This window comes from Allobosea sp. FBZP-16, from assembly GCF_002831785.1.
Classification (GTDB): Bacteria; Pseudomonadota; Alphaproteobacteria; order Rhizobiales; family Beijerinckiaceae; genus Allobosea; species Allobosea lupini.
Genome location: NZ_LNCQ01000022.1, coordinates 564963 through 622136 on the forward strand (window position 1 = coordinate 564963; position 57174 = coordinate 622136).

Below are 57174 nucleotides of genomic sequence, written 5' to 3' on the forward strand. Positions count from 1 at the left end.
AGCGGCAGCAGAATCTGGTTGCCGAAGGCGACATTGGCGTTGACCCGCACCCGCCCGCGCGGCGCCCGCCCGGCGGCGGCCTCGCATTCCGCCTCGGCAATATCGGAGAGGATGGTGACGCAGCGCTGGTGGAAGGCCTGTCCTTCTGCGGTCAGCTGCAGCTTGCGCGTCGAGCGGTTGACCAGCCTGGCGCCGAGCCTTGCCTCCAGCCGCGTGACCAGCTTGCTCACGGCCGACGGCGTCATGCCGAAGAGCTTGGCCGCGGCGGAGAAGCCACCGCGCTCGACCACGGCCGCGAACACCTCCATCTCGCCGGAGCGGTTGCTGAGCAGGGCGGCCATGATGAACTCAAGTCACAGGTGATGTTACGAGCGGCATTCTAGTTCAAGCCGCTGCATTGCACCATCTGGCTGGGCATCATCTCCTCTCCCCCTGGCGCGGAGCCTGCCATGCCCATTGCCGTCTATGCCCTCACCGCCGGTGCCTTCGGCATCGGCACCACTGAATTCGTCATCATGGGCCTCTTGTTGCAGGTCGCCGCCGACCTGCAGGTCTCGGTCGCGATGACCGGCCTGCTGATCTCCGGCTATGCGCTCGGCGTCTTCGTCGGCGCGCCCGTCCTGACGCTGGCCACCCGCAAGCTACCGCGCAAGCAGGTGCTGATCCTGCTAATGGCGATCTTCACCCTCGGCAACATCGCCTGTGCGCTCGCCCCGAGCTACGGGCTGCTGATGGCGGCACGCATCGTCACCTCGCTGGCGCATGGCACCTTCTTCGGCGTCGGCTCGGTCGTTGCGACCAGCCTCGTGCCCGAGGACAAGAAGGCCTCGGCCATCGCCGTGATGTTCACCGGCCTCACCATCGCGACCCTGCTCGGCGTGCCCGCCGGCGCCTGGCTCGGCCTGAACTTCGGCTGGCGCGCCACCTTCTGGACCATCGCCGCGATCGGCGTCGTCGCCATGCTGGTGCTCGCCCGTCTCTTGCCGGCCGACAAGGGCAAGGTCGAGGTCGCGCCGCTGCGCCAGGAACTCGCGACCCTTGCCGACCCGCAGGTGCTGCTCGGCCTCGCCATGACCGTACTCGGCTTCGGCGGCGTCTTCGCGGTCTTCACCTATATCCAGCCGATCCTGGTCGAGATCACGGGCTTCTCGCAGGAGGCCGTGTCGCCGATCCTGCTGCTCTTCGGCCTCGGCCTGATCGTCGGCAACATGCTCGGCGGCAAGCTCGCCGACCGCAACCTTCCGGTCGCCCTGCTCGCGACCACGGCGACCCTCGCCATCGTCCTCTTCGCGATGACGGCGACGCTGCGCTCGCCTATCGCCGTGACGATCTTCGTCGGCCTGATCGGTGCCGCTGCCTTCGCCACCGTCGCACCCTTGCAGATGCGCGTGCTCGACAAGGCCGGGCCTGCCGGTCGTAGTCTCGCTTCCAGCCTCAACATCGCTGCCTTCAATCTCGGCAATGCCTTCGGCGCCTGGCTCGGCGGCGTCACCATCGAGCACGGGCCGGGGCTGGCCGCCGTGACCTGGGTCGCCGCCCTGGTGCCGCTGGCGAGCCTGGTCCTGGCCGTGATCAGCCTGCGCCTCGACAGGCGCCCGCAGGCGGCGCTGCAGCCCGCCCCCGCCTCTTGCCCGCAGGCTTGAATATCAAAGACTTCACAGAAGGATTTCCACCATGGACTACAGATATCTCGGCCGCTCAGGTCTGAAGGTCCCGGCACTCAGCTTCGGCGCCGGCACCTTCGGCGGCCAGGGCCCGCTCTTCAGCAACTGGGGCACCAGCGACGCCAAGGAGGCGACCCGCCTCGTCGACATCTGCCTGGAAGCTGGGGTCAACCTGTTCGACACCGCCGACGTCTATTCGAACGGCGCCTCCGAGGAGGTCCTGGGAGCCGCGATCAAGGGCCGGCGCGACAAGGTCCTGATCTCGACCAAGATGACCCTGCCGATGGGCGATGGCCCGAACGATGCCGGCTCCTCGCGCAGCCGCCTGATCGACGGCACCGACGCCGCGTTGCGCCGGCTCGGCAGCGATCATATCGACCTGCTCCAGCTCCACGCCTTCGACGCCTTCACGCCGATCGAGGAGGTGCTGTCGACGCTCGATGCGCTGGTCCGCGCCGGCAAGATCCGCCAGGTCGGCGTCTCCAACTTCGCCGGCTGGCAGTTGATGAAGTCGCTCGCTATCGCCGAGAAGCACGGCTTCCCGCGCTATGTCGCCCATCAGGTCTATTATTCGCTGGTCGGCCGCGACTACGAGTTCGACCTGATGCCGCTCGGCCTCGATCAGGGCGTCGGCGCCCTCGTCTGGAGCCCGCTCGGCTGGGGACGCCTCACCGGCAAGATCAGGCGCGGACAAGCCCTGCCGGAAGGCAGCCGCCTGCACCAGACTGCCGATTTCGGCCCGCCAGTCGACGATCAGAAGCTCTACGATATCGTCGACGTGCTCGATGCGCTCGCCGGGGAAACCGGCAAGACGGTTCCGCAGATCGCGATCAACTGGCTGCTGCAGCGTCCGACCGTCGCATCCGTGATCATCGGGGCCCGCAACGAGCAGCAATTGCGCGACAATCTCGGCGCTGTCGGCTGGGCCCTGACGCCGGAGCAGATCGCCCGGCTCGACAAGGCGAGCGCGACGGTGCCGCCCTACCCGGCCTTCCCCTATCATCGCCAGGAAGGCTTCGCCCGGCTCAACCCGCCGGTGGTGTGACGCAACGATCCAACAAATCCGTCAGCCCTCATCCTGAGGAGCCGCGCAGCGGCGTCTCGAAGGATGCTCCAGGAAGCTCTCGACACTGCTGAAGCATCCTTCGAGACGCGATCTGCGATCGCTCCTCAGGATGAGGGCTGAGGGAGGGAAGATGGCTTGAATGCGCTGCGCTCGCAGCTTGATTTTTTTCGCGCGGCCTTGTCGGCTGCCGGCCCGGCCGAACGTCCTTGGCCTGAACCGGAGCGCTGCGCATGCACTACGCCATCCTTTGCTATCATTCCGAAGAGGTCGTCACGGCCTGGACGAAGGAGCAGAACGACGAGGTCATGGGCCGCCTCGAAAAGGTCCGCCAGCGCATCGCCAAGGAAGGCAAGCTCGGCCCGGTCGCACGCCTGTTGCCGACCACGGCCGCGACCACCCTGCGCAAGGACCGGGATCCGCCGCTGATCATCGACGGCCCCTTTGCGGAGACCAAGGAGCAGTTCCTCGGCTTCTACATCGTCGACGTCGCCGATCTCGACGAGGCGCTCGGCATCGCACGCGAGCTCGGCGAGGCCAATCCGGGCGGGGCCTTCGAGGTCCGTCCGCTCGCTGTCTACTATCCGGCCGGAGTCTGATCATGGCGGAGATCGCCTGGATCCATGCGGCGCTGACGTCGGCGCGCCCTCAGGCGATCAGCGCCCTGCTGCGCTATTTCCGCGATCTCGACATCGCCGAGGAGGCCTATCAGGAGGCCTGCCTCCGGGCGCTCAAGACCTGGCCGCAGAACGGCCCGCCGCGCGATCCCGCCGCCTGGCTGATCTTTGTCGGCCGCAATGTCGCGCTCGATCAGGTCAGGCGCCAGAAGAAGCAGGAAGCGCTGCCTGACGAGGATCGGCTCTCCGATCTCGGCGATGCCGAGAGCGAGGTCGCCGAGCGGCTCGACGGCGGCCATTACCGCGACGACATCCTGCGCCTCCTGTTCATCTGCTGCCACCCCGACCTGCCGTCGACGCAGCAGGTCGCGCTCGCCTTGCGCATCGTGTCGGGGCTCAGCGTCAAGCAGATCGCCCGCGCCTTCCTCGTCGGCGAGAGCGCGATGGAGCAGCGCATCACCCGTGCCAAGGCGCGGGTTGCCGCAGCCCACGTCCCCTTCGAGACTCCCGGCCCGATCGAGCGCGCCGAACGGCTCGCAGCGGTCGCGGCGATGCTCTATCTCGTCTTCAACGAGGGCTATTCGGCCAGCGGCGCCGAGGCCGACCGGCGGCGCCCCTTCAGCGAGGAGGCGATCCGGCTGATGCGGCTGCTGCTGCGACTGTTCCCGACCGAGCCGGAAATCATGGGGTTGCTGGCGCTGATGCTGCTTCAGCACGCCCGTGCGCCGGCCAGGCTCGACGCCGACGGCCAGATCGTCCTGCTCGACGATCAAGACCGGACGCTCTGGGACCGCGAGATGATCGCGGAGGGTCTGGCGCTGGTCGACAAGGCGATGCGCCATCGCCGGCCCGGCCCCTACCAGGTCCAGGCAGCGATCGCCGGCGTCCACAGTCGCGCAGCGCGGCCGGACGAGACCGACTGGGCCCAGATCGACATCCTCTACGCCACGCTGGAGCACATCCAGCCTTCGCCGGTCATCACGCTCAACCGCGCCGTCGCTGTCGCCAAGCTGCGAGGGCCTGAAGCTGCGCTCGCCATGGTCGAGCCGCTGGAACAGCAACTCTCGGGCTATTTCTACTTCTTCGGCTTCAAGGGCTGGCTGCTGATGCAGCTCGGCCGCGACCGCGAGGCGCGTAGCATCTTCGACCGCGCCATATCGCTCGCAGGCTCGGCCAGCGAGGCCGCCCATATCCGCCAGCATATCGACCGGCTGATGCGCGAGAGCGGGCAGGCCGCGGCGGGCTGAAGGAGGCCACGCTAGCCCGCGCCAGCGCCATCGTCCTCCAGGCTGAGCGCGAGCTTGCGCAGCAGCGCCGCCAGGTCCTCCTGCTCATGGGCGCTCAGGCCTGCGAGGAGACCCTTCTCCAGCGCCATGTCCTCGCGGAATGTGGCCTCGGCCTTGGCGCGGCCGGCCTCGGTCAATTCGACCAGGAGACTGCGCTTGTCCTCCTCCGCCTCGCGCCGCCGGATCAGGCCGGCCGCCTCCAGACGATTGAGGCGGGCCGTGAGCCCGCCCGAGGAGATCATCAGCGTGCGGTAGAGCTCGGTCGGCGTCAGCCGCCAGGGCGCTCCGGCCCGCCGCAAGGTCGAGATCACGTCGAACTCGCCGGTATCGAGACCATGGCGAGCGAAAACCGCCTCGATCCCCGGCCGCACCCGCAGCGTGATCCGCCGGGCCCGGCCGAGCACCGCCATGGGCGAGGTATCCAGCTCCGGTAACTCGCGCTGCCACTGTCCGCGCAACCGGTCGATATGGTCGCTGCCCTGCCCTGCATCATCGCTCATCGTGGCCTCCGCTGATCATGTGGCGCGCATCATGAATATATCTTGACATCGAGACAACGTCAGATTTATCTTGTCATCAAGATAAATACCAAAACCGACGGCTCGAAAAAAATTCATCTCGCTCTGTCGGCACGTCCGGACCGCCAACGTCCTCGTGGCAGCGACCGGATACGCCGGCCCCGAACCTCGGACGAAACCTGCCCGCACATCCGGGCCGGCGGAGCCCTATCAAATCGGAGCTTCCATGCAGTCCACCACCCTGCCCACCACGCCCGCCGGACAGCTCTGGACCGGGCGCATCATGAGCGGCATCATCGTCGCCTTTCTGATCTTCGACGGCGGCATCAAGCTGGCGCCACTCGCCATCGTCACCGAGACGATGCAGCAGCTTGGCTATTCCGGCTCGCAGGAGCTGGCGCGCGGGCTCGGCTTGATGACGCTCGTCATCGCGCTGCTGTATGCGCTGCCGCGCACGTCGGTGCTCGGGGCCATCCTGCTGACCGGCCTGCTCGGCGGCGCCATGGCGACGCATCTGCGCGTCGGCAGCCCGCTCTTCAGCCATCTCCTCTTCGGCCTCTATCTCGGCCTCTTGGCCTGGGGCAGCCTTTACCTGCGCGATCCGCGGCTGCGCCGCCTGATCCCCGTCCGTCTCGGCGCCTGACCCGCGAACCCACCCCACACAGGAGAGTGCCATGCTTACCTATCTCGCCATCGCCGTGCTCGCCCTTGTCGCCGGCCTCCTCATTGTCGCCGCACGCAAGCCCGATCTCTTCGAGGTCAGCCGTTCCGCGACGATCCGGGCGACACCCGAGCGCATCTTCGCCCTGCTCGCGGACTTCCAGGAATGGGGCGCCTGGTCGCCCTATGAGAAGAAGGATCCGGCGATGAAGCGCAGCTTCAGGGGCGCAACCTCCGGCGTCGGCGCCGTCTACGCCTTCGACGGCAACAAGCAGGCCGGCACCGGCGAACTTGCGATCGTCGAGGTCCAGGCGCCGACCAAGCTCGCCATCACGCTCGACATGACCAAGCCCATGGCCTGCCACAACCTGATCACATTCAGCCTGACCCCGGCAGAGGGCGGCACGCTGGTGACCTGGCACATGCAGGGCGCCTGCCCGTTCATGGGCAAGGTCATGGGCACGATCTTCAACATGGACCGCATGGTCGGCGGCGATTTCGAGAAGGGCCTCGCCGCGCTCAAGCAGGCCACGGAGCGCCCGCAGCTGGTTGCTGCCGCCGCCTGACCACGGCGCATTCGACTGTCCACCCCAGAGAAGCAAAGCCAAGGAGGAAGAACCATGAGCAACGCAGCAGAACTCGACAAGCCGCAGGCCGGCGACCTTTCCGGCTGCATGCCATCCAAGCCCCAGGCGGAGCATGACTGGCTCCTCCAGCTCATCGGCGAATGGACCTATGAGAGCGAATGCATGATGGGTCCGGACCAGCCTCCGATGAAATCGACCGGCACGCAGTCCTACTCGTCGATCGGCGAGCTCTGGCTCGTCGGCGACGGCACCGGCTGCATGCCCGATGGCAGCCCGGCGAAGACCCGGATCACGCTCGGCTACGATCCGCTCAAGGAACGCTATGTCGGCTCCTTCATCGGCTCGATGATGAGCGGTCAATGGGTCTACTCCGGCACGCGCAGCGCCGATGGCACAGTGCTGACCCTCGACACCGAAGGCCCCGACTTCACCAAGCCCGGCCAGACGGCGGCCTATCAGGACATCGTCGAGGTCAAGAGCCCGGACCATCACATCCTGTCCTCGCGCGCCAAGGGCGAGGATGGCCAGTGGGTCCAGTTCATGACGGCGCATTATCGCCGGGTGAAGTGACGGCCGAGCGCCGGCACAATTGACGACAACCGAGGGCGCGGAGCGACCAGCTCCGCGCCCTCGCGCTTGACCGGGGCGCGCGTTCAGGGGCATGTGCAGCCCTGAGAAACTGGGTGGGGACGGCCCCAAGACGATGCGCATCCTGCTGATCGACAATTACGACAGCTTCACCTGGAACCTGGTCCACCTGATCGGCGGGCTTGGGGCGGAGGTCGACGTGCGCCGCAACGACACGCTCTCGGTCAATGACGCCCTCGCCGGCGACCATGACGCGATCGTGCTCTCGCCCGGCCCCTGCACCCCGAACGAGGCCGGCATCTGCCTCGATCTCGTACGCGAGGGCGCCGACAGGAAGCCGATCTTCGGCGTCTGCCTCGGCTTGCAGACGATCGGCCAGGTCTTCGGCGGCGAAGTGGTGCGCGCGCCTTTGCCGATGCACGGCAAGGTCTCGACCATCACCCACCGCGCGCGGGGCCTGTTCCACGGCATCAACGGGCCGCTCGAGGCGACGCGCTATCACTCGCTCGTCGTCCGCCGCGAGACCTGCCCGACCGAGCTCTCCATCGAGGCCGAATCCGGCGACGGCATGATCATGGCGCTGTCGCATCGCGACCTGCCCGTCCACGGCGTGCAGTTCCATCCCGAGAGCATCGCCTCGGAGCATGGCGCGACGATCCTGCGCAATTTCCTCGATCTCGCCGAGCGATGGTCGCGCCAGAACGCCAAAGCCGCCCTTTCCGCGACAGCCTGATCGATCGAGTTCCCATGGACGACTTCAAACCCTTCATCGCCAAAGTCGCGACCGGCGCCTCGCTGTCGCGCGAGGAAGCCCGCGACGCCTTCGAATCGATGCTCTCCGGCGAGGTCACGAATGCGCAGGCGGCCGCCTTCCTGATGGCGCTGCGCGTGCGCGGTGAGACCACCGAGGAGATCGCCGGCGCCGTCACCGCCATGCGCGCCCGCATGCTCACCGTCGAGGCGCCGGCCGACGCGATCGACATCGTCGGCACCGGCGGCGACGCCTCCGGTTCCTACAATGTCTCGACGCTTGCCTCGATCATCGTCGCGGCCTGCGGCGTCCCGGTCGCCAAGCATGGCAACCGCGCGGCCTCCTCGCGCTCCGGCGCCGCCGACGTGCTGACCGCGCTCGGCGTCAAGGTCGGGCTGGAGGCGGCCGGCACCGAGCGCTGCATCGCGCAGGCCGGCGTCGGCTTCATGTTCGCACCGACCCATCACGCCTCGATGCGCCATGTCGCGCCGGTGCGCACCGAGCTCGGCACCCGCACCATCTTCAATCTGGTCGGCCCGCTCTCGAACCCGGCCGGCGTCAAGCAGCAGCTCATTGGCGCCTTCTCCGAGACCTGGCTCGAGCCGATGGTCAAGGTGCTGCAATCGCTGGGCTCGCATACCGTCTGGGCGGTCCACGGCTCCGACGGCCTCGACGAGATCACCACCACCGGCCCGACCCGCATCGTCGCGCTGAAGGACCGCAAGATCGAGAGCTTCAATATCGCGCCCGAGGATGTCGGTATTCCGCGTGCAAAGCCCGAGGATCTGCGCGGCGGCGAGCCGGCGCAGAATGCGCAGGCGCTGCAGGAGGTGCTCGGCGGTGCGAAGAGCGCCTTCCGCGACATCGCCGCTTTCAATGCCGCCGCCGCGCTCGTCGTCGCCGGCAAGGCGGCTACGCTCGGCGAAGGGCTGGCGCAGGCCTATGCGGTGCTGGACAATGGCAAGGCCAAGGCCGCGCTCGCAGCCCTCGTCGCCAGTTCCAATGCGTGAGGCCATCCATGTCCGATATTCTCAGGCGGATCGAGGCCTATAAGCGCGAGGAGATCGCGGCTGCTCGGCTGGCGATTCCTCAGGCCGAAATCGAGAAGCGCGCAGCGACGCAAGCGGCCCCGCGCGACTTCATCGGCGCGCTCGAAGCCAAGCACCGCGCCGGCGGCCCGGCCCTGATCGCCGAGATCAAGAAGGCCTCGCCCTCCAAGGGGCTGATCCGCCCCGATTTCGACCCGCCCGCGCTGGCCAAGGCTTATGCCGCAGGCGGTGCCGCGTGCCTCTCGGTGCTGACCGACATGCCCTCGTTCCAGGGCCGGCCGGAATATCTTGGCGAAGCGCGCGCCGCCTCAGGCCTGCCCGGTCTGCGCAAGGACTTCATGTTCGAGCCCTACCAAGTCTTCGAGGCGCGCAGCTGGGGTGCCGACTGCATCCTGATCATCATGGCCTCGCTCGACGATGCCGCCGCGCGCGAGCTCGTCGCGACGGCGAAAGCGCTTGGCATGGCCGCGCTCGCCGAGGTCCATGACGAAACCGAGCTGGAGCGCGCCTTGAAGCTCGACACCCGGCTCGTCGGCATCAACAACCGCGATTTGCGCAGCTTCGAGCTCAACCTCGCCGTCACCGAGCGGCTGGCGCCGCGCGTGCCCAAGGATCGCCTGCTGGTCGGCGAGAGCGGTATCTTCACGCATGACGACATCGCCCGCCTGCAGGCTTGCGGCGTCAACACCTTCCTGGTCGGCGAAAGCCTGATGCGCCAGGCGGACGTGGCGGCGGCGACCCGCCAGCTTCTGACCGGCAAGACTGCCGAGGCGGCGGCGTGAGCCGCCTCACCCATCTCGACCAGAAGGGCGAGGCCCATATGGTCGATGTCGGCGACAAGGCCGAGACTGTCCGCACGGCGATCGCCGAAGGCCATGTGGTGATGCAAGCCGAGACGCTGGCGATCGTCCGCGACGGCGAGGCCAAGAAGGGCGATGTGCTCGGCACCGCCCGCCTCGCCGGCATCATGGCGGCCAAGCGCGCGCACGAGCTGATCCCGCTCTGCCACCCGCTGCTCCTGAGCAAGATTTCCGTGGACCTGTCGATCGACGAGGCCCTGCCGGGCGTGCGCGTCCGCGCCGAGGTCAAGCTGACCGGCAAGACCGGAGTCGAGATGGAGGCGCTGACCGCCGTCAGTGTCGCCTGCCTCACTATCTACGACATGGTGAAGGCGGCCGATCGCGCCATGCATATCGAAGGCGTCCGACTCGTGCATAAATCCGGCGGCAAGTCCGGAACCTACGAGATCGCAGGACCATAGGCATGAGCCTCACCCCCGTCCCGGTTGCGCTCAAGGCGCTGCTCGACAGCGTGCCCGGCCCGACGCCGGCGCAGACGCTGGCGCTGGCGCACTGCGCCGGCCGGGTGCTGGCTGAGGACGTCGCGGCGCTCAGGACCCAGCCGCCCTTCGCCAATTCGGCCATGGATGGCTACGCCGCACGCGCCACGGATCTCACCCTGGGCAAAGAGCTCAAGGTCGTCGGCGAATCCGCCGCCGGCCGCGGCTTTTCCGGCCAGGTCGGGCCCGGCGAGACGGTGCGTATCTTCACCGGCGCGCCGATCCCCGACGGTGCCGATGCGATCCTGATCCAGGAGCATGCCGAGGGCGTCGGCGGCCCGGTCATCCGCGTCACCAAGCCAGCGGGCAAGGGCCAGTTCATCCGCCCGGCCGGGCTGGATTTTCAGACTGGCGAGGTCCTGCTCAAGGCCGGTCGTCGCCTCGATAGCGCTGCGCTCGGTCTGGCCGCCGCTGCCGGCCACCCGACGCTTTCGGTCCGCCGCAAGCCGCTGGTCGCGATCCTTGCCACCGGCGACGAACTCGTCCTGCCGGGCGAGCCGGTCGGCCCCGACCAGATCGTCGCCTCCAACAGCTTCGCGCTCGCCGCGCTGATCGAGCAGGCCGGCGGCACGGCGCTCGACCTCGGCATCGCCCGCGACAACCACCCCGATCTGGCCGCCAAGATCGACGCGGCGCGCGCCGCCGGCGCCGATGTCCTGATCACCCTCGGCGGTGCTTCCGTCGGCGAGCACGATCTCGTCCAGGCGGCCCTGAAGGCGCAGGGCATGGCGCTCGGTTTCTGGAAGATCGCAATGCGCCCGGGCAAGCCGATGATGATGGGCCGCCTCGGCCCGATGGTCGCGCTTGGCCTGCCCGGCAACCCGGTCTCCTCGATCGTCTGCGGCCATCTCTTTGCCATGCCGCTGGTCGAGGCGCTGCTCGGCATCGCCGATCCCGAGCGCGACCGCAGCGAGCCCGCCACCCTGGCCGTCGACCTGCCGGCCAATGACGAGCGCCAGGACTATCTGCGTGCCACCACCGAGATCATTGAGGGCGAGCGACGGGTCAGGCCCTTCGCCAAGCAGGATTCCTCGATGCTGGCGAACCTGTCGCGGGCCGAGGCGCTGGTGATCCGCCCGGCTTTCGCCGAGCCTGCCAAGGCCGGCGATCCCTGCCGCATCATCCGGCTGCGCTAGAGCATTTTCGAGCGAAGTGGACACCGGTTCGCGTGAAGAAAATGCGATAAAGCGAAGACCTAAAGCAATTCCGCGGTTCGGAGAATTGCGGAGTTGCTTTAGTCAACTCTCCCGCTCTCAGGTTGTCATCCCGGACAAGCCGCGCAGCGGCGCCGATCCGGGATCCATTCCGGAACCTCTTTCGGGATCCCGGTCTCCATGCAGTCGCCCGGGACGGCATGTCTCAAATAGGATCAGTTCTCATCACAGCGCTCCCCTTGCGGAACACAAGGCGAACGCGTATGGTGTTCGTGCTTTGTTTCGATTCTAGCCCGAGAGGCGAGCGGCGCGACCATGCTGACACGCAAACAGTTTGAACTGCTTCGCTTCATCCAGGAGCGCCTGCGGGAATCCGGCGTGCCGCCCTCCTTCGACGAGATGAAGGATGCGCTCGATCTGCGTTCCAAATCCGGCATCCACCGGCTGATCATGGCGCTGGAGGAGCGCGGCTTCATTCGCCGGCTTCCGAACCGGGCACGTGCGCTCGAAGTCATCAAGATGCCGGACGGCATCGGCGGGCCGCAGGCACAGCGCGGCCGCTTCAGCCCCTCCGTTGTCCAGGGCGGCCTCGGCCAGACCCCGCCTCCCCCGACGCCGGCAGCCAATCTGACGAAGCCGCGACCACCGGCTGCCGAGGAAAGCGGGCGCTCGACCGTCTCGATCCCGGTCATGGGCCGCATCGCCGCCGGCACGCCGATCTCGGCGATCCAGGACCGCAGCCACAGCGTCACGATGCCAGCCGACATGCTCGGCGGCGGCGAGCATTACGCCCTGGAAGTCCGCGGCGATTCGATGATCGAGGCCGGCATCCTCGACGGCGACACCGTCGTCATCCGTAAGCAGGATACCGCCAATACCGGCGACATCATCGTTGCCCTGATCGACGACGAGGAAGCGACGCTGAAGCGGTTGCGCAAGCGCGGCTCCTCGATCGCGCTCGAAGCCGCCAACCCGGCCTATGAGACGCGCGTGCTGGGGCCCGACCGGGTCAAGATCCAGGGCCGGCTCGTCAACCTGATGCGGCGCTACTGAAGCGCCTCGGCGTCCTCTGCCGGCTCCGCAGTTGCGGCTGCAGTCGCCGGAGCAAGCGCTGGTTCTGACGCCGGCTTCGGTTCCGGTCGTGCCCGGGTCCAGGGGCGCAGGCGCGTGACCTCGTCGGCCGTATAGGCGCGCCAGCCGCCGCGGGCCGCGTGATACGCCGTCGCGCCATCACGGATGAGGGCACTGCGATCGATCAGGCGGGCTGCGCAAGGTGCTGTCCAGTAGAGCGACGTCACCACGAGATCGGCGCGCAGGCAGTCCTCGACCAAGGCGATCCGGTCGCGCGTATAGGCTACCGAGCGGCCATCCGGGAGGCGGATGACGCAGCCACGCGGATCGCAAGCGGCGCCATTACGCAGCGCCGCATCGTCGGGCGCACGCGAATCGCCGTCGGCATGCAGCCATTGCGTCAGCACGAAGCGGCTCGGCTTGCCGGCCAGCACCATCTTGCCCTCCGGCCCCCTCACCAGCACACCCGAGCCGTCTCGCTCGATCAGGATGTCGGGCCGCGACGGGGCCGAGGCCAGCGCCAGCCCGCCGACCAAGGGCAGCGCGGCAAGGAAGCGCAGCGCCGTCGTCCATAAGGTCAGCCAGAGCAACGACAGCGAGAACAGGATCAGCGCGGTCGAGCCGAAAGCGGGCAGCGCCACGGTCGAGCGGTCGATGCCGGCGACCCAATGGGCGAGCTGGAGTACATATCCGGAGGCCCAGCCCATCAGCGCCCAGGCCGGCCAGTCGAGTCCGAACGGATAGGCAAGCACGCCGAAGACCGCGGCCGGCATCACGATCAGCGAGACGAAGGGCAGCGCCAGCGCGTTGCCGAGCAGGCCGAACGGGTTGAAGGTCTGGAAATGGTAGACGCCATAGGGCGCCGTCGCCGCGGTCACGACCATGGTGGTGGTCAGGATTCCCACGGCCGAGAGCCAGAGCGGGCGCAGCGGCCAGGGCCATGCGGCGGCCGCGGCATCGGGCGCCCGCTCCTGCCAGCGCTCGGCGAAGGCGATCAGCGCCGCGACCGCTCCGAACGACATCTGGAAGCTTGGCCCGAGCAGTGCCTCCGGCTCGCGCAGCAGCACGATGATCGCGGACAGAGCGAGGTTGCGCATGGAAAGCGCCGGCCGGTCGACCAGGATCGCCCCGAGCATGACCAGCGTCATGATCAGCGAGCGCTCGGTAGCGACATCGGCACCGGAGAAAATGCAATAGGCGGTGGCACCGAGCATGGCGACGAGCGCCGCGAGCTTCTTCACCGGCCAGTGCAGCGCCACCGTCTGCGACAGCGTGAGCAAGGCCCGCACCAGCCAGAAGATCGTGCCGGCAGCCAGCACCATGTGCAGGCCGGAGATCGAGACGATGTGGTAGATGCCGGCGGCGCGCAGGTCGTTGTTGGTCTGCTCGCTGATCAGCCCGCGCTTGCCGGTGACGAGGGCCGCCGCCATCGCTCCTGCCTGCCCGCCGCCACTGGTCGCGATGCGCTCGGTCAGCGCGTTACGGGCCTGGTCGATCGCGACCGCCAGGGCGAGCCGGCGCGGCATCGGCACGGGCGGCGGCGCGAGCGCGATCTTGCCGGCGATGTTGCCGACGGCGCCGACGCCCTGGAAGAACGCATCGCGGGCGAAGTCGTAACCGCCTGGGCGCGCCGGGCCTGGCGGCGGCAGCAGGCGGGCGGTCGCGCTGATATGGTCGCCGGGCTTCAGCGTGGTCACCGGCGTGGTGACGCGCACCCGCCGAGGCCGCTGCCCGGGATCGACGCCCGGCAGGTCCGTGACCTGGATGACGATGCGCACGCCCTTCTCGCGCTGCTCCAGCGCCTCGACGAAGCCGGTGAGCTTGCCGACATGATTGCGGGCGAGCGCCGGCGCCGCGATGTTCGCCGTCCGCCAGGTCGCGGCCGTAAAGCCGGCAAAGGCCGCCGCGGTCGCGATGCAGATCGCTATGATGGCCCGCCGTTGCCGCATCAGCAGCGCGGCGAGCGCACACAGCACCAGCCCGGCCAAGGGCGCGGCCAGCCCTGGCTCGCGATCGGCCAGGAAATAGAGCAGCACGCCGGCCCCCATGCAGACCGGAAGCCAATTGAACAGCCGGCGGCGCTCGATCTCGGTTTCGAACGCCTGGCGGAGGCGGCCGCCCCAATCGGGCAGGAAAGCAGATAATGGCTGGGAAAAATGGGCGCCGCGCCGCAAGCGCGCAGGCAGAGCCAGCACGCCCACCCTGCTACGGCGCTGTTCCGGCCCGTAGGAGAGCATCCATCCCCCGTCGCGGCCGCGCGATGATCGCGCCCCCTCCCCGCAGGAGGCTCTTAACGGCAGCCGGCAAGCCATGTTACAGCGGCGGCGCCGGATGTCAGCCCCGGCCGAGGCCCGTATCCCGATCGCCCTCGCCTCACGCTTACCCGTTCCGCCGGAGCCTTCCTTCATGAGTGACACGGTCGTCACGCGCTTCGCGCCGTCGCCTACCGGATTCCTGCACATTGGCGGCGCCCGCACCGCGCTGTTCAACTGGCTCTATGCCCGCCGCCATGGCGGCAAGATGCTGCTGCGCATCGAGGACACCGACCGCGAACGTTCGACCGAGGGCGCAATCGCCGCGATCCTCGACGGCCTCGCCTGGCTCGGCCTCGATTGGGACGGGCAGACGGTCTACCAGTTCCAGCGCGCCGCCCGCCATCGCGAGGTCGCCGAGCAGATGCTCGCCGCCGGCAAGGCCTATTACTGCTATGCGACGCCGCAGGAGCTCGATGCGGAGCGCGAAGCGGCGCGCGCCGAGGGCAAGCAGTGGCGTTATGACGGACGCTGGCGCGACCGCGACCCGTCGACCGCGCCCGAAGGCGTCAAGCCGGTGATCCGCCTCAAGGCGGAGCAGACCGGTGAGACCGTGGTCGAGGACGAGGTCCAGGGCCGCGTCACCTGGCAGAACGAGAATCTCGACGATCTCGTGCTGCTGCGCTCGGACGGCAACCCGACCTACATGCTCGCCGTCGTCGTCGATGATCACGACATGGGCGTCACCCACATCATTCGCGGTTCGGATCACCTGACCAATGCCGCCCGCCAGACGCAGATCTACCAGGCGCTCGGCTGGACCGTGCCGAGCATGTCGCATATCCCGCTGATCCACGGGGCCGACGGCGCCAAGCTGTCGAAGCGGCATGGCGCGCTTGGCATCGAGGCCTATCGCTCGATGGGTTATCTGCCGATCGCACTGCGCAACTACCTGCTGCGCCTCGGCTGGAGCCATGGCGACCAGGAGATCTTCTCTCCCGAAGAGATGATCTCGCTGTTCAACCTCTCCTCGATCGGCCGCTCGCCGGCCCGCTTCGACTACGCCAAGCTCGAGAACCTTAACGGTCTCTATATGCGCGAGTCCGCCGATCACGAATTGATGACGGCGCTGAAGGCGATCTGGTCGGAAATCGGCCCGCCGCGCGGCATCGGCACGGAGCCGTCTCCCGAGCTGGAGGCCAAGCTGATGGCGGCGATGCCCGGCCTGAAGGAGCGCGCCAAGACGCTGATCGAGCTGATCGATAGCGCCTCCTATCTCTACGCCCAGCGTCCACTGGCGCTCGAGCCCAAGGCGGCCGCCCTGCTTGACGAGGCTGCGCGCCAGCGTATGCCGAAACTGGCGGAAAAGCTCTCGGCGGTGTCGGATTGGGCGCCGCCGCCATTGGAGAGCGCGATCCGCGATTTCGCCGAAGAAAGCGGCGTCAAGCTCGGCCAGGTGGCGCAGCCCCTGCGCGCGGCGCTGACCGGCAAGACCACCTCGCCCGGCCTGTTCGACGTGATGGCGGTGCTCGGTCGCGACGAGGTGCTGGCGCGGCTCGCCGACGCGGCCTGACGCGTCGGAAAGGCTAATGACCGGTCGGTTGAACCCCTCGCGGAATTGGTCTAGCAACGCGCTGCGGACTGGCAGCTCCCGCTGCCGGTTCGGCATAAAAAATGCTTCAAAATCAGTTCGATGAACCCTGCCCGCCCGGACGTCCCGACATTCCCGTCATGGAGCCGTCATCGTGGGCCGTTCGGATGACGCCGGAACGCGACACGCAGCCGGTGCCCCCGTTCGACCGGGCACATGACTGAAGAACGAGCCTGAAAGGATCGGACCCATGAGCGGAAATACCAGCCAGTTGGCTGTCGAAGGCAAGACCGTCGACATGCCGGTCAAAGCGGGTTCGATCGGACCGTCGGTCATCGACATCAGCAAGCTCTACGGCCAGACCGGGATGTTCACCTACGACCCCGGCTTCACCTCGACCGCCAGCTGCGAGTCGCAGATCACCTATATCGATGGCGACGAGGGCGTCCTGCTCCATCGCGGCTACCCGATCGAACAGCTCGCCGAGCACGGCGACTTCCTCGAGACCTGCTATCTCCTGCTTTACGGCGAGCTGCCGACGGCGGCGCAGAAGGCTGACTTCGACTATCGCGTCACGCGCCATACCATGGTGCACGAGCAGATGGCCCGCTTCTTCCAGGGCTTCCGCCGCGATGCGCACCCGATGGCCGTGATGGTCGCCTCGGTCGGCGCCATGTCGGCGTTCTATCACGACTCGACCGACATTTCCGATCCGCAGCAGCGCATGATCGCTTCGATGCGGATGATCGCGAAGATGCCGACGCTGGCGGCAATGGCCTACAAGTACACGATCGGCCAGCCCTTCGTGTACCCGCTCAACTCGCTGGACTACACCTCGAACTTCCTGCGCATGTGCTTCGCCGTGCCGGCCGAGGACTACAAGGTCAATCCGGTTCTCTCGCGCGCGATGGACCGCATCTTCACCTTGCACGCAGACCATGAGCAGAACGCGTCGACCTCGACGGTCCGGCTCGCTGGCTCTTCCGGCGCGAACCCCTTTGCCTGCATCGCCGCTGGCGTCGCTTGCCTGTGGGGCCCGGCGCATGGCGGCGCCAACGAGGCGGCGTTGAAGATGCTCGAGGAGATCGGCAGCGTCGACAACATCCCGAAATACATCGCCAAGGCCAAGGACAAGAACGATCCGTTCCGCCTGATGGGCTTCGGTCACCGGGTCTACAAGAACTACGACCCGCGCGCCAAGATCATGCAGAAGACCACGCATGAGGTCCTGGCCGAGCTCGGCGTCAAGGACGATCCGCTTCTCGATGTTGCCATGGAGCTCGAGCGTATCGCCCTGCACGACGAGTACTTCGTCGAGAAGAAGCTCTATCCCAACATCGATTTCTATTCGGGCATCACCCTCAAGGCGATGGGCTTCCCGACCTCGATGTTCACCGTGCTGTTCGCGCTCGCGCGCACCGTCGGCTGGATCGCGCAGTGGAAGGAGATGATCGAGGATCCGTCCCAGCGCATCGGCCGCCCGCGTCAGCTCTACACCGGCTCGCCCAAGCGCGATTACACGCCGATCGGCCGTCGCTGATCAGCGACACGCGCCACGCTGGAATAAGAAGGGCCGCGACGGAACCCCGTCGCGGCCTTTATTGTTTCTCGAGATTGATGCATCCAATGCAGATGACGGTTGCACGCAGAGCGCTACAGTCGCCGACCCACAATGGAGTGTCCTCGCCCATGTCGAAAACCGAAGGTCTCAGCCGCCGCGGCTTCCTGGCCGGTGCCTCGGCCCTGCCTCTTGCCGGCACCGCCTTCGCCCAGGCCCCGTTCCCGACGCGGCCGATCTCGCTGATCGTCCCCTTCGCTGCCGGCGGCTCGACCGACATCGTCGCGCGCCTTGTCGGCCAGAAGATGGGCGAACTGCTCGGCCAGTCGATCGTGATCGACAACCGCGCCGGCGCCGGCGGCAATATCGGCTCGACCGCGGTCGCCCGTGCCACGCCCGACGGCTACACCCTGCTGCTCGGCACGATCTCGACCCATGCTTTGAACCCGGCGATCCTGAAGACCGTCACCTTCGACGCGGTCAAGGATTTCACACCGATCTCGCTGCTCGCAGTGGTGCCCAACGTAATGGTCGTGCACCCGAGCTTCCCGGCCAAGACAGTGCCGGAGGTGCTGAAGCTGCTGAAGGACAATCCGGGCAAATACTCGTATGCCTCGTCCGGCGTCGGCACGCCGCTGCATCTCTCCGGCGAGCTGTTCAAGTCGCTCGGCGGCGTCAGCATGAACCATGTGCCCTATCGCGGTGCCGGCCCGGCGCTGAACGACGTCGTCTCCGGCGCCGTGCCGATCATGTTCGACAACCTGCCCTCCTCGGCCCAGTTCATCCGCAGCGGCCAGTTGCGCGCCATCGGCGTCACCACCAAGGAGCGCGTCTCGTCCTTCCCCGACCTGCCGACCATCGCCGAGGGCGGCCTCGCCGGCTACGAGACCTATACCTGGAACGCGCTGTTCGGCCCGGCCAACATGCCGCGCCCGGTCGTCGACAAGATCAACACAGCCGCCAACGACTCGCTCAAGGACGCCAATGTGAAGCAGCGCCTGGAAGACGTCAGCGCGGTGATCGTCGGCTCGACGCCGGAGGCGCTGGGCGAGCACGTGAAGGCCGAGCTGGCGAAATGGGCGCCGATCGCCAAGGCGTCTGGCGCCGTGGTCGAGTAGTCGGCTGTCAGCCGCCTGTCGGCTGACGAACAAGGGCGAGCGCCGCGCTGACGGCGTTCGCCGCCGGGCTCGGGCCGGCGCTGCGCATATTCTGCTCGACGCTCGCGAAGCCATCGAGCTGGCGCTGGCGTGCCGGGCCTTCAGCGATCGCGGCGAGAAGCGCCCCTGCCAGGGCCTGCGGCGAAGCCTCGTCCTGGATGAACTCCGGTACCACGCTCTCGCCGATAATCAGATTCGGCAGGATTACGCTCGGCAGATTGATCAGGCGCCGCGCCAGTGCGGCCTCCCAGGCTGCGCCGCGATAGGCCGCGACCGTCGGCACCTGCGCCAATGCCAGTTCGAGCGTCACGGTCCCAGAGGCGGCCAAGGCCGCTCTCGCTTCACGAAAGGCTGCGAGCTTGGCCATCTCGCCCGTCACGATCTCCGGCTTGACCCGCCAATCGGCGGTGAGCTGCGTAATCGCTTCGACCAGACGCGGCACGGCGGGCAGCACGAAGCGAGCCTGCGGCAGCCGCTCTGCTACGAGCGCGACCGCCTCGCCGAAGGGCAGCAGCAGATGCCGGATCTCCGAACGCCGGCTGCCCGGCAGGATCAGGATTGTCGGAGCGTCCAGATCGTCGCGGCGTATGGCTTCGTCCGGCCCCGGGCGATACTCTTGCAACCGCTCGATCAAGGGATGGCCGACATAGACGGTTTCCGGCCCGCCAAGCCGCTCGAGCGCGGCGGGTTCGAACGGCAAGAGCGCCAGGATCCGGTCGACATGCGGCTTCATCCGCTTGGCCCGGCCCTGCCGCCAGGCCCAGACGCTCGGGCAGACCCAGTGCACGATCGGCACGGCGGGAGCGAGCCGCCTGACCCTCCTCGCGACGCGCAGGCTGAAATCGGGCGCATCGATGGTGAGCAGCAGATCGGGCTCGAAGGCGGCTGCGGCGCGCGCGGCGTCCGCCATCCGGCGCAACAGCAGCGGCAGGCGCGCCACCACCGGGCCAAAGCCCATTACGGCGATATCTTCCTGCGGAAAGGCGCTATGCAGCCCCTCCGCGATCAGGGCCTCGCCGCCGACGCCCGAAAGCTTGAGCGATCGCTCGCCCAGGACGTCGCGCAGTCGCGCCACGAAACGCGCGCCCAGCGCATCGCCAGAGGTTTCGCCGGCGACGATGAACAGCCTGAACGGGCGGGTCACGCCACGCCCTCGATGAACAGGCCGGAGGCGTCGGCAAGCGTAGCCAGCCGTTGTCGATCGCCGATCAGCACGCTGCCGGCCTTGACCGCAATGCCGGCCAGGCCGGCGGCGGCGACGCGCGCCACCGTCTCCGGGCCGATCGCCGGCATGTCGACTCTGAGGTCTTGCCCGAGCTTGGGCGCCTTTATCAGCACCCCGTCGCCCTTGCCAGGCTTGAGACGCCCCGCCTGAACCAGACCGGCGACGCGCTCGATCATGGCGTCGGTTCCTTCCGCCGCCTCGACCGCGACGACGCGATGATCGGCGATGATCGCCGCCTGCCCGATGTCGAAGGGCGAGAGCACCGCCAGCAGGTTGAAGCCGGTCGCAATCGCCTCGCGCGCGACGGCAGATGGCTTGTGGCGCCCGAGCGCTCCAACCGGCGCGACGAGATCGGGCGCGAGATCGGCCGGCCCGACGACACGCAGCCCCTGGCCTTCGAAGAACGAGACGACGCCGCGCAGCAGATGGTCGTCGCCGCCCTGAAAGGCGCGGGCAAAATGCGGCAGATATTTCAGCGTTGACAGTTCCGGCGCGAGCGAGCCGAAGCTCGGCCGCGGCAAGGCGCCGACCATGACGATCTCGTCGATCTGGCGGCGCTTGATCTCGTCGAGGAAGCGCCCGAGCTGACCCAGGCGGTACTCCCTGGCATCGTAGGCGGCATAGTCGGCCGGATCGCCTGCACCGGTGAGCACGGCGACATAGACGCTGGCGCCCTGGGCCACGGCCGCGCCCGCAACCCGTACCGGATAGTCACCACGACCGGCCAGGACGGCGATACGCCGCCCCTGCGGCCGTCCTGCCGCATCGGCCGCCTTTGTGCTCACCGCTCGGGCGCGTTCACGTCGCGCGGCACGGAAATGCCCCGATCGCCGCCGGCGCGGATGAAGTCGAGGATCTCGTGGATCAGCGGATGCTCGGCGAACTCGGCAGCGACGTCTTCGACCCGCTCCGAGAGCGTGCCTTCATCGGCGAAGAGCAGGCGATACGCCCGGCGAAGCTCGTGGATCTGCTCGCGCGAGAAGCCACGGCGCTTGAGGCCGACGAGATTGAGCCCGGCGAGATGGGCCGGATTGTCGCGCACCATCCCGAACGGGATGACGTCGAGCAGGACACCCGAGCCGCCGCCGATGAAGGCGTGATCGCCGATCCGGACGAACTGCTGCAGCCCGGTGCCGCCACTGACGATGACGAAATCGCCGACCGTGACGTGCCCGGCGCACATGACGTTGTTCGAGAAGATGACGTTGTTGCCGATCACGCTGTCATGACCGACATGCGAGTTGGCCAGGAACAGGCCGCGATCGCCGATGACGGTCTTCATGCCGCCGCCCTCGGTGCCCGGATTCATCGTCACGCCTTCGCGGATCACGCAGTCGGCGCCGATCGTCAGCGTCGACGGCTCGCCCTTGTACTTCAGATCCTGCGGCGGATGGCCGATCGAGGCGAAGGGATAGATCTTGGTGCGCGGCCCGATGGTGGTGCGGCCGGCGACGACGACATGGCTGATCAGCTCGACGCCGTCGCCAAGGGCGACATCGGGACCGACCGTGCAGAACGGGCCGATCTTGACGCCGGCCCCGAGCTTGGCGGACGGGTCGACGATCGCCATCGGATGGATCGAGGTGCTCATGGCAAAATCCTGCGGCTGGTCGGAAGCGGGAGCGTGCATCGCGGTCCCCCGCTCACACGACCATGGCCGACAGCTCGGCCTCGGCGACAAGCACGCCGTCGACCCTGGCCTCGCCGCGGTAGAACCAGATGTTGCGCTTATGCGCCAGCTTGGTCAGGTGGAAGCGCAGCGTGTCGCCCGGAATGACGGGCTTGCGGAACTTCGCCTTGTCGATCGTCGTGAACAGCACGGTCGTGACCGCGAGATCATCACTGCCGCGCGCGCTGACGACGAGCACGCCCGCCGTCTGCGCCATCGCCTCGATCATCAATACGCCGGGGAAGACCGGGCGGCCAGGGAAATGCCCGGTGAACTGGGGTTCGTTGAACGTGACGTTCTTGATGCCGACGCCGGACGCGTCCCCGTCGATCTCGACGACCTTGTCGACCAGCAGGAACGGATAGCGATGCGGGATGCAGGCCATGATCTTCTGGATATCGGCCACGCCGAGCGCTTTGGTCGCATCCGTCATCGTGTCGTTTCTCCTCGAACGCCCTGCGCCCCGCGCTAAAAGCACGTCACCTGTCATGCAAAGCTGCTTTTGCCGGAAGTCGGCGTGAGATCAAGCGTTTTCGCCGCCGCTCGGCCCTTTGCCGCGCTTGGCCACGAGTTGCTTGAGCAAGGCAGCCTCGCGCGCCCAGCTCAATGCCGGCTGCGCCGGATAGCCGCCATACCGCGCGCCGCGCGGGACATCGCCGGCAACACCGCTCTGGGCCGCGATCTGCGCGCCCATGCCGATGGTCAGGTGGCCCGCCAGTCCGACCTGCCCGCCGAGCACGGCGAAATCCTCGAGCGTGCTGGACCCGGCCATGCCGACCTGGGCGCAGATCACGCAATGGCGTCCGACCACGCAGTTATGGCCGATCTGCACGAGGTTATCGATCTTGCTGCCCTCGCCGATCACCGTATCACGGCTGGCGCCGCGGTCGATCGTCGTGTTGGCGCCGATCTCGACGTCGTCCTGGATGATGACGCGGCCGACCTGCGGCACCTTCATGTGCCCTTTCGGGCTCATGGCGAAGCCGAAGCCGTCCTGACCGATCCGTGCGCCGGGATGGATGATGACGCGGTTGCCGATCAAGGCCGCCTGCAGCGCCACGCCGGCGCCGACCGAGCATTGCCGCCCGATCCGGACCTGAGGGCCGATGACGGCGCCCGGGCCGATCACCGAGCCGGCGCCGATCTCCGCGCCCGGGCCGATCACCGCGCCGGGATCGACCGTGACATCGGCTTCGAGCCGTGCCGTCGCATGCACGAAGGCACCGGGAGCGACACCGGCCGAGCCGAACATCGAGCCCGGCCGCAGCGCCTGCGGATGGAAGGTCGACAGCAGCTTCGCGAAGACATGGTAGGGCGTCGGCGTGACCAGCGCGACGGTGCCGGCCGGCACCCGCTCGGCGAAGCGCTGGGAGACGAAGCAGAGCCCGGCCGCTGTCGCGGTCAGGGCCGCGACATATTTCGGGTTGTCCATATAGGCAGCATCGCTGCCACCCGCCGTTTCGAGCGGCGCGATGCCCTCGATCCGGCGCTCGGGATCGACGCCTTCGGGCAAGGCGACACCCGACAAGGCAGCGACCTCGCTGAAGGACAGCGAGGTCGCAATCGGAAAGAAGTTGGGATCTGCCATAAATTGATCCGTTGCAGGGCGCGGAAGCGCCCCGCCGGTCAGAAGCGGGCGCCGCCCGAGAAGCGGAAAGCCTGGGTGCGGTCGCCGCCGTACTTGGCAGTGATGCCAGTGCGCGGATCGGTTCCGATCTGACCATCATCCTTCGACAGCGCGTAGGCGTAGTCGAAGCGGATCGGGCCAAGCGGCGACTGCCAGAGCAAGCTCACGCCAATCGACGAGCGGATGACGTTCTTGTCACGCACGCAAGCGATGTTGTTCTGGTAGACCGAGTTGGTCGACACGTTGAACTGACGCCCCTCCGAACCGGCCGGGCAGCCCAGGAAAGCTCCGTTGGTGATGCTCTTCGAGCCGCCGTCATAGTTGAACAGCGTGCCGGCATCGGCGAAGATCGCACCCTTAAGGCCGAGATCGCGCGGCAGACCGAAGATCGGGAACTGAACCTCGAGCGAGCCACCGAAATAGGTAGTGCCACCGAGTGCGTTCGCGGTCGGGTCGTTCGAGACGTCGCGAGGCCCAATACCGGACGGCGCGAAGCCACGCACCAGTGTCGGTCCGAGGAAGTAGTGGTCGATCATGCGCAGATCGCCGCTGGTCGCCTGGACATGGCCGCCCTGAATGCGAGCGATACCGACGAAGTCCTCCAGGAACTCCCTGTAGTAGCGGGCATCGGCGCTGACGCGCAGGAACTTCGAGTCGCCACCGACACCCGCGAACTCCGGCTTGATCTCGGCAACGAAGCCATTGCGCGGGTTCTGGTAGTTGTCGAGCGAGTTGTAATTGAAGTTCAGGCCGACCAGCGAGGTCAGGGTCGAGCCCTGAGCCTCCTTGACCGCCACCGTCGCTTCACCGTTCGTCAAGCAGTTGAAACCGTTCACAGAAGCCGCTGAGGCGCCCGTCGTCCCGGGGGTAATCCCTTCGAGCGGGATGGAACAGTCGTTATACGGCTTCGCAGCGGTGTTCGGGATCTTGATCTCGGTCGTGTAGATCGAATAGCGCGGCGTGATCGAGAACTCCTCCGTAATCGGGAAGGAGAAGCGGACCTGGCCGCCGGTCACCCGGCTCTCGAAATAGCCGATATTGGTATTGTCGTTGAATTTCGAGAAGAGATCGAAGCCCGCCGCGATCCGATGGCCGAGGAAATACGGCTCGGTGAACGAGAAGTCGACACCCTGGGTGCGCTGGCCCAGCGTCCCGGCGATGCGGACGAACTGGCCGCGACCGAGGAAGTTCGACTCCGAGAGCGAGACCTCGCCGATGATGCCGTCCGAGGTCGAGTAGCCGCCGGCGATCGAGAACGAGCCGGTCGGCTTGTCCTCGACGTCGATGTTGACGATCACGCGGTCGGGCGCGCTGCCCGGCTCGTTGGTGATGCGGACCTTGTTGAAGAAGCCGAGATTGTTCAGGCGACGCTCGGCGCGGTCGACGAAGACCTTGTTGTAGGCGTCGCCTTCGCCGAGATCGAGCTCGCGGCGAACGACATAGTCACGGGTCCGGGTGTTGCCGCGCACGTTGATGCGCTCGACATAGACCCGCGGACCTTCCTCGACGACATAGGTGATGCCGATCTGCTGACCGGCCGCGTCACGCTCGCCGCGCGGGCGGACCTGCGCGAAGGCATAGCCGCGCTTGGCCACCTCGGTGGTCAAGGTGACCAGCGAGCGCTCGACGGCTTCGGCATTGTAGGTGTCACCGGCAGAGGTGTTGACCAGTGACTGCAGCGCAGCCGGATCGACGTCGCGCAGACGGGAATCGACCGCAACATTGCCGACCTTGTATTGCGGGCCTTCATCGACGGTGACGTCGACGACCCAGCCGCCGGCCGCATCGTCGAAACGCGCATCGCTCGAGACGATGCGGAAGTCGGCATAGCCGTTCTTCAGGTAATAGCGGCGAATCAGCTCCAGATCGGAATTGATCCGATCGGGATCATAGACGTCGGAGGTCTTGATCCAGCTCAGGAAATTCGACTCGGTCGAGGTCATCAAGCCACGCAGGCGCGACGACGAATAGACGCCGTTGCCGCTGAAGTTGATCGACTTGATGCCGGTCTTGCCGCTTTCCGAGATGGTGAAGACCACGTCCGAACGGCCGTTCGGCAGCGGCTGGATGCGGCCGCTGATCGTGGCGAGGCCATAGCCGGCGCGGCGATAGACTTCCTTGAGGCGCTCGACGTCCGCATCGATGAGCTGCTGGCTCAGCGGACCACGCGCCTTGGACTGGACCTGACCCAGCAGCACCTCGCCCTTGAGGCGACGGTTGCCCTCGAAGGCGACGCGATTGATGGTATCGTTCTCCTGGACGGAGACGACGGTCTGCGCCCCGCGGCGGCTGACCTGAACGTTGGAGAACAGGCCCGTCGCCATGAGACTCTGGCGAATCTCCTGCGGGCTGCCCGATCCCTGCCCTGTCGCATAGGAGCGGATCGTCTCCGCATCGACACGACGGTTGCCTTGGACAATCACGGACTGCGCGAACACCACGCCGCCGCTGACGGCCACCATGACGGCCGCAAGTCCGACTGATCGAGAGAGCCGCATGCGCAAGGACCGGCTCTGAAGCGTCGACGTCATCGGGTCGCCTATTCCATTCTTTGGGTCACCTCCCCGCGAACGGGGAACCCCGCTACGGGCGAGGTCCGGTGACATTGAAGACCAAACGCTTCTACAAAGTTTCCCGCGGGGTGCAAACCGCCATTGTCGTTAACAAAAGATTTTTGCGGGGGTCGTTGCTGGTAGGTCACGCGCGCGGGCCGAAAAACCGCCCCAGCCTGCGAAAACAGGCCATAAAAAGCCACAATCCATCGCTTCAGGCGGCCTTGGCCGCCGATCGCGTCAGCCCCGTGCAAGCTGGTTTGCACGAGGCTGACGGGGCTCACAGCAATGAGCGGACGTGGACGAGGTCGTTCCAGGTCACGAACAGCATCAGCATCAGCACGAGCCCGAGTCCGAGCCGGAATCCGAGTTCCTGCGCGCGCTCGCTCAGCGGTTTTCCCCGCAGCGCCTCGATCGCATAGAACAGCAGGTGCCCGCCATCGAGCATCGGCACCGGGAACAGGTTCATCAGCCCGATCGAGACCGAAAGCAGCGCCGCCAGGTTGATCAGCGCCAGGAGCCCGCCGCTGGAGGCGACCATGCCCGAGACCTGGGCGATACGGATCGGCCCCGACAATTGGTCGGTCGATTCCTTCCCCTTGATCAGCTTGGCGATGTAATCATAGGTCCGCTCGACCACGAACCAGGTCTCGCTCATGCCGAGCAGCACGGATTGGCCCAGGCTGAAGTGCTGCGTCGTCCAGTCCTCGGGCTTGGCCGAGGCCTGGACCCCAATGATCCCGAGCCGCTGCTTGCCCAGTGGCGACGAGGTCTCGACCAGATCGGGCGTCACCGAGAGGACGACCGGGGCGCCGCCCCGCTCGACCGTCACCGGAAAGGTCTCGCCCGGGCGGATCGAGATCGCCCGCTGCAGATCGGCGAAGCTCTTCACCTCGCGGCCATCGACCAGCTGGATCAGATCGCCCGACTGAAGGCCGGCGCGCGCCGCGGCTCCACCCACCGTGACCGCATCGACGCGCGGCGCCAGCACCGGTTTGCCGACGAAATAGGCTGTCCCGCCGAAGATCAGGATGGCGAGCAGGAAATTGGCGATCGGCCCCGCGGCGACGATCGCCGCCCGCTCCCCGATCGACTGGGCCGGGAAGGTACGCTCGCGTTCCTCGCGGCTCATGCCGGCGAGCGCAGCGCCATCGGTCGAGCTGGCAGCGTCGGCATCGCCCGAGAATTTGACGTAGCCGCCGAGCGGGATCACCGCGAAGCGCCAGCGCGTGCCGTGCCGGTCGTTGAAACCGAACAGTTCGCGGCCGAATCCGATCGAGAAGGTCTTCACATCGACGCCGCACCAGCGCCCGACCAGGAAATGGCCGAGCTCGTGCACGAACACGACGAGGGTGAGCACGAACAGGAACGGCAGCAGATAGCCCAGCAGAAAGCTCGCCGCGTGCCAGACCGATCCGACGATATCCATAAAACTCTCCGGGTTTCCGCCACTAAGTGACAGTGAAGCGGCCCCCGGACAAGAGCGAGCGGGTCCGGTTTCTCGCATCGTGGTCAACGGCGAGCGCCTCCGTGACATCGGAAGGCGGCAACAGGAAGGCACCCGTCATCTGCGCGCAGACGGCCTCGACCAGGGCCGGAATGGCAGGAAAAGCAATGCGTCGCTCGAGGAAGGCCTCGACGGCGATCTCGTTGGCGGCGTTCAGCACGGCCGGCATGGCGCCCCCTTCCGCAAGGGCCGCGATGGCGAGGCGCAGCGCCGGGAAGCGGGCGAGATCGGCACGCTCGAAAGCGAGCGGGCCGGCCGCGACCAGATCGAGGAAACGGCTTGGCGGCGCATCGAGCCTGCCATCGACCCCGAGGCAATGGGCCGCCGCGACGCGCATGTCCGGCACGGCCATGCCGGCGCTGACCGAGCCGTCGCGGAAGGTAACGAGCCCGTGCACGATCTGCTGCGGATGGACCAGCACGTCGAGCTGGTCGGCGCCCAACCCGAACAGGAATGAGGCCTCGATCAGCTCCAGCCCCTTGTTCATCATGCTGGCCGAATCGATCGTGATCTTGGCGCCCATCGCGTAGTTCGGATGAGCCAGCGCCTGCTCGGGCGTGGCGGCGGCGATCTTCTCCGCCGGCCAGGTCCGGAACGGCCCGCCCGAGGCAGTCAGCGTCATCGTGCGGATGGCCGAGATCGGCTCGGCCCCCAGCACCTGGAACAGGGCATTGTGCTCGGAATCGAGCGGCAGGATGCGGGCGCCGACGGCGCTTGCCCGCGCCATCACCGCGGCACCGGCGCAGACCAGGCTCTCCTTGTTGGCGAGCGCGACAACCCGGCCCGGCGTCAGCGCCGCAAAGGTCGCCTCCAGCCCGGCCGCCCCCGAGATGGCGCTGACCACGATGTCGCTATCGAGCGAAACCGCCTCGAGCACCGCCTCACGGCCGGCGCCATGACGGATGCCGCTGCCGGCCAGCGCTGCGGCGAGCGCCGCGGCCTGCCCTTCATCCGCGATCGCGGCGAAGCTCGCACAGGTCTCGCGGGCGATCCGCGCCAGCCCGGCCGCATCCCGACCGGCGACCAGCGCAGCGATCCGCAGCCGCCCCGGATTCTCGGCAATGACGGCGCGCGTCGAGCGGCCGATGGAGCCGGTCGCCCCCAATATCGTGACTGTGCGAGGCATCTGGTGCTCAGTGTCCCAGGCGCGCCAGATAAAGCAGCAGGCCGGCGAAGACCAGCACGGCCCAGTAGCCGTCGAGCCGGTCGAGGAAGCCGCCATGGCCTGGAATGAGGTGGCCCGAATCCTTGGCGCCGAAGCGCCGCTTGATCGACGATTCGAACAGGTCGCCGGCCTGGCTCGCGACGGAGGCGGCGAGCGAGACCGCAAGCACCGGCCAGAGGCCCGATGGCAGCCCCGGGAAGAACCAGGCCCAGACCGCCGTGGCGCACAAGGTCCCCGCCAGGGCGCCGCCGAGCGCGCCCGACCACGTCTTCTTCGGGCTGACGCGCGGCAGCAGCTTCGGCCCGCCCAGCGCGCGCCCGGTGAAATAGGCGGCGATATCGGTGAGCCAGACCACCGCGAAGGTCCAGATGATCAAGGCGAGCCCGAGCCCGGGCGTCTCGCGCAGCGCCGGCGTCACCAGCGCGAAGCAGAGCGCATAGGCGACGCCGCAGGCTTCGAGCAGGCGCCGGTTGCCGGTCTGCGTCGTCGCGATCGCGGCGATCAGACCGGCGAAGGCCGACACCCCCGCGAGCGCCGCGCCACTCACGGGCAGGAAGCCGAGCGCGAGCCCGGCCAGCCCGACGCCGATCCCAGCCGCGACCGCGTTCGTGCGGCCGACCATGGTCAGCCATTCATAGGCGACGACGCCGGCGACGGCGGTCCAGATCAGGCGAAAGGGCCAGCCACCGAGCACGGTGACGCCGAGAATGACCACGGCGAGCACCAGCGCCGAGATGACCCGCAGGCGAAGCTCGGATGCGCCCGTACCGGCGCCGGCCGCATTCACGCGACCCCCACCTTCTTGGTTTCGGCCGGTTGGCCGACGCCGCCATAGCGGCGCTCGCGGCTATGGAACTCGGCCAGCGCATCCTCCAGCGCCTTGCGGTCGAAATCCGGCCAGAGCACCGGCGTGAAAATGAACTCGGCATAGGCCGCCTGCCAGAGCAGGAAGTTCGAGATGCGGGTCTCTCCCGAGGTCCGGATCACCAGATCAGGATCCGGCAGCGCGCCGGTGTCGAAATGCGAGGACAGCATCGCCTCGTCGATCGTCTCGGGAGCGAGCCGGCCGGCCGCCACCTCCTGCGCCAGGCGCCGCGCCACGCGCACGATCTCGTCGCGCGAGCCATAATTGAAGGCGACGACCAGGGTGAGGCCAGCATTGCCTTCAGTCATCGTCTCGGCACGCTCCACGAGCGCGCGCAAGTCGGGCGGGAGATTCTCGCGGTTGCCGATGATCCGCACGCGTACGCCGGCTTCGTTCAGCTCGGCGAGGTCGTTCTCGACGAAGCGGCGCAGCAGCCCCATCAGGAAGGAGACCTCGGTGATCGGCCGGCGCCAGTTCTCGGTCGAGAACGAATAGAGCGTCAGGACGCCGATGCCGAGATCGGCTGCGTTGCGCACCGTCCGCCGCAGCGCTTCGAGCCCGCGCCGATGCCCTTCCTGTCGCGGCAGGCCACGCATCTGCGCCCAGCGGCCATTGCCGTCCATGATGATGGCGACATGGGCGGGAACTGCCGGGCGCGCGCCGTCTGACATCAAATGCCTCTTCTGGGCCGAACGTTCATGCGTCGATGATACAGGACAGCGCTTTGCCTCGCACTTTAGACGTGCAGGATTTCCTTTTCCTTGGCGGCAAGCGCCTGGTCGATATCGCCGATATGCTTGTCGGTCGCCTTCTGGACGAGGTCGGTCTGCTTGCTGACGTCGTCCTTGGGCATATGCCCGTCCTTCTCCAGCTTCTTGATCAGGTCCATGCCATCGCGGCGCACATGCCGGACGGCCACCTTGGCGTCTTCGGCATATTTGTGCGCGACCTTGACCATCTCCTTGCGGCGCTGCTCGTTGAGCTCCGGAATGCGGATGCGAAGCACCTGCCCCTCGGTCTGCGGGTTGAGACCGAGATCGGATTCCCGGATCGCCTTCTCGACCGCCTGGACCATGCTGCGGTCCCAGACCTGCACCGAGAGCAGGCGCGGCTCGGGCACGCTAACGGTGGCGAGCTGGCTCAGCGGCGTACGCGCGCCGTAAGCCTCGACCGTGATCGGATCGAGCACATTGGCCGAAGCGCGGCCGGTGCGCAGCGAAGCCAGGTCGCTTTTGAATTTCTGCACGCCGCCGTCCATGCGGCGATTGATGTCGGCGAGATCGAAAGTGGTCTGGGCCATCGTCTTCAAAACCTTGTCGAAACCCGGCAAACGCAACGCCGGAAATGCGCGCGACCATGGCGAGCAGCCGCCGCAGGGTCAAGGATTTATGCGTCAACAGCATTTTCCTCGACTGGTCCGCAAGCGGAATCGGAATTCCACGGCTGTCGCATGGCTGGCAGGATCGCCTGAGTTCTGGCCAAGACCAGAAGCACATCCTAGCTCAAGCTCAGGGCCGCACGAACGGTCCCGGCCCCGCGAGGAGAATCCCATGCCCCGGCTGAACCGCATCGTCGAAACTGCGCTCTATGTCGACGATCTCGACCGCGCCGCCGCGTTCTACGAGGGAAAGCTCGGACTCTCGTCCATGCTCAGGACCAGGACGCTGTTCGCCTACGACATCGGCGGCCAGAACGTCCTATTGCTGTTTCTGCGCGGAGCCTCGGTCGAGACGCAAATGTCGGAGCGCGGCAGCATCCCGCCGCATGACGGCGCTGGCCCGCTCCATATCTGCTTTGCCGTCGACGCCGACGATCTCGCCTCATGGGAGGAACGGCTCGGGCAGCACGGCGTCGCGATCGAGGGCCGCATGCGCTGGAATCGCGGCGGGACAAGCCTCTATTTCCGCGATCCCGACGGCCATCTGCTCGAGATCATGACGCCCGGCAACTGGCCGAACTACTGACCCGTCAAGGCGTGACGTAGGTGGCCCTGCCCTCGCCGCGCAGCACCGCGGCGAGCATGCCGGGCGCGGCGATCGAGAAGACGACGATGGTGAGCGCCGCGTCGCGCGCCAATGCGAAGGCGGCGGTGTCCATCACCTTGAGGTCGCGCTTGATCGCGTCCTCATGGGTCAGGGTGTCGTAGCGGGTCGCGCTCGGATCCTTCTTCGGATCGGCCGAATAGACGCCGTCGACCTGCGTCGCCTTGAGGAGATGGCTGCAATCGAGCTCGGCCGCGCGCAAGGCCGCGCCGGTATCGGTCGTGAAATAAGGATTGCCGGTGCCGCCGCCGAGGATGACGACCTTGCCGTTGCTGAGATGGTCGAGCGCCCGCTTGCGGGCATAGCTCTCGCAGAGCGAGGGCATCGGTACCGCCGACATGGCGCGCGCCGGAGCACCGGCGCTCTCGATCGCATGTTCGAGCGCGAGCGCGTTCATCACCGTGCCCAGCATGCCGATCGAGTCCGCGCTGGTGCGGTCCAGTCCCTTGGTGAGCCCCTGGACGCCGCGGAAGAAATTGCCGCCGCCGACCACGATGCCGATCTCGACACCCTCGCGCGAGGCATGGGAGATGTCGGCGGCAAGCGCGGTGAGCGTCGCGCCGTCGAGGCCGTTTCCTTGAGGTCCGGCAAGGGCTTCGCCGGAGAGCTTCACGAGAACGCGTTTAGGTCTCATCGGGGCTCTCCACTCCTTGCCACATCGTCCAGCCCAACCGAATCGGCGGGCCGACCTTCTCTACTTACAAAAAAGGCCGCGCGAGGCGCGGCCTTTCTGTGTCCTATCAACGGGCTTGTCAGCCCGTGGTGCCGCCGGCGGCCGCGACCTCGGCAGCGAAGTCAGTCTCTTCCTTCTCGATGCCCTCGCCAAGCGCGAAGCGAGCGAAGCCGGTGAGCTTGAGCGGACCGCCGACCTTGCCTTCGGCCTCCTTCAGCACCTGGGCGACCGACTTCGAGCCGTCATGGATATAGGCCTGCTCGAGCAGGCAGTACTCCTTGGCGTAGCTCTTCAGGCCGCTCTCGACGATCTTGGCGAGCACATGCTCGGGCTTGCCGGCGTTCTTCTCGGCCAGGATCGCCTTCTCGCGCTCCAGCACCGCCGGATCGACCGAAGCGAGATCGAGCGCGATGGGGTTGGTCGCGGCGATGTGCATGGCGATCTGCCGGCCGATCGCGGCGAGCTCGTCACCCTTGCCGCTGGTCTCCAGGCCGACGATGACGCCGATCTTGCCAAGCCCGTCGGCGACGGCGCCGTGGACATAGGAGCCGATCACGCCGGCAGAAACCGAGACCTGCGCGACGCGGCGCAGCGTCATGTTCTCGCCGATCGTGGCGATGGCGTTGGCGATCGCGTCGGCGACAGTGCCGCCGCCCGGATAGTGATGGGCAGCCAGCGCCTCGACATCGCCGCCGCGCTCGAGCGCGACATCGGCGATGGTGCGGGCCAGAGCCTGGAATTCGAGGTTGCGGGCGACGAAGTCGGTCTCGGAGTTGACCTCGACCACGACACCGCTATGGCCGCGCACGGTGACGGCGACGAGGCCCTCGGCGGCGACGCGGCCGGCCTTCTTGGCGGCCTTTGACAGGCCCTTGGCGCGCAGCCAGTCGATGGCGGCTTCCATGTTGCCGTCGGTGGCCGAGAGCGCGGTCTTGCAGTCCATCATGCCCGCGCCCGTCTTGTCGCGGAGTTCCTTCACCATGCCGGCGGTGATCGCAGCCATTTGCGTCGTCCTTGCTGTCTTGGATCACGATGATTGTGGATCGGATCGATCCAAAGCCATGAACGTGATCGATTCCAAAAATGAGAGCGGGATTGACGCGGAAAACCGGTTCCCACTTTTCCGCATCCCGCTCGTGCGGCCTTCACCCGTCGGCGCGCCGCATCGTCGAAAAAGCGAAGCCTCGATCGGCAAACGCCGACGCTCCGTTTCCGGCGTCGGCGCTGCTTGAGCTTCAATCAGATATCGAACTGCGACGCGCCGATGACGCGCCGCGGTCTCGACCAATCAGGCGTCGGCGAGATCGCGCGCCTGGGCAACCCAGCCCTGGCTCTCGATGCGGCCGGCGAGCTTCAGGTCGTGATCGACCTTGGTGACATCCGCCGGGCTCATGGCAGCGAGCTGCCAGAAGTGGAAGATGCCGCCATCGTTGAGCTTCTGCACGATCTCCGGGCCCATGCCCGAGAGCTTCATGAAGTCGTCCGGCGCGCCGCGCGGCCCGGTCAGCAGCTCGAAGGCCTGAGCCTGGCCTTCTACAGCCACCGGCTCGTCAATCGCCGTCTCGACGATCGGGGTCTCGGCGGCGCCGAGGTCGATGCCATGGTCGCCCGAAGCGCGCGAGATGCCGTCGATGGCCGAGCGGGCGACGAGGTCGCAGTAGAGCTGGATCGCGCGGCCGGCGTCGTCATTGGCCGGGACCGGGAAGGTGATGCCGTCCGGATCGCTGTTGGAGTCGATGATGGCAGCGACCGGGATGCCGAGGCGCTGGGCCTCCTTGATCGCGAGCGCTTCCTTGTTGGTGTCGATCACGAAGATCATGTCGGGCGTGCCGCCCATGTCTTTGATGCCGCCGAGCGCCTTCTCGAGCTTGTCGCGCTCGCGCGCCAGCATCAGGCGCTCCTTCTTGGTCAGGCCGGAGCCACCGCCGGAGAGCAGCTCGTCGACCTTGCGCAGGCGCTGGATCGAGGCCGAGATGGTCTTCCAGTTGGTCAGCATGCCGCCGAGCCAGCGGGAGTTGACATAGTACTGGGCCGAGCGTTTGGCGGCATCGGCAATGGCGTCCTGCGCCTGGCGCTTGGTGCCGACGAAGAGGACGCGGCCGCCGCGGGCGACGGTGTCGCTGACCGCCTGCAGGGCGCGCGAGAGCATCGGCACCGACTGCGACAGGTCGAGGATGTGGATGTTGTTGCGGGTCCCGTAGATGAACGGCGACATCTTCGGGTTCCAGCGGTGCGACTGGTGGCCGAAATGGGCGCCGGCCTCGAGCAGCTGACGCATGGAGAAATCGGGCAGAGCCATGGTATTCTTGTCCTTCCGGTTGAGCCTCTGGGGAGCGAATGAGCCGGCCATAAGCTGGCCAGTCACCGGAACGCCTCGGTGTCGAGGTGATGCTCCCCATGTGGGATAAGGCGCGCCTTACACGCCATGGCGTCGGAATGCAAGGCTTGCAGTCGGCTCGTCAGAGCGACCCGACCTCGTAGGCGACGTCATAGGCTCCTGGCACGGCGCGTTCCAGCAAGGGGCGAACGCGTGCCAGATGGCTGGTGAAGCGCTCGTCGCGGGCAAAGCGCAGCGCCGCCTGCTCGGATTCGAACATCGTCACCAGGACGACATCGCGATCCTCGCGCGAGCGGAACAATCGCCCGCCGATCAAGCCCTCGACCTTGCCGCGGACGGCATAGTGCTGGGCGAGCTGCAGTTCCATGAACTCGGCGAAGCGCTCGGGCTTCGGCGTGATGACGCTGATGTTGACGACCGGTTGATCGGGCATGCCCAGCTCCTTCGATGCAGATGCAGGAGCCGGGTCTATGCAACCTCGAGTACGGTTGAGGTCAAGACCTGGTCCGTCGGAGCGGTGACAGGCCGTTTCAGTTGCCTTGCCGGCCCATGCCCTCTGCATAGTCCGACTTACCACCCTGCCAGCGATAGACGACGAAGCCTGGTTGGAGGTTGTCGCCCTTTGCATCGAAGCGAACCTCGCCGACCGCCGTGGCGAAGCGCAAACCGGCGACTGCCTGCGCGACGGCGCGCGACTCCGTGGAATTTGCCTTCACCATCGCCTCGGCGAAGATCTGGATGGTGGCGTAGGAGTAAAGCGCCCAGCCTTCCGGCTCAACTTGCCGAGCGCGCATTGCCCGCACAGCATCGCTTGAAGCCGGGTTCTTGCGCGGATCGGGAGCAAATGTGAAATGCACCCCATTGGCCGCATCGCCCGCGACCGCGACGAACTCGCTCGAGGCGAGCGGGTCGCCGCCAATCATCTCGAGCCTCAACCCCTGATCCGCAGCCTGTCGCATGATGAGGCCCGCCTCAGTGTGATAGCCACCGAAGAAGAGTACGTCGACGCGCGCCGCCTTGAGGCGCGAGATCAAGGCGCTGTGGTCCTTCTCGCCGGCGTTGATACCGGTATCGAAGACGATCTGCTGTCTCTCCGCGACGAGGCGGCTGCGGACCTCGCCCGCGAGCCCTGCCCCGAACGAGCTCTTGTCGTGCACGATCGCGATGCGGCGGCCGGCAAAGCTCTTGACGATGAAGTCGGCTGCGGTCGGTCCCTGCTGATCGTCGCGCCCGCCGATGCGGAACAGCGCCTTCATGCCGCGCTCGGTGATCTTGGGATTGGTCGAGACGGTGATGACGATGGCGCCCGCCTCCGCGTAGACCTCGCTCGCAGGCAGGGTCGAGCCGGAGCAGAAATGACCAGCGATGAAGCGTACGCCGTCGCCTGCCAGCTTGTTCGCGACCGAGACGGCCTGACGTGGATCGCAGGCATCGTCGGCGACAACGAGTTCGAGCTTCTCACCACGCACGCCGCCCTGGGAATTGATCTGCGCGACCGCTGCTTCCGCACCGGCCCGTAGCTGATCGCCGAAACTGGCATTCGCGCCGGTCATCGGCCCCGCCAGTGCGATCCGCACCTGCGCGAAGGCCGGCACGGACACGACTGCCGAAAGCCAGGACAGCATGATCGGCCCAATGATCCTGTGCATGGGATATCTCCGTTGCTGCCGGCGGCGCCGGCTGGTGGCAGGCGCGGGCATCGGCCGCGCCGGAGGCGCGCCGAGCCTTGGCCCGATAGGCTCTCGCGATCAGAGCGTGATGTGCTGGGCGTTGCCTTCGGCGAGCGCACACCGGTGGACGATGTCGGCCGCGACCATGTCCTCCATCGCGATGCCCATCGCCTTGTAGAGCGTGATCTGGTCGGCACTCGCCCGGCCCGGCCTGCTGCCGGAGAACAGGTCGCCGAGCCTGATCGCGCTGGCTGGATCGCATCCGGCGAGCTCGGCACAGCCCACCGGCGGCGGCCTAAACGCTTCCTCGCTCTCGACAAAGAGCTGTGCACGGCTAAGAAGCTCGACCGGAAGCTCGCCGCGAGGAGGCGCATAACCGACGGAGGAGACATGTGTGCCGGGCCGCACCCATTCGCTCGCAATCACCGGCTCATAGGCGTGGCTCGCAAGGCAGACCACATCCGAGCCGCGTACCGCCGCCTCGACGTCACGCACGGGCCGGGCACGGGGACAGCTGGCGGCGAGTTTCTCGGCATCCTCATAGTGCAGCGAAGCGACACGGATCTCGTCGAAATCGCGCACCAGCGGCAGCAGCCGCAGGTGCTCGCGTCCCTGCACGCCGGCACCGATCAGGGTCGCGATCCGCGATTCCGGTCGGGCGAGCGCGCGTACGGAGAGCACAGCCGACGCCGCGGTTCGGATCGCGGTGATGTGCGTGCCGTCCATGATGCAGACGGGCGCGCCGGTCTGCTGATCGAACAGCATGATCACGGCGAGATGGTTGGGCAGGTCGAGGTCGAGATTGTGCTCGAATACGTTGACGATCTTCACCGTGAGATTCATCCCGGCGGCCCAGGCTGGCATCGCCAGCGAGAAGCCCTTTCCAGGCACGGTGATCTCTGGACGGTCCGGCGCCTGGACCTCGCCACGGGCCATCGCCCTGAAGCCGTCGGCGAGCCCGTCGAGCAATTGCGCGGGATCGAGGAGGCGCACGACATCGGCCTCGCTGAGATACAGGACCGGCAAGGCGCCTTTTCCGATTTCGGCAGCGCTGCGCCTCGGCGTCGTGGTGGCGGCGGAAGTCATCGATATCCTCGCATTCTGACCGCGCCGTCTCATCTCTGATCAGGCGGCTCGCGGCTTTGATCAAGTTATGTTTGACGCAGCACGATATTGTAGAAAAATGAGTTTTTGAGGGGCTCCATAACCTGAGATTATGCCCATGCATCGCAGAAGGACGACCTCGCTCACCGCCATGCGGGCATTCGAGGCGGTGGCGCGGACCTTGAGTTTTACCCGGGCAGCGGACGAACTGGGGGTGACACAAGCTGCCGTCAGCCGGCAGGTCAGGTTGCTGGAGGAAAGTCTGTCCGTACGACTGCTGCATCGCGAGCCGGCGGGCAATCGGCTGACCGATGCGGGAGAAATCCTGTTCGCCGGTGTCTATAGCGCCTTCGCGACGATCGAGCAGGCCGTCGAGCAGGTCACCGGCAGTGGCGCCCGGGAGATCCTCAACGTCAGCGTCGCACCCTACTTCTCGGCAGCATGGCTGACGCCGCGCTTGATGTCCTTCGTCAGGCGCCATCCAGAGATCGACCTGCGACTGCATCACTCCTACCACCCCGCCGACCATCGCCGCGAGGGCATCGACATCGGCATCAACTGGGGCAGTGGCACCTGGCCGGGCGTACACGCCGAGAAGGTTCTCGACGGCTCCCTCATCGCGGTGCTCGCTCCGGCACTGCTGGACGAGACCGGACCGCTCGCAGATCCTTCGGCCTTGCTCCGGCTGCCGCTCTTCTACGAATTCGATCTTGCCCACTGGCGTGCCTGGGCGCAGGCCGCAGGCAGGGCCGATGCAACGCTGGGCGAGAGCTTGCGGCTCAGCGATTCTCACGCTCTGCGCCGCGTCGCCTGCGACGGACATGGCGTTGCGCTGTTCTTCGCCGCGCTGGTCGAAGACGATCTGGCGCAGGGCCGGCTGGCACAACCTTTTCCCGTGAAGGTCCATATCGGTGCGGATTACTTCCTGAACTACCCGGCCGGAGCAGAGCTGCCTCGCAAGGCACGGCTGTTCCGCGGCTGGCTCATGGACATGCTGGCCGAAGCCCAGGCTGGTCGCACCGACGCAACCGGTCTGTGAACTCTCCGTTCACGCCGACCTGCTAGGCGTTCGAGCCAGTCGACTTGGATGGCCTGACGTGTTGCTCGATCTGAGGACAATCTATCTGGCAGGGGCTCTCACCTGCGTCATTCTCGGCCTCGTGCAGCTGTCCGCCTATGCCACCGGCCGATTCGAGCGCTGGCCGCTCTGGTGGGGGCTGAGCAACATCCTGATCGGCCTCGGCCTGATCGGCGTGGGCCTGCGCGGCATCATCCCCGACATCGTCTCGATCCCGCTCGCCAACACCGTCAGCTGGATCGGCTATCTGCTGATCCTGTTCGGGGTGAGGAGCTTCGCCGGGCGGCCGGCGCGCCTGCCGCTCTATCTTCTTGCGGTCGCCGCCGCCCTCCCGCTGTTCCTGTGGAACGAGCCGGACGGCTTCGTCAAACGGGTCGTCCTCGTCGCCGTCCTGGTCATGGCTTGCGACATGTTGCTGGTCCGGGAAGGCTTGCTCCTATGGCGGCGCGAGCGGCTGGCCTCCGGCGCGATCCTGGCGGCGTTGTTCGCGCCGACCGTGGTGCTGTTCGCCATCCGCGGCTATCTCGCCGCCACAGGGCAGCTTGGAACCGAGCTGTTCCCCGCCAACGATGCCAACCAGTGGGTTGCCGCTACAGGCACCGCCTTCCTGCTCCTGCGCGGCAGCGCACTCTTGCTGCTCGCCGCCGAGCGCAACCGCAACACGCTGGTCGCGATCGCCCAGCACGATCCGCTCACCGGCGCGATGAACCGCAGCGGCCTGGAGCGCGCCATGGCCCGGATCGCAACCGATGCAGGCAAGCGCCCGGGCCGGCTGACCCTGCTGCTGATCGACATCGACCACTTCAAGAGCCTGAACGACACGCATGGCCATGCCGCCGGCGACCGCATCCTGCAGCTCTTCGCCGAGGCGGCCCGAAGCGAATTACGCGCCAGCGACGTCCTGGCGCGCCATGGCGGCGACGAGTTCGTCGCCCTCCTCCCGCATATGTCGACCAGGGACGCGGTGCGCGTTGCCAACCGGATCCGATCCGCCTTCGGACGCGCCCTCGCCGGCAGGGACGGCGTCACCCTCCAGCCGACGCTCAGCATCGGCGTCGCCGAAGGAAATGCCGCGAGCAACGAGCTCGAAGCGTTGTTGGAGCAGGCGGACGAGGCGCTCTACCGCTCGAAGCGCCTCGGCCGCGACCGGGTCCAGGTCCAGATTCGCGCCCTGGCGCGGTGAGCGTCCTATCTCCCGAACGGGTGAAAGACACGTAGCCGGTGGCCATCCGGATCGCTCGCGACGAAGGTTCGGCCGAAGTCGAGATCTGTCGGCGCCTGCAGGATCGCAAGGCCGCGCCGCTGCCAGTCGGCATGGGTCGCATCGACAGCCTCGCCGCGGCCGACCACCATCGCGATCTCGCCACCACCTCCGGCGGCTTGCGCGCCCGGCTCGACGGTATGGCGCGACCACAGACCGAGCTTCGCCCCTGACGGCAGCGCGAACATGGCAAAGGTCGGCGAGGTCTCCAGTGCCTCTGAGCCGATCAGGTCGGCATAGAAGCGGGCGCTGGCTTCGGGGCTGTCGACATAGAGGATGATGAAGTTGGCATCGAGCATGGGGGCGGTCTCCGGTTTTGAGGACCGGTGCATGATCGCTGCAGATGCTGCCAATTTCCGGCAGCGTATCTCAAGCCGGCGATGGTATTCCCTCGCGCTCGCGCCATTGCTTGAGCAGCGCCTGACGCCGGCGCGGATAGCGGATGTCGACCAGCTCGGCCTGCGCGATGCGGTCGGCGCGGAAATGCCGGAAGTCGTTGCGCAACTCGCACCAGGCGACGACGACGCGGACATGGTCGAAGAAGCCGAGGGCGAACGGCCAGATCAGGCGTTGCGAAGCCGCCGCCTTGCCGTCCTGATAGGTCAGAGCCAGCTTGCGCTCGGAGCGGATCGCCTTGCGCACCAGTACGAGATCGACGCCGGATGTGTCGGCGATCCTGGCGCCGGGGCCGACGAGCAGGGCCGAGGCGTCTGCCTTTTCGCGCAGATCGGCCGGCAGCACCGCGACGATCTTGGCCATGGCGTTGCGCGCCGCGCCGGCGAGACGGTCATCCGCCCGCCCCGCGACCCAGCGCGAGCCGAGCACCAGCGCCTCGATCTCGTCCTCGTCGAACATCAGGGGCGGCAGCATGAAGCCGGGCTTCAGCACATAGCCGAGCCCGGGCTCGCCCTCGATCGGGGCGCCCTGCCCCTGCAAGGTCGCGATGTCGCGATAGAGCGTGCGGATGCTGACACCGGTCTCTTCGGCGAGCTTCCGACCGCTGACAGGCCGGCGATGCCGGCGCAGCACCTGAACGAGGTCGAGCAGGCGCTCGGAACGCGACATGGCTCAGCCGTTCAGCTCGGTGAGCCGCGCCCGCCTGACGCCGAGCGCCGTCATCTCGGCCCATGCCCGATCCAGGGAGCCGTCGAGATCGATGGCACGGCAGGCTTCTTCGACGACGATGGTCTCGAAACCTTGCCGGACTGCGTCCTGTGCCGTCCAGTTGACGCAGAAATCGGTGGCGAGGCCCGCGAGCACGACACGGGCGATGCCGCGCTCCCTGAGATAGCCACCGAGGCCCGTCGGCGTGGTACGGTCGGCCTCGACCAGGCCCGAATAACTGTCGACCTTGCTGTGGCAGCCCTTGCGGATGACCGCCTGCGCCATGGAAAGGTCGAGCCCCGGATGGAAGGCCGCGCCCGCGCTACCCTGGACGCAATGATCCGGCCACAGCACCTGCGTTCCATAGGGCATGGCGATGCTTTCGAACGGCAACTTGCCGGGATGGCTCGATGCGAACGAGGAATGCCCGGCCGGGTGCCAATCCTGCGTCAGCACGACCGTGGCGAAGCGCTTGCCGAGGTCGTTGACGAGCGGAACGATCTCGTCTCCGCCGGCGACCGCCAGGCTGCCGCCGGGGCAGAAATCATTCTGGACGTCGACGACGATCAGCGCGGTCCAGGCATCGATCACCGGCGTGCCCTCACCTTGACGCTGCTGCGGTCCGCGCCATCCGGGTGATGCCTTTGCGTGCGGCGAACATGCGGCCATAGACGTCGCCGGCGAGATCGGGCCGGTAGCACCGTTGTTCGAGCAGCGGGTCCCAGATGTGCTCGACCGTGTCGATCACCTCGAAATCGGCTTCAAGACGCGCCTCCAATTGCAGGCGATTCTTGCGATTCTGGTATTCGAGCAGCACCAGCGAGGTATTCGAGAGGTCGAGATGGTCGAGCACGTCGCCTTCCCCGCCCTCGATGTCGATCTTGACGATATCCGCCGAGGGCAGGCTCGCCGGGTCGACAACCGCGACCTGATAGCGCTCGACCATGGCCCCGGCGACGAAGGTGTCGCCGGCATAGGAGGCGAGCCCGGACTCGCCGTCGCCGGCGAAGCGGCTGAGGAAGGCCGCGGTTGTCTGGCCGCCGGGGAACAGCGCCGCGTTGATCGTGACGATGTCGCGGCGCCGGTCGGTGTTGCGCTTCAAGAGCTCGTAGGTGCCGGGATGCGGCTCATAGGAGGTCACGGTGCTGCCCGGCCAGCGCGCGCTCGCCCAGAGCGCGAACGAGCCGACATTCGCCCCGATGTCGAGAATATCGAGGCCGACGCCATCGAAACCACATTCGTATTCGCCTTCGAGCACGTCCTTGATCGCCCAGTGCATTGCCTCGGGCACGGCAAGGCTCATCGGGATGCGCGCGACATATTGCTTCATCGTCCCCCCGGACATCATCGTTGTCTCGCGTGCACTGTGATGCCTTGGCCGCCGGCAGCGCAAGGCTCTGCGCTGACGAGGCCGGTCAGCGCAGTTCGACGTTCACCACCCCCGGCGCGGCGCGCACGGCATTGGCGAGCTGCTGGTTGACGGGATAGCGCCCCGGCAACTCGATCTCGATCTCCTGGGCGCCGTCGTCGAGGATCATCACCAGCGAAATCTTGCCATCGGAGCGGACGCCGTCGCGGGGCTTCACCCGCTCGGCGATCGAGGACAGCGCCTTGTCGTCGCGCAGGAAGATGCAGAGGTCCTGCTTCTGCCGGCCGGCGAGATCATCAAGCCGCTCCACATCCTCGATGCGAGGCCTGACCTCTTCGCCGTCGAGCACAGCCGAGAGCCGGATCACCAGCGCTGCGCCCGGCTCGAGCAGCTCGCGATAGCGCTGCAGCCCTTCCGAGAACAGGATTGCCTCGAACTGGCCGGTCGGATCGGAGAGCTGGACGATGCCCATCTTGTTGCCGGACTTGGTCCGCCGCTCCGACCGGTCGATGACGGAGGCCGCAACCTTGGCGATCGAGGTGCCGCTGGCGCGCACATTGCGGGCGAAGTCGGCATAGCTCTGCACCCGCAGGCGCTTGAGCACATGCTCGTATTCGTCGAGCGGGTGGCCGGAGAGAAAGAAACCGACCGCTTCGTGCTCGCGCTTCAGTCGCTCGGCCGGGGCCCAGGGCTCGAAGGGCGGGATGCGGAAGGCTTCCGAGTTCCCGCTGCTGCCGAGCATATCGAGCTGCCCGGCTGCGGCCTCGTCGCGAATGCGGTTCGAGAGCGCCAGCATGCCGTCGACCGCCGCCATCGCCTTCGCCCGCTCCGGCTCGATCTCGTCGAGCGTACCGGCCGAGATCAGCGCCTCGATCGTACGGCGGTTGACCAGGCGCGTATCGATCCGGCGAGCGAGATCGGCAAGGTCGCGGAACGGGCCATCCTTGGCGCGCGCCGCAACGATCGATTCCACCGCGGCGCGGCCGACGCCCTTGATGGCGCCGAGCGCATAGCGGATCGCCCCATCGGCAACGTCAAAATCGACGCCGGAGCGGTTGATCGAGGGCCGTTCGACCTTGATGCCGAGACGCTCCGCATCGCGCCGGAATTCCGAGAGCTTGTCGGTATTGCCGATGTCGAGCGTCATCGATGCAGCGAGGAACTCTACAGGGTAGTTGGCCTTCAGATACGCGGTCTGGAAGGCGACGACGGCATAGGCCGCCGCGTGGCTCTTGTTGAAGCCGTAGTCGGCGAACTTCGCCAGCAGGTCGAATATCTCGGACGCGACGTCCTGCTTCAGCCCACCTTCGATCGCGCCCTTCACGAAGCGGTCACGCTGGGCGTCCATCTCGGCCTTGATCTTCTTGCCCATGGCGCGGCGCAACAGGTCCGCTTCGCCGAGCGAATAGCCCGACAGCGCCTGCGCCACCTGCATCACCTGTTCCTGGTAGACGATGATGCCATGCGTCTCGGACAGGAACGGCTCCATGCCGGGATGGAGATAGGTCGGCTCCTCCAGCCCGAGCTTGCGGCGGCAATAGGTCGGGATGTTGTCCATCGGACCGGGGCGATAGAGCGCCACCAGCGCGATCAGGTCCTCGATCCGGTCGGCCTTCATCTCGACCAGGGCCTTGCGCATGCCGACCGATTCCACCTGGAACACGCCGACCGTCTCGCCGCGGGCCAGCATCTCGTAGGTCTTCGGGTCGTCGAAGGGCAATTGCGCCAGATCGACCGAAATGCCGCGCTGGGCGATGAGCTGCACCGCGATGGTCAGCGTCGTCAGCGTCTTCAGGCCGAGGAAGTCGAACTTCACCAGCCCGGCCTGCTCGACCCATTTCATGTTGAACTGGGTGACGCGCATGCCGGTGCGCGGATCGACCGAGAGCGCGACGAGCTGCTCCAGCGGCCGGTCGCCGATGACGACGCCGGCGGCGTGGGTCGAGGCGTGACGGTGCAGGCCTTCGAGCTTCTGGGCGATTTCGAGCAGACGACCGACGACCGGCTCCTCGGCCGCCGCCTCCTGCAGCTTCGGCTCGCCGGCGATGGCTTCCGGCAGCGTGATCGGCTTGGCCGGATTCTGCGGTACCAGCTTGGTCAGCTTGTCGACCTGGCCGTAGGGCATCTCCAGCACGCGGCCGACGTCGCGCAGCACGCCGCGCGCCTGCAAGGTGCCGAAGGTGATGATCTGGGCGACGCGCTCCTCGCCATAGCGATGCTTGACGTACTCGATCACCTCTTCGCGCCGATACTGGCAGAAGTCGATGTCGAAGTCCGGCATCGAGACGCGGTCGGGATTGAGGAAGCGCTCGAACAGCAGGCCGAAGCGCAGCGGGTCGACGTCGGTGATGGTCAGGGCATAGGCGACGAGCGAGCCTGCGCCCGAACCGCGGCCCGGTCCGACCGGGATATTATGATCCTTGGCCCATTTGATGAAGTCGGCGACGATGAGGAAATAGCCCGGGAATTTCATCCGGGTAATAATTGAAAGCTCGAAAGCGAGACGCTTCTCATAGTCTTCGACGGAGAAACCCTCGGCCGGTCCATGTTTGGCCAGCCGCGCCTCCAGCCCGGCCTTCGCCTGCGCCTCCAGTTCGTCGGCCTCGTCACGCCCCTCCTCGCCGAAGCGTGGCAGGATCGGCTTGCGCGTGCCGACGCGCCAGGAGCAGCGCCGGGCGATCTCGACGGTCGAGGCCAGCGCCTCCGGCAGGTCGGCGAAGCGGCGCTTCATCTCCTCGCGGCTGGCGAAGAAGTGCGCCGGCGATACCCGCCGGCGTTCGCCATCGGAGAGCAGCCGGCCCGCAGCCACCGCGAGCAGCGCGTCATGCGCCTCGAAATCGGCCGGCTTGCCGAAGAAGGGCTCGTTGGTCGCGACGATCGGCAGATCGTTGTCATAGGCGAGCCGGAGCAGACCGGCCTCGACCGCCGGCCCGTCCTCGCGTTCATGGCGCTGGATCTCGACATAGAGCCGGTCGCCGAAGATGGCCGCGAGGCGCCGCAAGCGGGCATCGGCCTGAGCCGGCTGGCCGGCGCGCAAGGCGAGGTCGAGCGGCCCGCCCGCGCCGCCGGTCAGCGCGATGATATCGGCATGATAGGCACAAAGATGCTCGATGCTCGCGACCGGACTGCTGCCGGCCGCAGCGAGACAGGCTTCCGTCACCAGCTTCATCAGGTTGCCATAGCCGGCTTCGCTGGTCGCGAGCAGGACGACATGTGGCGTTACGCTCTGCACAGGCTTGCGCCCGCCGGTATCCTCATCGGCGAAATCGACCGAGAGCTGCACGCCTGCGATCGGCTGGATGCCGGAGCTCGCCAGCTTCTCCGAGAATTCGAGCGCGCCGAACAGGTTGTTGGTGTCGGTCAGCGCCATGGCCGGCTGGCCGTCGCCGGCGGCGAGCTTGGCGAGCGCGCCGACCTGGATCGCGCCTTCGAGCAGCGAATAGCTCGAATGGACATGGAGGTGGACGAAGCCGACCTCGTCCTGAACCTGTGTATCGTCTTTGCGGTCGGTCATCGCGCCCTCCGGCGCGCCGCCCGCTCGACCAATGGGCCGAGTGAGAGGACCTGCACCGATTCTTGATCCCAAGAGCATGCTCAGAACCGGTTATTGCGCGCCACCCCTCCGCGGTCGAGCCGATCCATCCGCCAGGCTGTGGACACGTCCGCGCATGGCATTCGATTACGGCTTCCGAGCCCACTCAGACGTGCGGAGCGGAGGCCAGCGCGGCCCAGACCCAGATCATTCCGACGAAGAGAGCGAGCGCCAGAAACTCCACGGCTCCGGCCATCAGCTTGCGGGCAATCAGCATGTCCGATCTCCTATGTTCTCTATATGTTCAGTTTAATTCCCTCTTTGTTCACGTCAATATCGCAAGGTCAGCTGATGCCGGAAGACGCCTCGGACAGTTAACCCGGATTTACCGTGACTGCCGAAACGTTAACGGCGACGCTGTTGCGATGCCAGAATCAGATAGCGTCGCGGCATGGCTACGCCCCCCGATCAGGCGCATCGCGAACCGCGCAGTGAAACGCTCGGCGTCGTGCTCATGGCGATCGCGATGCTGATCATCCCGAGCTCCGACGCCATCGCCAAATATCTCAGCGGCGCCCATTCACCGGCCTTCCTGAGCTGGGTGCGCTATGTCGCTGCGCTCGGCTTCATCCTGCCGGTCGCCTTGCTCCAGCGTGGGCGAGCGCGGGAACTGGAGCACGCCCCGGCATCGCGTGGCCGATACTGGCTCGCCCAGGTCGTGCGCACCGCTTTCCTGGTCGCGGCGATGACGCTCTATTTCGTCGCGATCGCGCGCATTCCACTTGCCGATGCGCTCGGCGCCTATTTCATCGCGCCGATTGCAGCGACGCTGCTCGCTACGATCGCACTGCGCGAGCGGCTCGATCGGCGCAGGCTGCTTGCGGTCGCGCTCGGCTTTGTCGGCGCCATTTTAGTCGTACGTCCCGGTGCCGAGACCAGCACCGACACACTGATCGCGCTCGCTTCCGGCGTCTGCATGGCCTGCTACCTCGTGCTGACGCGGGCGACGGCACAGGGGAGATCGCCAGTTTCGACACTGACGATCCAGCTCGTGCTCGGGATCCTGATGCTGATGCCTTTGGCGGTGCTGCAATGGACGACGCCGACGCGCGAGGGCCTGCTGCTGATCCTGCTGATGGGCCTGGTCTCGACGCTGAGCAACCTGATGACGATCAGCGCCTTCCGCCTGGCGCCGGTCGCGACGCTCTCGCCCTTCGTCTATCTCGAACTGATCGGCGCGACAGCCCTCGGCTTTGTCCTGTTCGGCGACCTGCCATCGCCGATGACCTGGGCCGGGATCGCGGTGATCGTCGCGGCCGGGTTGCTCGTCGCGACGGCGCCGTCGGCCGCACAGCACACCCGGTCCTGAGCCCGCACAGCCGTCAGTTCACCAGCGCATTCAACGCCGCGACGATGGCCCGGGGCTCGATCTCGCGCGGCATCTCGTCGAAGGCGACGCGATAATAGTCGAGCATGCTCAGCTGCTCGAAACTGTTCCAGGTGTCCTCGTCGTTCATCGCCTGGCCGCGTTCCTCGAGATTGAGGATCATGCCGTAGTCCTCGGGGCCGGTGCCGTAGGTCAGAGGCGGCGGCAGCGGCTCGGTGCGCAATTCGTTCTCGGCGGCGGCGATCGCGGCGAGCGCGCCTGGCACCCAGGCACGATGATAGGCGTTGGAGACGTCGCGCTCGGGATCGCCCGTGCCGGTCAGCACGGCACGGCAGGCGGCGGCGAAGGCCTCGACCATGCCGTTGCGCTCGGCCAGCCGGTCGGCCGCGTTATAGTTGGCGTGGATCGGATCGACATAGGCGAACTCGTTCTGCAGCAGCCGTGCCGGCTCGCCCTGAAGGAAGAGCCAGGGATAGGTGTTGTCGATCAGGATCTGCCCTGGCAGCAGATGCGCCGCCTGGTTCTCGCCCGACGCGCTGAAGAACTGCTGCTCCGCGCCCTTGCAGGTCACGTTCGGATTGGCCGTCAGCGGCAATCCCGGCCGGTCCGGCATCCGGATCGCCGCCATGTAGACGAGCACCTTGGCGACACGGGTGTTGCGCGAGCGCCCATGCCAGAGCGCCTTCTCGGTGTCGGAGGAGAAGCGCTGGACCCGGAGCAGGCGGAAACGCTCCTGCGCTGCCACGGCACGGTCGGGAGAACGGCGACGCCCCATCTCAGCCGCCGATCAGCACGGTCGGCTCGCCCATGGCGATCTTGTTCGGCGGCCCGACCGCCTCGATGATCGTGTCGCCCATGCGGCAAAGCGGCAGGCCGTTGACCAGCACGGTCTGGGAGCCGTCGATGACGACGCCCGGCCCGTGCGGGGGGATCGGCAGCGGCGTGGCGCAGGTATGAATATCGGCCCCGCCGGCGGCGCCGGAGATCATCGAGCCCATGGTGCTGGCAGCAGCCGCTTTGGTCGCTTCTTCGGCTGCTTTCAGGCCGGGTGCCGCAGGCGTGCCCGCCCCGGCGAGCGTCGCCGCCTCCGCAACCTGGATCGTCGTGTCCGAAATGGTCTTGGCCGCCTGGATCGCCGCGGCGGCACCGGCCGGCACGCCGCGCCAGGCGAGCTTCTTGCCGATGATCACATTGGGGCTACCAGGGCCGATGCTCAGCATGCCGGGCAGCGGATGGATAACGGGGTCGAGAACGCGGGCGGCGGGCCGACCGGCTCCGCCTCCTCCACCTCCCCCGCCGCCGCCTCCACCCGGCGCGGATGCGGAGGGTGGCGCCGGCGGCGTGAAGACTTTTGCACGCGCCTCGGCGGAGGGCCAAAGCGTGCTGAGCGCCACGCTCGGATTGGGCGGCAGCGACGCGATCGGGATGCCGTTGATCGTGGAACCCGGCAGCTTGCCGGCAGCGCAGGCAGCCTGAAGGGCCGGGAGCTCAACAGCCCAGAACACCTTCTGGACGGGGCGCCCCAGCAGCAGGACGACATGCCCGGACGCGCCCTCGGCGAATTCGCGCGAAGCCTCGCCCCAGAACGAGCTCTGCAGCGCCGCCGCGTCGCTCTCGACACCGAACATGGCGGCGTTACCGATGATCGCCGCGGCCTTGTCGGGATGCCCATCCGGCAGGCGGCCGCCTTGCATCAGATTGTCGACCGCGCGCTTCGGATTGGGCTCGGTGATTCCTGCCGCACGCGCGACCGCCAGCAGGAAATCGCCGTCCGACAGGAAGGTGGCGCGCTCGGTATCGTCGATCAGCGCATAGCCGGTGCTTGCCTGACAGGCTCGCTTGGCCGCATCGGAGACGGCGGAATAGAGGATGACATCGGGGCCTGCGGGCGCGGCCGAGACCTGACGCGCCAAGGCACGCAGCTCGTCCAGGGTCGCTCCCGGCTTGATCTGCGCAATCGCATCCGCTGGGCTGAGCTTGGCCATGTCAGAAGATCTCGACCATCGGATCCTCGACGACGAAATCGACGCCGCTGATCCTCTCCCCGAACAGCGGCAGCGGATGGAGCATGGCGTAGATGCGCAAGCGTTCCTGGATCCGCGCAAGCATGGCCGGGCTGAAGTTCACCGGCGGCAGTGGCGACCCGCCGAGTTTGGCGCCGATATGCGAAGCGACGATGCGGTTGTCGGTCGGAGCCGGGCTGCTGTTCGCAAACCGCCAGCCGAAATGGAAGGCAGGAAGCCCCGGCGCATGGACCCGCAGCGCATGCGGGCCGCCCGGATAGAGCATCCGGTTGAGATCGACGACCTGCCAGCCATCCTCGTCGATCGGGAAACGGCCGCTGCGGTCGTAATCTGGCGCCTGGTTCTGGTTCATCCTGCTGCCCCACTAGGCGACGGCCCGTCGGCTTACGCTACATCCATCTGCGCGCTCTTGCGATCGTTTCGCAGCGCCTCCGCGAAATCCGCCCTGAATCCAGCAATGGCGAAAGCAGTGATGACATTGCAATGGTGACGCTCGGGAACGAGCCGTATAGTGTCCGGGATAGGCCTTGAGATAGCGAGAACTGGATGTCGTGGTACAGTAAGGTCGTCTGGTCCGAAGGCTTGTTCCTGCGGCCGCATCATCTGCAGCAGAACGATCGTTATCTCGAAAATCTGCTGGAGAATCGCGTCCGGCACGTCACGCCCTATCCGTGGGGGTTCTCGGTGCTCGAGATCGACCGCGACCTGGCGCAGCAGAGCCGCATCGGGCTCAGGCGCGCCGTCGGCGTGATGCCGGACGGCACGCCCTTCGCCATGCCTGACAACTCGCCCTTGCCGCCCGCCATCGAGGTACCGGAGAACGCCGCCGGCCAGATCGCCTGGCTCTCGCTGCCGCTCGCCGCCTCCAACACCCGCGAGGTCGAGGACAGCCTCAACGGCTCGGCCAGCCGCTTCTATCCGGCGACCGAGATGCTGATCGATTCGACCGCCTCGCTGCGCGTCGACGAGGAGATCGACATCGCCCATCCGCGCTTCGGCCTGGAGCTGCGCAAGACGAGCAAGCCCGGCTATGTCGGCCTGGCGCTCGGGCGCATCCTCGAAGTCCGCGACCGCGCCATCCTGTTCGACGAGAAGTTCGCCCCGCCGGTGCTGCTCTGCTCGGCCCATCCGGTGGTCGACGGCTGGATGGACCGCGTCATCGGCTGGATCGACAACAAGCTCGAGGAGCTCGCCCGCTACGCCGCCGACCCGACCGCCGGCGGCGGCCTGCAGAGCGCCGACTATTTCATCCTGCAATTGCTCAACCGGCACATCCCGGTGCTGAAGCACATGCGCGGCTCGCGTTTCGTCCATCCCGAGCGCCTGTTCATCACGCTGCTCGCCATCGCCGGCGAGCTTGCGACCTTCACCACCGCCGAACGCCGCGCCCGCGACTATCCGGCCTATGATCATGACGACCTGGAAGGTTGCTTCACCCCGGTGGTGCGCGACATCCAGGACTTCCTCTCGGCCCAGCTCGGCCGCCGCGCCATCCGCCTGGAGATCGTCGAGCGGGCGCAGAACGCCTTCATGTCGACGATCCGCGACCGCGCCTTGATGCGCAACGCGACGCTGGTCCTGGAAGTGGCCGCGCGCCGGCCCCTCACCGAGATCCAGTCGCAATTCCCGCATCTCTTCAAGATCGGCCCCAACACCAAGATGAACGAGATCGTCCATGCCCACCTGCCGGGCATCAATCTCGTCCACCTGCCGACGCCGCCGCCCCAGATCCGGGCACTGACCGACCACGTCTATTTCTATCTCGACCGCACCTCGCCGCTCTGGCCGGAATTCAGCACGGCGAGTTCGATCGGTATGCATTTCTCCGGTGACTGGCCCGATCTCGAAATGGAGCTCTGGGCCGTGCTCGAGGGCAGGCGATGAGCAATGACGGCTCCGATCCGTTCGGCCGTTCGGACCGGACCTTCATCCGGCCGAACCCGGCCGGACGGCGCGTACCGCAGCCCTCACGCCCGGCGGAAGCAACCCCGGGCTACCCGCAGCATGGGCAGCCCTACCCGCCTGCGAACGCGCCCTACCCGCCTCCGCCTGCCGGCTATCTACCGCAGGGCTCGCCTTATGCGCCCTCCGGCGCGCCGCAATACCCCCATGCGGCTCCTTCACCCGGCGTGCCCGGCGGCGAGGAATGGATGTCGCAGCCGCAACCGCGGCAAAGCGCACCGCCGCCCCCGCCGCAGGGCTATGTGCCGCAGGCGCTGCCCAAGCGCGAGCAGATGCTCACGCCGAACACCAATCCGCTGCTGAAGGCCGCCGGCCCGCTCCTGCTCCTGCTCGGGCGCCTGCGCGCCAATCTGTCGAGGGCGCCGGCGACGCAGATGATCGGCCAGGTCGGCGAGACGATCGAGGCGTTCGACCATGAGGTCAGGGCGGCCGGCTTCACCGCCGAGCAGACGCGCACCGCCAAATACATCATCTGCGCCTTCGCCGACGACATCGTCCAGAACATCCCGGGCGAGGATCGCCATGTCTGGACGCAGTACAGCATGCTCTCGCGCTTCTTCGGCGAGCGCACCGGCGGCGTGCGCTTCTTCGAGGAGCTGGAGCGCGCCAGAAAGGATCCATCGGTCAATTACGACCTGCTCGAGCTGATGCATGTCTGCCTGGCGCTCGGCTTCGAGGGCGTGCACCGCACCTCGGCCGGCGGTGCCGCCAATCTGCAGATGATCCAGCGGAACCTGTTCGAGACACTGCGGCGGGTGAAGCAGCCCGAACCGGAATTGTCGCCGCGCTGGCAGGGCCAGGCCCTGACCGCCCGGCTCGCCGGCTTCAAGATCCCGGTCTGGTCGGTCGCCGCCGTCGCAGCGGTCGCCGTGCTCGGCCTCTATTTCATCTTCCGCGCTTTGCTCGGCGGCAATGCCGAGGCTTCGGCCAGCGCCCTGCTCTCGGTGCACCCGAAGGGTGACATCGAGATCATCCGCAGGGTCGCGGCCCGGCCACCCCCGCCTCTGCCACCACCCCCGCCGGCGCAGCAGCCAAAGGTCTGCGCCACCGTGCAGCCGCCGATCACCTGCCAGGTGACGCCGAACCTGATCATCGTGCGCCTGATGGGGATCACCCTTTTCGAGCCCGGCCAGGCAGTGGTGCGCGACGAGTTCCGCCCGCTGATCGAGCGCATCTCCGCGGTGCTCAACGAGGAAGGCGGTGCGATCAAGGTCGTCGGCCACTCCGATTCCGACCCGATCCGCACCGCCCGTTTCCCCAACAACCTCGAATTGTCGAAGGCGCGCGCCGTGGCGGTCGGCGACCTGCTGAAGACCAGACTGAAACAGCCGGATCGCATCAGCACCGAGGGCAAGGGCCCCGACGTGCCGATCGACACCAACGCAACCGCGGCCGGCAAGGCGAAGAACCGACGCGTCGAGATCCTGATCCAGCGCAACAGCTAGGACCGGGTGGCGATGCAGGAGACGGGTAGACGATGAATCTCGCGACGTGGCTCAGGATCGCAGCCATCTTCGTCGGCGCATTGGCGCTGACGCTGCTGATCTGGTTCGGCGGCCCCTTCGTCGCCTTCGGCGAAGTGCGCCCGCTCGAATCGTTCTGGGTCAGGCTACCGATCGCGCTCGTCCTGATGCTCGGCGCGCTCGGCTGGAGCGCCTGGATCGTGATCAAGCGGCGCAGGGCCGTCGCCGCGCTCTCCGACGCGATGGCCAAGGAGGAAGTCCAGACCGGTGACGGCGCCGCGCTCGCTGCCTCCATGCGCGATGCGCTGGCGACGCTGCGGCGCACGCGCGGCAAGGATGGCGGCGATTATCTCTACGACCTGCCCTGGTACGTCATCATCGGCCCGCCCGGTGCCGGCAAGACCACGGCGCTGGTCAATTCCGGGCTGAAGTTCCCGCTCGCCCGCGGCGGCCAGACACCGGCCGCCGTGGCCGGCACCGGCGGCACCCGCTATTGCGACTGGTGGTTCGCCGAGGATGCGGTGCTGATCGACACCGCCGGGCGCTACACCACGCAGGACACCGATACGAAGGCCGAGCGCACGAGCTGGCTCGCCTTCCTCGATCTGCTCAAGACCAACCGGCCGCGCCAGCCGATCAACGGCGTCATCGTCGCGATCAGCGTCGAGGACCTGCTGACCTCATCGCAGGAGGAGATCGTCGCCCATGGCGATGCGATCCGCGCCCGCCTGCTCGAACTCAACGAGCGGCTCAAGGTCGATTTCCCGGTCTATGCGGTCTTCACCAAGGCCGACCTGATCGCCGGCTTCAACGAGTTCTTCGCCGCGCTCTCCGAGCCGCAGCGGCGCATGGTCTGGGGCCATACCTTCCAGACCGTCGACAAGACCCGCAACATGATCGGCGACGTGCCGCCCGAATTCGACGCGCTGATCGAGCGGCTGAACGAGCGCCTCTCGGATCGTCTGCAGGACGAGCACAACCCGACCTCGCGCGCCAAGCTCTTCGGCCTGCCGAGCCAGATGGCGACGCTGAAGCCTTTGATCATCGACTTCCTTGGCCGCGTCTTCGAGCCGACGCGCTATCAGTCGAGCGCGACCTTGCGCGGCTTCTACTTCACCTCCGGCACCCAGGAAGGCACGCCGATCGACCAGCTGATCGGTGCACTCTCGCGCAATTTCGGCAGCGACCACGCCGATTCCGGTTCCTATTCCGGCCGTGGCAAGAGCTTCTTCCTCACCGACCTGATCCAGAAGGTGATCATCGGCGAATCCGGTTGGGTCTCGACCGACCTGCGTGCCGCGCGCCGCTCGACCCTGCTGCGCGTCGCCGGCTTCAGCGCGATAGCGCTGGTCTCGCTCGCGCTCGGCGGCATGTGGTGGACGAGCTATGCCCGCAACAGCGACCTGATCAACCAGACCAATTACGGCCTCGCCGATTATCGGTCGAGCGCCGCACCGGTGCTGCAGGAGACCACTCTCTCCGACCGCAATTTCAGCCGCGTCCTGCCGCTGCTGCACAAGCTGCGCCATATGCCGGCCGGCTATGCCGACAAGGACGAGCCGACGCCGGTCGCTGCCACCTTCGGCCTCAGCCAGCGCGAGCGCCTGCAATCGGCGGCGCAGGAGAGCTATCATCAGGCGCTGGAGCGGCTGCTGCGCTCGCGCATCATCTTCCGGCTCGAGGAGCAGCTCGAGGCCAACGTCAACAATCCCGGCTTCATCTACGAGGCGCTCAAGGTGTATCTGATGGTCGGCGGCCGTGCCCCGCTCGACCGCGACCTCGTCCTAGCCTGGATGCGCCAGGACTGGGCCGAGAACCTCTTCCCAGGCGCCGCCAACGCCAAGGGCCGCGAGGCGCTGGAGGAGCACCTCGTCGCCCTGCTCGACCTCGACGACGGCGGCGAGCCGGTGGTCAAGCTCAACCAGCCATTGATCGAGAGCAGCCAGCGCACTTTGCGCCGGCTCAGCATCGCCGAGCGCGCCTACGAACTGCTGCGCACGCAAGGGCGCAACGCCAGCCGCGACTGGGTCGCGGCAATCCGCGGCGGCTCGGATGCGCGCCTTGTCTTCGAGGGCGTTTCCGGCGAGGATCTCGACTCGATCCGTGTGCCGTATTTCTACACCTATGACGGCTTCCAGGGCGCTTTCGTCGACCGTCTCGGCGACATCGGCGAGCGCATCGAGAAGGAGCGCTGGGTCCTCGGCGACAATGCCGACCAGGCAGCGATCACCTCGCAATATGCCAGCCTCTTCCAGGACCTGCTCAAGCTCTACACGCGCGACTTCACGGCCTCCTGGCAGAAGGCGCTGCGCCGGCTGAAGCTGCGGCCGCTCAACGCCGACAAGCCGAAATACATCGCGCTTTCGGCCATCTCCGCCCCGACCTCGCCCTTCAAGCAGCTGCTCGAATCGATCCGCGACGAGACGCAGCTGACCAAGGAGCGGGCAGCGAAGCGGCCTGCTGCGGCGCAGGCTGCCGAGAAGATGGCGGGCCAGGTCGCCGACAAGGCGGCCAAGACCCTGGAGGAGCGTGCCAACTATTCGCTGAACCGGCTCGGCACCAGCCTGCCGCTCAGCGCCCCCGGCGTCGATCGCGTCATTGCCGGCGGTGGCGGCGGCGAGGCGCTCGGCGCCAATATCGAGGCGCAGTTCAAGGCCTTCCACGTCCTGGTCGAGGGCGATGGCGGCAAGCGGCCGGTCGACCAAGCGCTGCAGATCTTCGCCGAGATCAACCAGAACCTCGCAATGGCCGCGACCACGCCGGCGCAGGCCGCCGCGGCCAATGCCGCGCTGGTGCCGCTGATCGCCTCGCTGCGCGGCAACTCCTCGCGCTATCCGGCGCCTTTCGACGCGATGATCGTCGCAGCCGTCAACGATTTCGAGGGCGACGCCACCGGCGCGACCGTCTCGCTGCTGCGCCAGGCGCTGGCCAGCGAGGTCACCGGCCGCTGTTCCAGCCTGCTGGCCAATCGCTATCCCTTCGCCAAGGGCAGCACGAGCGAGATCGGTCTTGCCGACTTCGCCCAGCTCTTCGCGCCCGGAACCGGTGCGATGGACAAGTTCATGAAGGAGCGGCTCGACCCCTATATCGACAAGTCCGGCCAGAACTGGAGCTGGCGCCAGGACAGCCGCGTCGCCCGCGCCCTCTCGCCGACGACCTTGCGCGAGTTTCAGCGCGCCAACGACATCCGCGAGGCCTTCTTCCCGACCGGCGGCAACCTGCCGAACTTCCAGATGGTGGTGGTGCCGACCACCCTCTCCTCCGACGCCTCCGGCGCCAAGCTCGAGATCAACGGTTTCACCGTGGCGAGCCAGCAGGGCGTCAACACGCCGACGCCGGTGATGTGGCCGGGCGGCGGCCTCGCCAAGACCTCGATCACCCTGACGATCGGCGGCGGCGCAGCGGCCAACAACAATGCCGGTGGCATCTTCGGTGGCGGCTTCTTCTCCAACAGCCCGACGCCGGCGGCGCCGACCGAGGTGAAGATGTTCGACCGCACCGGCGTCTGGTCCTTCTTCCGCCTGCTCGATGCCGGCTCGGTCCTGCGCCAGGGCGATAATGTCGTCTTCACGCTCGCGGCCGGCGGTCGTCAGATCGGCTACCAGTTCGGCGTCGGCTCGCTGAAGAACCCGCTGGTGCTACCGGCGCTGCGTGAAATCCGTTGTCCGGCGGGGATTTGAGATGGCGTGTGGGTTGTTCGGGAAGCTTCCGGGCAAGCGGGATTTCATCGCGCTGAATGCGCCGACGGGCTTTCTCTCGGCCTATGAGCGCTGGCTCCAGGGCGGGCTCACCGCCAGCCGGGTCGAGCTCGGCGGCGGCTGGCAGGATGCTTTCCTCAACGCGCCGATCTGGCGCTTCTGGTTCGGCAGCGCCTTCTGCGGCACCACCGTCGCCGGCGCCTTCATGCCCTCGGTCGACGGCATCGGCCGCTATTTCCCGCTGACCGTCTTCGCCCTCGCCGGCCCCGGCGCCGCGATCCCGCCGCCCGAGCTCGATCCGCAGGATGCATGGTTCGCCCAGGCCGAGGACTTCCTCCTGCGCGCGCTCGAACCCGAGGCAAGCTTCGAGGCCGTCTCGCATGCGCTGGGTGGGCTCGCTTTGCCCAACGACGATCTCAAGGCCGCTCCGCCCGCCGATATGGTGCGCCTTTCCGACGGCACCATCGTCAGCGCACTCGATTCCGCGACCTTCCCGTCCAGGCTCTCGGCGCTGCGCGTCGAGGACCATACCCGCGCCTATGCCCATGCCAGCTATCTCTGGACCATCGGCGGCGACGATTTCGAGCCGCTTGCCTTGGTCGGCCATGGCCTGCCCAGCCCCTATCTTTACACCGGTCTCCTGACCGGGCGCTTCGACGCCTTCCTCGGCGCAGGATCGACAGCATGAACGAGCACCGCACCGGCTCCAGTTTCGAGACGGGCGCGGTCAGCCACGCCGGGCGCGTGCGCAGCCATAACGAGGACAACCTGGTGGTCCGGCCCGAACACGGGCTCTGGGCCGTCGCCGACGGCATGGGCGGCCATCAGAACGGAGCCATGGCGAGCGCCACCGTGGCGGCGAGCCTGTCGGCCATCGGCGCGGCCGCCTCCGCCGCCGAGCTGCTCGACCGGCTCGAACGCGGCGTGGTCGAGGCCAATGCGGAACTGCGCCGC

The 57174-nt window shown here is 67.1% G+C and carries 54 protein-coding genes (2 of these 54 running past the window's edge); 26 read left to right on the plus strand and 28 right to left on the minus strand.

Annotated elements, in window-relative coordinates; genetic code table 11:
• Positions 1-341 carry the 5' end (the start) of a LysR family transcriptional regulator gene (locus CXY91_RS08950; RefSeq protein ID WP_100960492.1) on the minus strand. 574 nt of this gene lie to the left of the window's left edge, so the window shows 341 of its 915 coding nt (coding positions 1-341); its start codon is at positions 339-341; the stop codon falls past the left edge of the window.
• Between the two features lie 108 nt (positions 342-449).
• Between CXY91_RS08950 and CXY91_RS08955 the strand changes: the two genes are divergently transcribed.
• The 4 genes from CXY91_RS08955 (at position 450) to CXY91_RS08970 (ending at position 4591) form a co-directional block, all read left to right on the plus strand.
• On the plus strand, positions 450-1643 hold the full coding sequence (locus CXY91_RS08955) for an MFS transporter (protein ID WP_100960494.1): 1194 nt from the start codon (positions 450-452) through the stop codon (positions 1641-1643).
• A gap of 31 nt (positions 1644-1674) precedes the next feature.
• The gene (locus tag CXY91_RS08960) at positions 1675-2709 is read left to right on the plus strand and encodes an aldo/keto reductase (protein ID WP_100960496.1); all 1035 of its coding nucleotides are present in this window, start codon (positions 1675-1677) and stop codon (positions 2707-2709) included.
• A gap of 251 nt (positions 2710-2960) precedes the next feature.
• Positions 2961-3326, plus strand: a complete 366-nt coding sequence (locus tag CXY91_RS08965) for a YciI family protein (RefSeq protein ID WP_100960498.1) — start codon at positions 2961-2963, stop codon at positions 3324-3326.
• A gap of 2 nt (positions 3327-3328) precedes the next feature.
• Entirely contained in the window at positions 3329-4591 is a 1263-nt protein-coding gene (locus CXY91_RS08970) for an RNA polymerase sigma factor (RefSeq protein WP_100960500.1), read from the plus strand.
• A gap of 11 nt (positions 4592-4602) precedes the next feature.
• Here the strand turns inward: CXY91_RS08970 and CXY91_RS08975 are convergent, their stop codons facing one another.
• On the minus strand, positions 4603-5130 hold the full coding sequence (locus CXY91_RS08975; RefSeq protein WP_100960502.1) for a MarR family winged helix-turn-helix transcriptional regulator: 528 nt from the start codon (positions 5128-5130) through the stop codon (positions 4603-4605).
• Between the two features lie 244 nt (positions 5131-5374).
• Here CXY91_RS08975 and CXY91_RS08980 point away from each other — a divergent pair, with 244 nt between their 5' ends.
• From CXY91_RS08980 to lexA, 9 genes are all read left to right on the plus strand, one after another.
• Positions 5375-5791 (plus strand): DoxX family protein, encoded by a 417-nt coding sequence (locus tag CXY91_RS08980; RefSeq protein WP_100960504.1) that lies wholly within the window; start codon positions 5375-5377, stop codon positions 5789-5791.
• Positions 5792-5822: 31 nt separating this feature from the next.
• Positions 5823-6374, plus strand: a complete 552-nt coding sequence (locus CXY91_RS08985; protein ID WP_100960506.1) for an SRPBCC family protein — start codon at positions 5823-5825, stop codon at positions 6372-6374.
• 54 nt (positions 6375-6428) lie between these two features.
• Positions 6429-6965: a DUF1579 domain-containing protein gene (locus CXY91_RS08990; RefSeq protein WP_199777381.1), complete on the plus strand. Its 537-nt coding sequence runs from the start codon at positions 6429-6431 to the stop codon at positions 6963-6965.
• Positions 6966-7098: 133 nt separating this feature from the next.
• On the plus strand, positions 7099-7716 hold the full coding sequence (locus tag CXY91_RS08995; RefSeq protein ID WP_100960508.1) for an anthranilate synthase component II: 618 nt from the start codon (positions 7099-7101) through the stop codon (positions 7714-7716).
• A 14-nt stretch (positions 7717-7730) separates the two neighbouring features.
• Positions 7731-8744, plus strand: coding sequence for an anthranilate phosphoribosyltransferase (gene trpD / locus CXY91_RS09000; RefSeq protein WP_100960510.1), 1014 nt, complete (start codon positions 7731-7733; stop codon positions 8742-8744).
• An 8-nt stretch (positions 8745-8752) separates the two neighbouring features.
• On the plus strand, positions 8753-9565 hold the full coding sequence (gene trpC, locus CXY91_RS09005) for an indole-3-glycerol phosphate synthase TrpC (RefSeq protein ID WP_100960512.1): 813 nt from the start codon (positions 8753-8755) through the stop codon (positions 9563-9565).
• Positions 9562-10044: a cyclic pyranopterin monophosphate synthase MoaC gene (gene moaC, locus CXY91_RS09010; protein ID WP_100960514.1), complete on the plus strand. Its 483-nt coding sequence runs from the start codon at positions 9562-9564 to the stop codon at positions 10042-10044. The genes trpC and moaC overlap by 4 nt, the downstream gene beginning before the upstream one ends.
• Positions 10045-10046: 2 nt before the next feature.
• Positions 10047-11258 (plus strand): molybdopterin molybdotransferase MoeA, encoded by a 1212-nt coding sequence (locus CXY91_RS09015; RefSeq protein ID WP_100960516.1) that lies wholly within the window; start codon positions 10047-10049, stop codon positions 11256-11258.
• Between the two features lie 333 nt (positions 11259-11591).
• Positions 11592-12329 (plus strand): transcriptional repressor LexA, encoded by a 738-nt coding sequence (lexA, locus tag CXY91_RS09020; protein ID WP_100960518.1) that lies wholly within the window; start codon positions 11592-11594, stop codon positions 12327-12329.
• On the opposite strand, the gene CXY91_RS09025 is transcribed toward lexA, so the two are convergent.
• Positions 12323-14542, minus strand: a complete 2220-nt coding sequence (locus CXY91_RS09025) for a ComEC/Rec2 family competence protein (RefSeq protein WP_248307408.1) — start codon at positions 14540-14542, stop codon at positions 12323-12325. The two genes, lexA and CXY91_RS09025, sit on opposite strands and share 7 nt — an antisense overlap.
• A gap of 211 nt (positions 14543-14753) precedes the next feature.
• Here CXY91_RS09025 and gltX point away from each other — a divergent pair, with 211 nt between their 5' ends.
• From gltX to CXY91_RS09040, 3 genes are all read left to right on the plus strand, one after another.
• Complete coding sequence (gene gltX, locus CXY91_RS09030; protein ID WP_100960523.1) at positions 14754-16172, plus strand: glutamate--tRNA ligase; 1419 nt, start codon at positions 14754-14756, stop codon at positions 16170-16172.
• A 268-nt stretch (positions 16173-16440) separates the two neighbouring features.
• Positions 16441-17730, plus strand: a complete 1290-nt coding sequence (gene gltA / locus CXY91_RS09035) for a citrate synthase (protein ID WP_091828742.1) — start codon at positions 16441-16443, stop codon at positions 17728-17730.
• Positions 17731-17879: 149 nt separating this feature from the next.
• Positions 17880-18866, plus strand: coding sequence for a Bug family tripartite tricarboxylate transporter substrate binding protein (locus CXY91_RS09040; protein WP_091828741.1), 987 nt, complete (start codon positions 17880-17882; stop codon positions 18864-18866).
• Between the two features lie 7 nt (positions 18867-18873).
• Here CXY91_RS09040 and lpxB read toward each other — a convergent pair whose 3' ends face one another.
• The 11 genes from lpxB to frr all read right to left on the minus strand — a co-directional run bounded on the left by lpxB (position 18874) and on the right by frr (position 30815).
• Positions 18874-20049 (minus strand): lipid-A-disaccharide synthase, encoded by a 1176-nt coding sequence (lpxB, locus tag CXY91_RS09045; protein ID WP_100960525.1) that lies wholly within the window; start codon positions 20047-20049, stop codon positions 18874-18876.
• A complete protein-coding gene (locus CXY91_RS09050) occupies positions 20046-20915 on the minus strand; it encodes an LpxI family protein (RefSeq protein WP_100960528.1) in 870 nt (289 codons plus the stop codon). The genes lpxB and CXY91_RS09050 overlap by 4 nt, the downstream gene beginning before the upstream one ends.
• Positions 20912-21721, minus strand: coding sequence for an acyl-ACP--UDP-N-acetylglucosamine O-acyltransferase (gene lpxA, locus CXY91_RS09055; protein ID WP_100960530.1), 810 nt, complete (start codon positions 21719-21721; stop codon positions 20912-20914). Before lpxA ends, CXY91_RS09050 begins: the two co-directional genes overlap by 4 nt.
• A gap of 52 nt (positions 21722-21773) precedes the next feature.
• Positions 21774-22232, minus strand: coding sequence for a 3-hydroxyacyl-ACP dehydratase FabZ (fabZ, locus tag CXY91_RS09060; protein WP_091828735.1), 459 nt, complete (start codon positions 22230-22232; stop codon positions 21774-21776).
• Between the two features lie 90 nt (positions 22233-22322).
• Positions 22323-23387: a UDP-3-O-(3-hydroxymyristoyl)glucosamine N-acyltransferase gene (lpxD, locus tag CXY91_RS09065; protein ID WP_091828734.1), complete on the minus strand. Its 1065-nt coding sequence runs from the start codon at positions 23385-23387 to the stop codon at positions 22323-22325.
• A gap of 38 nt (positions 23388-23425) precedes the next feature.
• Positions 23426-25957, minus strand: coding sequence for an outer membrane protein assembly factor BamA (gene bamA / locus CXY91_RS09070; RefSeq protein ID WP_425285391.1), 2532 nt, complete (start codon positions 25955-25957; stop codon positions 23426-23428).
• A 301-nt stretch (positions 25958-26258) separates the two neighbouring features.
• A complete protein-coding gene (gene rseP, locus CXY91_RS09075; protein ID WP_100960531.1) occupies positions 26259-27407 on the minus strand; it encodes an RIP metalloprotease RseP in 1149 nt (382 codons plus the stop codon).
• A 22-nt stretch (positions 27408-27429) separates the two neighbouring features.
• Positions 27430-28611, minus strand: coding sequence for a 1-deoxy-D-xylulose-5-phosphate reductoisomerase (gene dxr / locus CXY91_RS09080; RefSeq protein ID WP_100960533.1), 1182 nt, complete (start codon positions 28609-28611; stop codon positions 27430-27432).
• 7 nt (positions 28612-28618) lie between these two features.
• Entirely contained in the window at positions 28619-29437 is an 819-nt protein-coding gene (locus tag CXY91_RS09085; RefSeq protein ID WP_100960535.1) for a phosphatidate cytidylyltransferase, read from the minus strand.
• Complete coding sequence (locus tag CXY91_RS09090; RefSeq protein ID WP_282569368.1) at positions 29434-30189, minus strand: isoprenyl transferase; 756 nt, start codon at positions 30187-30189, stop codon at positions 29434-29436. The genes CXY91_RS09085 and CXY91_RS09090 overlap by 4 nt, the downstream gene beginning before the upstream one ends.
• 62 nt (positions 30190-30251) lie before the next feature.
• Complete coding sequence (gene frr, locus CXY91_RS09095) at positions 30252-30815, minus strand: ribosome recycling factor (protein ID WP_091830448.1); 564 nt, start codon at positions 30813-30815, stop codon at positions 30252-30254.
• A 250-nt stretch (positions 30816-31065) separates the two neighbouring features.
• Between frr and CXY91_RS09100 the strand changes: the two genes are divergently transcribed.
• On the plus strand, positions 31066-31479 hold the full coding sequence (locus CXY91_RS09100; RefSeq protein ID WP_100960539.1) for a VOC family protein: 414 nt from the start codon (positions 31066-31068) through the stop codon (positions 31477-31479).
• A 4-nt stretch (positions 31480-31483) separates the two neighbouring features.
• Here CXY91_RS09100 and pyrH read toward each other — a convergent pair whose 3' ends face one another.
• Together pyrH and tsf are read right to left on the minus strand one after the other, a co-directional pair.
• Positions 31484-32191: a UMP kinase gene (pyrH, locus tag CXY91_RS09105; protein ID WP_091828728.1), complete on the minus strand. Its 708-nt coding sequence runs from the start codon at positions 32189-32191 to the stop codon at positions 31484-31486.
• Positions 32192-32309: 118 nt separating this feature from the next.
• Positions 32310-33233 carry a translation elongation factor Ts gene (gene tsf, locus CXY91_RS09110; protein WP_100960541.1) on the minus strand — a complete coding sequence of 308 codons (924 nt, stop codon included), beginning with the start codon at positions 33231-33233 and terminating at the stop codon, positions 32310-32312.
• 58 nt (positions 33234-33291) lie between these two features.
• On the opposite strand from tsf, the gene CXY91_RS30095 reads away from it, so the two are divergent.
• Positions 33292-33462: a hypothetical protein gene (locus CXY91_RS30095; RefSeq protein ID WP_158673328.1), complete on the plus strand. Its 171-nt coding sequence runs from the start codon at positions 33292-33294 to the stop codon at positions 33460-33462.
• Positions 33463-33518: 56 nt separating this feature from the next.
• Here the strand turns inward: CXY91_RS30095 and CXY91_RS09115 are convergent, their stop codons facing one another.
• From CXY91_RS09115 to CXY91_RS09130, 4 genes are all read right to left on the minus strand, one after another.
• Positions 33519-34529: a 30S ribosomal protein S2 gene (locus tag CXY91_RS09115; RefSeq protein ID WP_091830447.1), complete on the minus strand. Its 1011-nt coding sequence runs from the start codon at positions 34527-34529 to the stop codon at positions 33519-33521.
• 160 nt (positions 34530-34689) lie between these two features.
• The gene (locus CXY91_RS30100) at positions 34690-35001 is read right to left on the minus strand and encodes an antibiotic biosynthesis monooxygenase family protein (protein WP_158673329.1); all 312 of its coding nucleotides are present in this window, start codon (positions 34999-35001) and stop codon (positions 34690-34692) included.
• Between the two features lie 97 nt (positions 35002-35098).
• The gene (locus CXY91_RS09125) at positions 35099-36217 is read right to left on the minus strand and encodes a branched-chain amino acid ABC transporter substrate-binding protein (protein WP_100960546.1); all 1119 of its coding nucleotides are present in this window, start codon (positions 36215-36217) and stop codon (positions 35099-35101) included.
• Between the two features lie 99 nt (positions 36218-36316).
• Positions 36317-37324, minus strand: coding sequence for an ornithine cyclodeaminase family protein (locus CXY91_RS09130; RefSeq protein WP_100960548.1), 1008 nt, complete (start codon positions 37322-37324; stop codon positions 36317-36319).
• A 136-nt stretch (positions 37325-37460) separates the two neighbouring features.
• Between CXY91_RS09130 and CXY91_RS09135 the strand changes: the two genes are divergently transcribed.
• Positions 37461-38381 (plus strand): LysR substrate-binding domain-containing protein, encoded by a 921-nt coding sequence (locus tag CXY91_RS09135; RefSeq protein WP_158673330.1) that lies wholly within the window; start codon positions 37461-37463, stop codon positions 38379-38381.
• A 58-nt stretch (positions 38382-38439) separates the two neighbouring features.
• Positions 38440-39603: a GGDEF domain-containing protein gene (locus CXY91_RS09140; RefSeq protein WP_100960552.1), complete on the plus strand. Its 1164-nt coding sequence runs from the start codon at positions 38440-38442 to the stop codon at positions 39601-39603.
• A gap of 5 nt (positions 39604-39608) precedes the next feature.
• Here CXY91_RS09140 and CXY91_RS09145 read toward each other — a convergent pair whose 3' ends face one another.
• The 5 genes from CXY91_RS09145 to dnaE all read right to left on the minus strand — a co-directional run bounded on the left by CXY91_RS09145 (position 39609) and on the right by dnaE (position 45668).
• A complete protein-coding gene (locus tag CXY91_RS09145) occupies positions 39609-39980 on the minus strand; it encodes a VOC family protein (RefSeq protein ID WP_100960555.1) in 372 nt (123 codons plus the stop codon).
• A gap of 70 nt (positions 39981-40050) precedes the next feature.
• Positions 40051-40746 (minus strand): helix-turn-helix transcriptional regulator, encoded by a 696-nt coding sequence (locus CXY91_RS09150; RefSeq protein WP_100960557.1) that lies wholly within the window; start codon positions 40744-40746, stop codon positions 40051-40053.
• A gap of 3 nt (positions 40747-40749) precedes the next feature.
• Positions 40750-41376, minus strand: a complete 627-nt coding sequence (pncA, locus tag CXY91_RS09155; protein WP_248307409.1) for a bifunctional nicotinamidase/pyrazinamidase — start codon at positions 41374-41376, stop codon at positions 40750-40752.
• Positions 41377-41386: 10 nt separating this feature from the next.
• Positions 41387-42133, minus strand: a complete 747-nt coding sequence (locus CXY91_RS09160) for an FkbM family methyltransferase (RefSeq protein WP_100960560.1) — start codon at positions 42131-42133, stop codon at positions 41387-41389.
• Between the two features lie 67 nt (positions 42134-42200).
• Positions 42201-45668 (minus strand): DNA polymerase III subunit alpha, encoded by a 3468-nt coding sequence (gene dnaE / locus CXY91_RS09165; RefSeq protein WP_100960562.1) that lies wholly within the window; start codon positions 45666-45668, stop codon positions 42201-42203.
• A gap of 469 nt (positions 45669-46137) precedes the next feature.
• Here dnaE and CXY91_RS09170 point away from each other — a divergent pair, with 469 nt between their 5' ends.
• Positions 46138-47055 carry a DMT family transporter gene (locus CXY91_RS09170; protein WP_100960564.1) on the plus strand — a complete coding sequence of 306 codons (918 nt, stop codon included), beginning with the start codon at positions 46138-46140 and terminating at the stop codon, positions 47053-47055.
• A 13-nt stretch (positions 47056-47068) separates the two neighbouring features.
• Here the strand turns inward: CXY91_RS09170 and CXY91_RS09175 are convergent, their stop codons facing one another.
• The 3 genes from CXY91_RS09175 to CXY91_RS09185 are packed head-to-tail and all read right to left on the minus strand — an operon-like array spanning position 47069 to position 49449.
• A complete protein-coding gene (locus CXY91_RS09175; protein ID WP_143079621.1) occupies positions 47069-47848 on the minus strand; it encodes a hypothetical protein in 780 nt (259 codons plus the stop codon).
• 1 nt (position 47849) lies between these two features.
• Positions 47850-49058 (minus strand): PAAR domain-containing protein, encoded by a 1209-nt coding sequence (locus CXY91_RS30855; RefSeq protein WP_248307410.1) that lies wholly within the window; start codon positions 49056-49058, stop codon positions 47850-47852.
• A gap of 1 nt (position 49059) precedes the next feature.
• The gene (locus tag CXY91_RS09185; protein ID WP_100960566.1) at positions 49060-49449 is read right to left on the minus strand and encodes a hypothetical protein; all 390 of its coding nucleotides are present in this window, start codon (positions 49447-49449) and stop codon (positions 49060-49062) included.
• A 194-nt stretch (positions 49450-49643) separates the two neighbouring features.
• Between CXY91_RS09185 and tssK the strand changes: the two genes are divergently transcribed.
• The 5 genes in view from tssK to CXY91_RS09210 are tightly spaced (at most 32 nt apart) and all read left to right on the plus strand, a layout consistent with a single transcriptional unit that may run on beyond the window.
• Entirely contained in the window at positions 49644-50981 is a 1338-nt protein-coding gene (tssK, locus tag CXY91_RS09190) for a type VI secretion system baseplate subunit TssK (protein ID WP_091828709.1), read from the plus strand.
• Complete coding sequence (gene icmH / locus CXY91_RS09195; RefSeq protein ID WP_100960568.1) at positions 50978-52504, plus strand: type IVB secretion system protein IcmH/DotU; 1527 nt, start codon at positions 50978-50980, stop codon at positions 52502-52504. Before tssK ends, icmH begins: the two co-directional genes overlap by 4 nt.
• A 32-nt stretch (positions 52505-52536) precedes the next feature.
• Entirely contained in the window at positions 52537-56202 is a 3666-nt protein-coding gene (gene tssM, locus CXY91_RS09200; protein ID WP_100960570.1) for a type VI secretion system membrane subunit TssM, read from the plus strand.
• Between the two features lie 13 nt (positions 56203-56215).
• On the plus strand, positions 56216-56908 hold the full coding sequence (tagF, locus tag CXY91_RS09205; RefSeq protein ID WP_248307411.1) for a type VI secretion system-associated protein TagF: 693 nt from the start codon (positions 56216-56218) through the stop codon (positions 56906-56908).
• Positions 56905-57174, plus strand: the beginning of a protein-coding gene (locus tag CXY91_RS09210; protein ID WP_100960585.1) for a PP2C family protein-serine/threonine phosphatase. Its footprint extends 528 nt past the window's final position; only the first 270 of its 798 coding nucleotides appear in the window; it begins with the start codon at positions 56905-56907; its stop codon lies beyond the right edge, outside the window. Before tagF ends, CXY91_RS09210 begins: the two co-directional genes overlap by 4 nt.

Coding starts and splice junctions, on each gene's coding strand:
- CXY91_RS08955 (WP_100960494.1), top strand. CDS start 450: ATGCCCATTGCCGTCTATGCCCTCACCGCCGGTGCCTTCGGCATCGGC.
- CXY91_RS08960 (WP_100960496.1), top strand. CDS start 1,675: ATGGACTACAGATATCTCGGCCGCTCAGGTCTGAAGGTCCCGGCACTC.
- CXY91_RS08965 (WP_100960498.1), top strand. CDS start 2,961: ATGCACTACGCCATCCTTTGCTATCATTCCGAAGAGGTCGTCACGGCC.
- CXY91_RS08970 (WP_100960500.1), top strand. CDS start 3,329: ATGGCGGAGATCGCCTGGATCCATGCGGCGCTGACGTCGGCGCGCCCT.
- CXY91_RS08975 (WP_100960502.1), bottom strand. CDS start 5,130: ATGAGCGATGATGCAGGGCAGGGCAGCGACCATATCGACCGGTTGCGC.
- CXY91_RS08980 (WP_100960504.1), top strand. CDS start 5,375: ATGCAGTCCACCACCCTGCCCACCACGCCCGCCGGACAGCTCTGGACC.
- CXY91_RS08985 (WP_100960506.1), top strand. CDS start 5,823: ATGCTTACCTATCTCGCCATCGCCGTGCTCGCCCTTGTCGCCGGCCTC.
- CXY91_RS08990 (WP_199777381.1), top strand. CDS start 6,429: ATGAGCAACGCAGCAGAACTCGACAAGCCGCAGGCCGGCGACCTTTCC.
- CXY91_RS08995 (WP_100960508.1), top strand. CDS start 7,099: ATGCGCATCCTGCTGATCGACAATTACGACAGCTTCACCTGGAACCTG.
- trpD (WP_100960510.1), top strand. CDS start 7,731: ATGGACGACTTCAAACCCTTCATCGCCAAAGTCGCGACCGGCGCCTCG.
- trpC (WP_100960512.1), top strand. CDS start 8,753: ATGTCCGATATTCTCAGGCGGATCGAGGCCTATAAGCGCGAGGAGATC.
- CXY91_RS09015 (WP_100960516.1), top strand. CDS start 10,047: ATGAGCCTCACCCCCGTCCCGGTTGCGCTCAAGGCGCTGCTCGACAGC.
- lexA (WP_100960518.1), top strand. CDS start 11,592: ATGCTGACACGCAAACAGTTTGAACTGCTTCGCTTCATCCAGGAGCGC.
- gltX (WP_100960523.1), top strand. CDS start 14,754: ATGAGTGACACGGTCGTCACGCGCTTCGCGCCGTCGCCTACCGGATTC.
- gltA (WP_091828742.1), top strand. CDS start 16,441: ATGAGCGGAAATACCAGCCAGTTGGCTGTCGAAGGCAAGACCGTCGAC.
- CXY91_RS09040 (WP_091828741.1), top strand. CDS start 17,880: ATGTCGAAAACCGAAGGTCTCAGCCGCCGCGGCTTCCTGGCCGGTGCC.
- lpxA (WP_100960530.1), bottom strand. CDS start 21,721: ATGAGCACCTCGATCCATCCGATGGCGATCGTCGACCCGTCCGCCAAG.
- fabZ (WP_091828735.1), bottom strand. CDS start 22,232: ATGACGGATGCGACCAAAGCGCTCGGCGTGGCCGATATCCAGAAGATC.
- lpxD (WP_091828734.1), bottom strand. CDS start 23,387: ATGGCAGATCCCAACTTCTTTCCGATTGCGACCTCGCTGTCCTTCAGC.
- bamA (WP_425285391.1), bottom strand. CDS start 25,957: ATGACGTCGACGCTTCAGAGCCGGTCCTTGCGCATGCGGCTCTCTCGA.
- rseP (WP_100960531.1), bottom strand. CDS start 27,407: ATGGATATCGTCGGATCGGTCTGGCACGCGGCGAGCTTTCTGCTGGGC.
- dxr (WP_100960533.1), bottom strand. CDS start 28,611: ATGCCTCGCACAGTCACGATATTGGGGGCGACCGGCTCCATCGGCCGC.
- frr (WP_091830448.1), bottom strand. CDS start 30,815: ATGGCCCAGACCACTTTCGATCTCGCCGACATCAATCGCCGCATGGAC.
- CXY91_RS09100 (WP_100960539.1), top strand. CDS start 31,066: ATGCCCCGGCTGAACCGCATCGTCGAAACTGCGCTCTATGTCGACGAT.
- pyrH (WP_091828728.1), bottom strand. CDS start 32,191: ATGAGACCTAAACGCGTTCTCGTGAAGCTCTCCGGCGAAGCCCTTGCC.
- tsf (WP_100960541.1), bottom strand. CDS start 33,233: ATGGCTGCGATCACCGCCGGCATGGTGAAGGAACTCCGCGACAAGACG.
- CXY91_RS30095 (WP_158673328.1), top strand. CDS start 33,292: ATGAACGTGATCGATTCCAAAAATGAGAGCGGGATTGACGCGGAAAAC.
- CXY91_RS09115 (WP_091830447.1), bottom strand. CDS start 34,529: ATGGCTCTGCCCGATTTCTCCATGCGTCAGCTGCTCGAGGCCGGCGCC.
- CXY91_RS30100 (WP_158673329.1), bottom strand. CDS start 35,001: ATGCCCGATCAACCGGTCGTCAACATCAGCGTCATCACGCCGAAGCCC.
- CXY91_RS09125 (WP_100960546.1), bottom strand. CDS start 36,217: ATGCACAGGATCATTGGGCCGATCATGCTGTCCTGGCTTTCGGCAGTC.
- CXY91_RS09130 (WP_100960548.1), bottom strand. CDS start 37,324: ATGACTTCCGCCGCCACCACGACGCCGAGGCGCAGCGCTGCCGAAATC.
- CXY91_RS09135 (WP_158673330.1), top strand. CDS start 37,461: ATGCATCGCAGAAGGACGACCTCGCTCACCGCCATGCGGGCATTCGAG.
- CXY91_RS09145 (WP_100960555.1), bottom strand. CDS start 39,980: ATGCTCGATGCCAACTTCATCATCCTCTATGTCGACAGCCCCGAAGCC.
- CXY91_RS09150 (WP_100960557.1), bottom strand. CDS start 40,746: ATGTCGCGTTCCGAGCGCCTGCTCGACCTCGTTCAGGTGCTGCGCCGG.
- CXY91_RS09160 (WP_100960560.1), bottom strand. CDS start 42,133: ATGATGTCCGGGGGGACGATGAAGCAATATGTCGCGCGCATCCCGATG.
- dnaE (WP_100960562.1), bottom strand. CDS start 45,668: ATGACCGACCGCAAAGACGATACACAGGTTCAGGACGAGGTCGGCTTC.
- CXY91_RS09170 (WP_100960564.1), top strand. CDS start 46,138: ATGGCTACGCCCCCCGATCAGGCGCATCGCGAACCGCGCAGTGAAACG.
- CXY91_RS09175 (WP_143079621.1), bottom strand. CDS start 47,848: ATGGGGCGTCGCCGTTCTCCCGACCGTGCCGTGGCAGCGCAGGAGCGT.
- CXY91_RS30855 (WP_248307410.1), bottom strand. CDS start 49,058: ATGGCCAAGCTCAGCCCAGCGGATGCGATTGCGCAGATCAAGCCGGGA.
- CXY91_RS09185 (WP_100960566.1), bottom strand. CDS start 49,449: ATGAACCAGAACCAGGCGCCAGATTACGACCGCAGCGGCCGTTTCCCG.
- tssK (WP_091828709.1), top strand. CDS start 49,644: ATGTCGTGGTACAGTAAGGTCGTCTGGTCCGAAGGCTTGTTCCTGCGG.
- icmH (WP_100960568.1), top strand. CDS start 50,978: ATGAGCAATGACGGCTCCGATCCGTTCGGCCGTTCGGACCGGACCTTC.
- tssM (WP_100960570.1), top strand. CDS start 52,537: ATGAATCTCGCGACGTGGCTCAGGATCGCAGCCATCTTCGTCGGCGCA.